This window comes from Erysipelothrix sp. HDW6B, from assembly GCF_011301115.1.
Taxonomy (GTDB): Bacteria; Bacillota_I; Bacilli_A; order Erysipelotrichales; family Erysipelotrichaceae; genus Erysipelothrix; species Erysipelothrix anatis.
Genome location: NZ_CP049860.1, coordinates 2,013,299 through 2,070,969, shown reverse-complemented (window position 1 = coordinate 2,070,969; position 57,671 = coordinate 2,013,299). Strand labels below are relative to the sequence as shown.

The following is a 57,671-nucleotide window of genomic DNA, read 5'->3' as shown; positions in this document are numbered from 1 at the left end:
TAGCATTGATTCATCATGTTATGATTCCGGAGTTTCTTCCAACCTTTTATGGTTGGGTCTTGTTTCTTTTTGAAATCAATATTAAAGCGTCTTCCATTTTAGGATTGGTTGGAGCAGGTGGATTAGGGTACGAACTCAAGAAATCATTGGATTTATTTAAGTACCATGATGCAAGTGCACTCATCCTTGTGATTGTTGTACTCATGATCACGGTTGAAATGATTTCAAACAAAATTAGAAAGGCCATTTTATGAGACCAGAAGACTTAACCTTAACAACATCACAACAGGCCACAGGAAAACGCATTCGCGTGAAGCATGGTCCAACGCAACGGCAAAACCGTCGCTTTATCGTTGGAGCAACAATCCTTGTTATTGTGTCCTTGTGGTATGTCAAACTCGACTTCTCTATGTTTGTTGCGAACATTGATAAGACGTATGGGATTATCGGTCGGCTTTTGAATCCAAACTGGACCATGGCGCTTCCGTATTTTACGAGTTTTATCGATACACTTGCGATTGCATTTGTCGCATTATTGACGGCATTATTATTTGCACTCCCCATTGCTTATCTGACAGCATCCAACACTGCACCGTTTCCAAAGTTGGCGCGTGTTTTACTCACACTCTTTTCATTAATTAGAGCAGTACCGATAACAATTTGGGGATTAGTCGGCGCTGCAAGTATCGGATTTGGATCCCAGGCGGGTGTTCTTGGCCTCTTTCTTCCAACGATTTCATACCTTGCACGAATTCTAGCACAGCGTATTGAAGAAGCAGGTTATGACATTATTGAAGCCATGAGTGCCAGTGGAACGCCATGGATTGTAATGGTGTTTCGTGGCCTTACCCAAGAGTTAATGCCGCAATTGATTGCGACCGTTGCACTACGATTCGAACTAACAACATCAGAAACCATTTCACTTGGAATGGTTGGAATTGCAGGCATTGGGTATACCTTAAATATGTCGATAGGAACCTATAACTTCGAGAATGCAAGTATGGGTATTCTAATTATCTTTATGGGAATGTGGATTACTGAATATACGACCCGACGCATGGTGTCGTGGATTAGAAAGGAACGTTAGCATGGAAGCAGTTTTATCAATGCATGATATTTCAATGGTTTATCCGAACGGGACTCAAGCCCTTAGGGATGTAAATCTTACAATATATGAGGGGGAGTTTATTGCGATTATTGGTCCTTCTGGATCTGGTAAATCCACCTTGCTTCGCTCAATTAATCGACTCGTGACACCAACATCTGGCACTTTAAATGTGAAAGATATCGAAGTGTTAACGGCTTCGAAACAGGAATTACGAAATGTTCGATCACGCATTGGCATGATCTTTCAAAATTACAATCTCGTACACCGATCAAGTGTTCTAGAAAATGTGCTTCATGGCCGTTTAGGTCAGATGTCAACCTTTAAAGGATTTATGGGACTGTACTCCGAAAAAGACAAACGTCATGCCATCCGACTGTTAGAAGATATTGGCTTGGGTGAAAAAGTGTATGCCCGTGCAGATGCCTTATCGGGTGGACAGATGCAACGCGTCGGAATATGCCGTGCATTATCGCAAAATCCCGATTTGATGCTGGCGGATGAGCCCATTGCATCGTTAGATCCGAAAGCATCGAAAGATGTCATGGATACATTAAAACGCGTTAATGAAGCTCAGGGAATTACGACAATCGCCAACCTCCACCAAGTCGATGTTGCGAAACACTATGCAACCCGAATTATTGCATTAAAACATGGACGCATTGTGTTTGATGACAGTCCGGACAAATTGAGTGATGCACTCATTCATGATTTATACGAAAATATCGAGGAGAAACACTAATGCAAAAACGTTATCGCTTTAAACAGGTTCATAACTTCCGTGATTTGGGAGGTTATCCTTTAGCAGATGGATCTCAAACAAAATGGAATACACTCTTTAGATCTGATGATATGGGTCTTTTAAGACCGGAAGAAGTTATGTATCTTGAAAAGCGTGGCCTTCAAACTGTCATCGATTTGCGTCATCAAGAAGAGCTTGCACAAAGTCCGAATCCTTTTGCGGTTCATGCTACTATTGCATATCATAATCACAGTGTTTCAAACTTGGATTTAAATCCTGATCCAAGTTACAAACTAGGCGATATGTATGTCATGATGATGGATGATCATGCCTTTGTTCGTAGTGTTTTTAAAACAATTGCAGAAAGTGATGGGCCAGTCGTCTTTCACTGTTCGGCTGGAAAAGATCGCACGGGAATTATTGCAGCAACCCTACTGGGATTAATGGGCGTTGAAACGCGAGATATTATCAATGACTACCAGCAATCTTATATCAACATTAGAGATCGTTTTCAAACCATGGATCCTGAGTTAAATCAACGATACATGAATTTAATGAAATCAGAACCAGAAGCAATAGAACAGTTCCTTCATGCAATTCATGATCGTTATGGCTCCTTTGTATCGTATCTTTCCACAGTAGGCGTGGATGTCAGAGAACAAAATCAAATTGTGAAGAAATTTACCTCAAAATAAGCGAAAGACCACCAATTGGGTGGTCTTTTTTACATGGAAAGAGTCAAAATTGACATACATTGTGAATCTAGGTATAATATACATAGATACACATAGGTAGGAGGGATACGATGAAACGAAATCGAGAATGGTTACGCACGGGTGCAGAATTTATGTTACTGGCACTCATCCAAGAACAAGATCGTTACGGCTATGAAATCATTAAGGAACTGGAAGCACGTTCTGAGAACACATTCGAAATGAAGGAAGGGACGCTATATCCAATTCTGCACCGAATGGAAGCGTCTGGATATTTAAAATCTTACATGGCAAAAGGGGATAATGAAAAGAAAAGGAAATATTATCGCATTACAACTGCGGGACAGAAACAACTTGAAGAAGAACGCGCTATTTGGGAGCAATTCTCAAATTCCGTCAAACGTGTTGTGAATGCACCGCAAACAATCACGTCGACATGACACCCCGACATGTTTTCTTACAAACCCTTATTGCCCAGGTTAAATATCCATTTGATCGAAAAGCAATCCGTGCTGAGTTTGAAAATCACCTTGATGAATTGACGGAAACTTTTACGGATCTAGGAATGTCTTTAGAAGATGCCGAGCTAGAAGCAGTCCATCAAATGGGGAATCCCGAAACCATAGGCAAACAATTGAATGCGGTGCACAACCCCATCATTGCATGGTTATATTTCGGTTTGAAAATAGCGTTTGTAATATTAATTGTTTATATTCTTACAGCAATTTACCCATCATTAAGTCGCACAGTTGATCTTATTAGAGCACCCAAACCGTCATTAACAGAGGCGTTGGAAAACGAACATCCAAACTTTATCCAGCCGGTCAACGCGTCAATGACAATCGCGAACACGGACTATGTATTTCTTAACTTCGCTCACCTCGATGACAACACGTTAGTCATTACAGTGCGTAAAGAAACACCACCGTTGACTGTTTTTAGTACGAATATACAATACCTTGATTGGACGATGTCATTCGATGGGAAGCAACTCGATCAAGGAAATCACAGAATCCATACTATGCCAGGAATCCCTGAAGGCGGGTTTGTGGCACTCGATACGAAAGAATCATTGACACTCAAAGTTTACTCGCAAACTGAATTTTATATTATCGTTCGTAACGTGACGGAAGCACCTGAATCCATAAAAGTAACGGTTAACCGTGACGATGACGTTGCGATTTCGACCGTTTTAGAAAGAGAGTAAAACATATGCGCCGAACTCGTAAAATAATAATTATTTTGCTCGTAGGTCTTATCCTTTCAATCTCTTATCTCTATTTATCAGGGTGGAAACTATCGGCGAGCGCCTATATCGAAGAATTATGTTTTGGTTTAACGGTACCTCAATGTGAAGTAGTGGTTAAAGAAGACATTAATCAACGTGATACATTATATATAATCGAAACAGAAACGCGATATTTACCCATAATTTTTGAGCAAATGGGTCCTTTGAGTCGTCCAAAAATACTTTCTGGAATGACCTTGTTGGAAGCAAGACCTGTCATTGATTCACTGCGCTTCGCTTCTAAAACCGATACGTATCCCCGAAGTGCAATCACATCCCAGCACACACAGACGGTGGCACCTGTACTTGCATTTCCAGGAGAAACGGATAAATACTACGAAGTCGCAATTAGAAAAGGAGAATACAATTCGGATAATCTTCAACAATTTTCCTTTGATGACATGTACGAACCAGCTCAAACAATCAACAAACATAAGGGATATTACATACATGTACTCCCTAAAAGTTCCGTAAACGGTTCAAGTAACTATGTCGTTACAGAGTATAAAACGGATGGGACAAAGGTAAAGACTACAGGAGATTACTTTATAACTGTGACGGGTACAGTGATTGCATCGAACACCATGGCAAATGGAAAACGCATCACAGAGCCAACCCCCATCTATTTTAATGGACTATTGCAAAACCGTATCCATGATCTAACATTGATTAAAGAGGCTCTTGAAGCCGAACCCCTCACATTGCTTGTATTTGCCGATGCAAAAATTGATGATGTCCCAGTGAATGACTTACAAATAACACGTTATCCACTCAGTGAATGGGAAGCTGTGTTGAAATTGGAATGGACCGACCAGACTACAAATACCAAACAAACAGAATACACTACAACCTGGATTGGATATGATTTTATCAATGAATTATTTGACTTCACGAAAGAAGGATAAGCAAGCATCCTTCTTTTTTTGTGTCGTCATATGTTAACAATATGTAATAAAATCACATAAATGACATAAATTTAACTCTTCGATTTAACACGAATTATCTGAGATGGTAAAGTTTAAGCACATAACATCTTAATGTTGTGCCATTCACGTGTGAGAGCACGTGAGTGACGAGGAGGCAACCATGAAAAAATTAATTACCATGACGGCATGCGCCTTATTATTAATGCCACTATCAGTTCAAGTAACACACGCGGATTCGCAATCCTACAATAATGTGACAAATCCAGATCAAATAAAAGTACCAACACAATTGAGCGATGATGAAATTCGAGCACAGTTAAGCGATGACTTTCTAACACTTTATGAAATCGAACGCGATAATCAAATGAGTGGTAACGGTGCAGCAGATTTCACACTGCAAGAGTTTATTGCACTCGAACGCATTGCATTTTACGATGAAAACGAAATTTGGAATTCAACTGAAACAGTTAACGATTATACAGGCGTCTTTGTTGGACGTGATTTAAAAGGAATTGAATTGTTTTCAAATCTTTCTGAGTTTTCATTGATGCTTGTTGGACCACAAGCAAATTACAATTTTGAACCACTGCAAGCAATGACCTCACAAAATGTAAGCTTAACAATTGGTTATGAACCCAAGCTACTATCTGACCATGCAATGGCACCTCATTTTGTAACACAATCCTTCTTGTATGATGAAACGCTAGAACAGGATTTGGTGTCATACCTGAATGCAATCAGTGATAACATAATGGAAGGAACGATTACCGATTTACACCTCGGGCATGGTATGAGTCATCTTCCGCGAATGTTTGATTATTCGTGGTTAAAGGGCTTCTTTAATAAAGGAGTCGGCGTAACAATGATGGAACAACGGGGTCCGTTAGCACCGTACCTTGTTTCTTATACCATTCGCTACATTGAGGCCGATAATAAATATGCATTAGACTTTGAAATGGATAATCCGTATAAAGGCGTCGTGTTATCTGGAAATCAATACGAGACGGTTGATTATTTCCCCAATGTTTATACTCATGAAGCCGATATGTTTGATACATTAATCGCGATTGATTCAGATGGAAATACATTTGATCTCAAAGCAGATGATGGTCAAGGAATTGATAAGCTAGCCAAGGTACAAGGAACCTTGATTCTTGATGACGTGAAAGATCAATACTACGATGAAGACGGATTACCTTACTCCAGTGGTCCTTACAACATTCTTCCGACACGAATTATGGGATTTGGAATGGATGAAGAGTATATGACGTTGGATGTGGATGGACAACAATCCTTTAGTTTTATCAATTCTGAAGTATCAATGCACATGGACCTACCGTTATACGTAGACTTTGAGAGCAATCCGAATGGCTATAATGTCGATACCAGCGACTTTACAGCACAATCACTTCATCAATTGGTACGTAATGGCGAACTCCTTGAGAAACCTAACGGTAACGAGGTACAGTCTGATTATGTTCTAGAAGGTTGGTATTTTAGTCCGACATTTGAAAGTCAGACCAAATGGGATTTTGACACAGATGTGGTGTCCCACAATGTAACCTATTTTGTCGCAGATGACGCCGATACACCTTATCCAGAAAGAACCCCCGCTACGCTGTATGCTAACTGGGTGCCAATTGCCAATTATGCAACGGTTAAATTTGAGAGTAATGGCGGTAGTGCCGTTGAAAATCAATTAATTCTAAAACAAACAGTTGCTATCGAACCCAAAGCACCCACACAATCCGGATATGCATTCGCAGGTTGGTATGCAGATGAAGCCCTCACAACGCCATGGGATTTCACAACACCAATCACTGATGACACAACGCTGTATGCGAAGTGGGACAAAGTAGCCGTAAATTACACGGTATCATTTGAAAGTAATGGCGGTAGCGATATTGAGAGCCAGACGGTGTTAGAAAATACGGTAGCCTTAAAACCAACTGATCCAACACAATCCGGATATACATTCGCAGGTTGGTATGCAGATGAAGCCCTCACAACGCCATGGGATTTCACAACACCAATCACTGATGACACAACGCTGTATGCGAAGTGGGACAAAGTAGCCGTAAATTACACGGTATCATTCGAAAGTAATGGCGGTAGCGATATTGAGAGCCAGACGGTGTTAGAAAATACGGTAGCCTTAAAACCAACTGATCCAACACAATCCGGATATACATTTGCAGGTTGGTATGCAGATGAAGCCCTCACAACGCCATGGGATTTCACAACACCAATTACAAAAGATACAACGCTGTATGCGAAGTGGGAATATAATGAGAGTGTAACACCGATTGACCCTGAAGACCCAGCGATTCCAGTAGAACCAACTCATCCTGTAGTGCCCGAAACTCTGGAAACACAATTACCACAAACAGGTATGAATAACATGATGAACAAAGTGGGATTAACAATTCTAACTCTGGGCATTGGCTTGTCAGGAGTCGTTCTAATGAAACGAAAACGTCATCAACAATAATTAAATCGAGAGGGATGAAGGAACATCCCTCTTTTATATGACATTATTAAGTCTATTTCAGTCTGTGAGTCGTCTATTAAGTGTGGGGTGATTGTTTTGAATCAATTTGAAGAGAAGCTGCAACGTTTATTTTGTGCCGATAAACGTGAGTATATTATTCCTAAACGACAGAGTACGAATATTTGGAATAAGATTTTGTTGCTGTATTTGCAACAGGACACAAAGACAATCTCAGAGAAGTCACAACGAAAGAAATGATTCCGCTTCAGTACAGCGATTCATGCTCTGATTACCTTTTAAAATGTGGACTCCCAAGTACTATCGAGGTAAAAACAACGTTGTTTTCTAAAAACTGGATCAGGCACATTTAAAAACTATTCGAGATTTAAAGTTTACTCAGAACGTTGGTTCGAACACTGATTTTAGCCACCTCATTGCAAGGCGTCATTGAAAGACTTGCAGCCACACAAACAATATCAGCTGTTTTGATATAACGATACTTTCTCCATCCCCATTAAGATCAAACCCACGTGGTTCTGATTTGCAACAGGAAGTTATCGTACCGTATTTTGTATCACTACGGGTTTGTGCATAAAATCGACTTTGCAAAACACAGGTTATGCGCACCATGCCGATGTCTATCGAGCACATTAAAAAGGGATCCACATGTGCCAAGGTTATGAGATAACCATGATATGGGCACTGAAAAACACACTCAACGAGTGTGTTTTTTAAATCTAAAGGCGATGGCGTCGTCATGGTATAATGAAATAAATACATGTTAGGGGGAAATTATGGATTCATATATACAATATGTCGACGTCTTTTTGAAGTTAGTAATTGGAATTGCGTATGCCATTCTTGTCATGAAAGTGTCGGGGAAAGCTAATCTTGCACCAATGGGACCGCTTGATCAAATTCAAAATTACATTCTTGGGGGAATCATTGGTGGTGTGCTTTATAACCCTACAATTACGACACTTCAGTTTGTGGTGGTTATGACAATTTGGGCAATTTTATCCATCAGTTTAAATCTATTGCGAAAACATAATATTCTTGTAAAGCGACTTATTGACGGTGATATTATCAATGTCATTAAGAATGGTAAAATTACACGAAAGGGAGTAGAAAAAGCTCGCCTTCCAATCGCTGATTTGTATCTCAAACTTAGACTCCAAGGAATCCAAGATATTGCACATGTCGCTTCTGGACAAATAGAGCAAAACGGTTCGCTCGTAATCACCACGCATGAAAGCGAAACAAAATACCCAATACTTTTAGTTGTTGATAAAGTCATCTATAAAGATAATCTGGAGCGCATTGGGAAAAATACATCATGGGTATACGAGTACATAAAAGAGCAAGGTTATACTTCATTGGATGATATTGCTGCGATTGAGTATTTTGATGGAAACTATCGAATTATTGAGTGGAACACCTAAATTCCAGGTTTCATCATGAGTGCTAGACGTTCAAGATCATAAGCGATTGAATAGCGAAGTGGATACGAAATCTCAGCATCTTGCGTGTAAACATTACCGTTTGATACTGTGAAAGCAACATCGTGCTTGTTAACGACTTCAAAGTCGTTTACGACATGATATCCATCTTCTTTTAGCCAAGCAACAGCACGTTCAAACCGGTGCATATCTGTGTTGGGTGCGAGTGGTTCAATAACAATATACTTCATAAAATCATCTCCTCTCATCCATACTGTAATGGATGGAACGCGTTTCATGTCAAGTTAAAACTGAAAATGTGGAATCCCTTCCACATGCAAAAATACGATACACTAAGACTAATGGAGGATTACAATGGCAAACATTTATGATATTGCGAAACATGCAAATGTTTCCCCAGCAACAGTTTCTCGAGCAATCAATAAATCGGGATATGTATCGAAAGAAACCTATGCGATTATTATGAAATCGGTAGAGATTTTGGATTACCGAAAAAATATTCATGCTGTTCACCTTAGTACAGGTTCAACAAAAGTTATCGGTGTGATTATTCCTGATAATACCCACTGTTACGATACATTTGTGAAAGGCGTCCTTCAAGAGGCAATCAACAATGGTTATGAAATCTTACTGATGCCAACCTATTTTGATGCAACCATTGAGCTAGAGCATCTTAATAAACTAAAAGATAAGCGTGTTGATGGCATAATTCTCACATCACGTAGTAATGATATTGAGGTGCTTCAAGCGTTCAATGATGAAGGGTATCGCCTGATTGTTTGCGAGCGAGACCTTCCACAAGGAATTGCCTCCGTGTTTACGAAACGCTATGAAGTCTATCGAGAAATGTTTAAAACATTTCAAGCTAAGGGTAAGAATCGGATAGCGATTACCGTAGCTCGTGAGTCACAGTCACTTAAAGAATTAATGCGAGCCTTTCATGAATTTTATACACCTGAAAACATCGTTTATTATCGCAGTGATGCGCATCATTTCGACGATGGGAAAGCGTGTGCACTTGAGATGTTTCGATCGCAACAAGTACCGGATGCAATCTACACGCACAGTGATGATCATGCAGCAGGAATTATTACAGGAGCATTATCGTTAGGGTATCATGTCGGCAAAGATTACATAATTGTGGGTGAAGATAATTTAACGTTAAGCCAAGTCATGGACTTTTCCACAATTCAATTGAATCTTGATACCGTCGGTGCGACAGCGGTACAAGCATTGTTGAGTGGTGAAACACAATCTGAAGGCATCGAGGCAGAATTCATTCCCCGCAATATTTAAGAGAACAATCACCGAACTCACAAAATGAAAGCGTGTACATTTTCTTGTCATGTGATAAAATAAAGATAGGATAAATAGTTGTTGAAATAATCCACAGTTAGCAAAGGGGGACTAAATTATGGATGACTTCGAAAAACAATTATCACAGAATGAAGAAAAGGCCAAGCAAAAGAAACGTAACACGCGTATCGCGCTTGTCGTTGTTGGTGTTCTTATTGTTGGTATAGGTGTCTGGGCTCTGATGCGAAAGCCTAAACCTGTTGTTCCACCAATCATTGATCCACCAATTGTTGAGCCGCCGGTAGTTGATAATACCGATCCTGTGTATGCGTTCGAAAAAATGTTCGAGCCTATCGCATACAATCAGTTATTCTTCTTTGATCCATCAGGCGGGTCTGTGATTGAAGATAATGGTATGGTAAAAGCAATTGATAAACAAGGGAATGCAACCAATGTAGTTGAAACATCAAAAGTAAATATGTTCAACTACAAGTATGATAATGGTCAACGTTACCCAACCTTTATACTTAAAGATTTAGAATCACAGTACACTGTAATGTTTAATGATGATGGAACACCACAGGTTCTTGAGGAACCGCTTTATGGTGGTGATTACTATGCAAGTACACAAATATACGCCGTTGAAGATGGTGTTTTGTACCAATACGAATATTCAGTTGACTCATTGGTTGAAGGCGTAATTCGAACAGAAATTAATGTTGACTACATTATAGAATATGGACGCTCGAACTTAATACCAATTCATCAAATTGTAGCAACTGAAGGCCAAGCATATCATGAAGATGGCCAAGCGGTTACTTTTGAGTCAATAACTGTCGGCGATAAAGTTGCGATAGCTTTATTACAGGTAGGAACACCTGTCGATATTTCTAAACTAGATTTCAAATATGACATTGTGACAACTCCACGTCATGATTTCCAAGCTGATAATAAAGCTATTGGCGTCATCGAAAATGGCAAGCTTGGATACATCAATACGCAAGGTGAAACAGTTATCGCAAGTGAATTTGATTTACCAAATGGTTATGAAATTGTAGAAAATAAAATTATGCGCTTTAACTGCGATTCAACACCGATCCGTAAGTTTACTTGCTTTGATGGGTTCCCAGAAATTGACGCACGATTTAAAAACTACCGCAAGATTGCGGAACCAGACGTGACACTTTCAACGAATCTGTCATTCCAAACACCATTTATGATTGTTGGGAAATCTGGTAAAACACACCTAATTGATAGAACGGGCAATGTTTCAAAACAAAGTTTCGATAAACTGTATTTACATGATAACTACATTCTAGAGTTCTCTGATACAACGTATACAGTTCATAAAGTTACCGTAAAATAGAGAAAAGGTATCCCCTTGGATACCTTTTTTTATGAATCTTTGAATACTTTACGGATTAGATACATCAGAAATCCAACTACTGTTGTGAGTGCGCCTATAAGGAAGAGTAAATTTGAGGAAAATAAAGCGGGTTTGTCGGGTGCTTTAACGACAATCGATTCTGAGCGAACATTGGTTGGCGTGGTTTTGCTAGTGGAAGTTGATGCTTCAGGAACGTGAGCATAGAATTTTAATGCATCCTGTACGTTGTAGAAATCAAAAGGACCATAAGGAGCGCCGGCAGAAATGACCATATATGACTTTCCTTGAATTGATGCGGTTGAAGCTAACGCGGAACCCGCCAATTCGGTGTATCCCGATTTTGCACCCGTCAAAGGATTTTGGGGGTCAACACGATTCGCAAATTCAAGGTTCTTATCGACCCAAGTATATCCTGATTCTTTGTAATTGGTTGGCGCAGAGTGATACTCAGATGCCGCAAATATTTTTTGAAATGTTGAATTTTTCAGGGCAGCTTCAAGCATGATTCGTAAATCATGTGCAGTTGTTAGATGATTCGGATGATCTAAGCCACTTGTGTTTTCGAAATGCGTATCCTTGAGACCCAATTCATGCGCTTTTTTATTCATCAAGTGTACAAACGCTGCCTCACTGCCACTAATGTAATCAGCAATTGCTCGAGTTGCATCGGCACCTGACGGAAGCATGATGCCATACAAAATATCGATTATTCTAACTGTTTCTCCAGCATCAAACCCTGCGACAGAAGCATCCATCCGGACTAAATCATTAAAGATTTCATGGGTCATCGTATATGTATCTTGTAGTTGTGATTCATCCATCATTTCTAATGCAACATACGTTGTCATAATTTTGGTCATAGATGCGGGATGAAAAGGCTGGTCTGCATTTAACTGTTCTAAGATAGCACCACTTTCTCGCTCAACAAGTAAATAGGTCGTCGAATAATAATTTTGGGATGCATAGACATCTGTTTTCATTTGGAAAAAGACTGCAATAATCATTAAGACAAAACTTAATTTTTTCATAATTGTCACCTCATGCAAGGATGATACCGAAGACTTGTAACCAAAATGTATCCAGCCAGAAAAGACACATGCTATACTAAAACAAAAGGAGCGCTTATGAAGATACTTGTAATTGAAGATGACCCACATATACGTACAATGGTTGTTCAAACGTTAACAGATCAAGGCTATGAAACGGATAGTGCATATGACGGACAGATGGGGGCCGATGCCATCGAGCTTAATGCGTATAACCTAATTATTCTTGACGTGATGCTTCCAATTCATACTGGCTACGATCTCATGCCTATGATTAAAGACTATAATATTCCGGTTTTAATGTTGACAGCATTGGATTCCATCCAAGATAAAATAGCAGCTTATGACCTTGGCGTTGAGGATTACTTGACGAAACCATTTGAGACTCCTGAATTACTCGCACGGGTAAAAGTAATCCTTCGTCGTTATCATAAAGAAGCAGAGCAAATGCAATATTATCATCTCAATATTGATACGTTGGCCAGCACTGTAACAATCGCAGGTGAGGTAATATCACTGACGCCAATGGAATACCGCTTGCTCCTATTTTTAATTGAGAATACTGGAATTGCGCTCTCGCGCGACTATCTGTTAGAGCAGATTTGGGGTGGTGAACATACCGAAACACGAACCCTCGATTTACATATTCAACGGCTGCGTAAAAAACTACAACTCGAAAGGAATATTCGAACGATTTTTAAGTTTGGCTATATACTGGATAAAAGCGTATGAAACCTTATCTTAAAATATTCACAATATTACTGGCGACTTTTGTGACGTTCATTTGTGGTATTGGCCTGGCATGGTTTACAATCGCATCGCAAAGTTTGATGCAACAAGCACAAGAACGAGCTCTCGAGGAACATAAATCTTTGGCATATATAACGACACAACGAATCTCTGACATCGAAAAAGATGCATCTCGAGAACCGCTGGAAAACGACCTGCGTCAAACGCTTCAAAGTGAATATGTCATAGGTTCAACTTCGGGTGCGATTTTGCTCAAATCAAAGGACTACGAAGCCTTTGGACCTTTAGAGATTATGAATAATGTTCGCTATGATGCGGTATGGGTCAAAACTTACTCGTCATCAGACGAGACAGTGCTTGTAACGCAAGAGTTTATCGAAACAGCATTCAGTCCATTAATAATTAGTTTACGATATGACTTGACCAGCACGATTCAAATTATTGATACCCTCTTTTTAAATGCTGTCAGTGTTATGGTTTTCGCAGCCATAGGCTCAGCTCTCATATCATGGCTCCTCGCGCGCTATGTCGTCAAACCGACAGAATCGCTAACCCAAGCGATGGCCGAAGTACGCGCAGGTAACCTCGAGACAACGGTACGTGTCGATGCGATAGATAGTGACCGGGTTGCGGCAGTAGCTCATCAATTTAATATTATGATGGCGAGTGTGAATCAACAACTCTCAAGTTTGCATGATACGAATGCCTCACAACAAGAATTCATTAATTATCTGTCTCATGAAATCAAAACACCACTCACCAGTATATTGGGGAATACCAACCGTTTACTATCGCAAAATAAAGACCCAGAAGTAGAAGCAACGCTCGTAGCAATCTACCAGGAAGCATATCGACTAAAATCATTATCAGTGTCACTTCTTAAACTGTATAGCCAAAGTACGGAAGTACTCTCATATGTGACACAGGATACACAGTGGCTATCTGAGTTAATCACCGGTATTGCCGAACCGACCCATCAAGCACTTTCGATTAACCTTGAACCGTCTACACTTGATATTGACGAAGGCCTATTCCATATCGCGATTCTCAATGTGATGACAAATGCGATTGAAGCAACGATGGACCGTTCGATACCGATACATATTTGGGGAATAGATACACCAACGCACTACACGTTACATATTACAAATTCAATCACGCCGATGCGTTCATTCGCATCAAAATCTGAAAACTTTGGAATGGGTTTAGCATTGACAGAAAAAATTATGCACCTTCATAACGGATCACTTACATCCCATCACACAGAAGCGCATTATGAAGTGGTACTTACACTGCCACATCGAGGTTACTATGAAACAGTATAGACATTACGTAATCATGCTTTTACTCTTACTTACGCTTTTCGCATTGAGTATTGGTATTCTCAATGAAATTCGACATAAAACAATCGTTGTTGATGAAATTATTACCCGAGTTGAGTGAGCATGTTGCTTGCATGAAATACCGTGGGTGGTATATTTAAAGTCAATGAGGTGACCTATGATACGAAACTACATTACCAACAATAAATACAAATTTTTTGGATTTTTTGCTTTCTTTTTACTCGTAAATGTAATTATTGATAATTTAAATACGAGCTATGGTGAAATGCAGTCGCTATATTCACTTGGGCTTGTCATAACTAATATCATCCTAAACATCGTTATGGCAGGTATATCTGCTTACTTAATGATGATTAGTAGTTTGCAATTCAGCATCATCGGTAAAGAGAGTAAAAGTCAAAATTTCAGTTTTGTGTCGATAATTTTTGGCATCTTGACCTATGGCTGTACTCCTTGCGTGATTGCTTTCTTTGCATCCTTTGGTGTTGCATTTTCAGTTTATGCCTTGCCACTTGCGAATTTACCTTATAAAATAATATCATTAGGAATTCTTGCACTGGGTATTTGGTTTACACATCGTGAACTTCATAAAACATGTAAGATTGGGTAAGGTATGAATAAAGATTTAGTTGCTTTTACAGGTGCATATTTCGCAAAGTATATGGATCAACACCAAGACGTTTCAAAAGTGTTTGATAAAACGTATACGACATTTACAGATGCAATTGAGTTTGGGTCGCGGACGTACCGCAATGATTACACATTTTACATTCATGTGGAGATCGTGAACGAAGGGAACGAGATTGTCATGCTGATCCATGATTTCGGTGGTACTGCAGCATACTTTGAGAGCGATGGTTTTTTCGAACTGTTAATATCTTATTTTAGAGTCCTTAAGAAAATAAGAAACGTGAGCACTGTTCGCTTCACTCAGAACACTGACCATTATTATAGATATGATTTACTTGAAACATTACGCTAATCGGCTTCGGCCGATTTTTTTATTACGATTTTGAATGTGAAAGTTGCTTAACAATTGGTTTGGCTTACAAACTATTGATTGTGAAGAAATCCCCACTGTTCACAGACTAATTCATACTCTAGAATGTAAATATTTACATCGTGAATATGTAAAACTTTACAATTTGTGATGAAAATGTTTGCAATGAGCTTGCGTTATGTGATAAACTCGAGAAAACCAGTGAAGAGAAGGAGAACAAATATGAAATATCGCAAAAAATTATCGATCATTATGATCGCAGCATTCGCATTATTTTTAACTGCATGTTCAAGTGGATCAAGCCAAGGGGCAAAGGATTCACTGATCATCGCATCTAGTGCTGATGCCGTAACATTTGACATCCAGAATACCAATGACCAAGCAACAACACGAATTGCGCGTCAAATCTATGAAACACTGATTAAACAAAATGAAAAACTTGAGTTAGAGCCAGGACTTGCTGAGTCATGGACAGTCATCGATGATACAACTTATGAGTTTAAACTTCGAAAAGACGTTAAATTCCACAATGGGGAAGCATTTACAGCGAAAGATGTTGCATATACCATGAACCGTGCAGCTGCATCTGAGCAAATTGGACACATTGTCGGTGCCGTTGATCCTGCGAAAGTAAAAGTAATTGATGACCACACGATCCAAATTGGTACGAAAGAACCGTTTGGACCATTCCTGACACACCTTGCCCACCCAGCAACAGCTATCATGAATGAAAAAGCAGTTACAGATGGTGGTCAAGATTATGGAACACAACCTGTGGGTACAGGACCATACAAATTCACGAACTGGACAGCAGGTAGTGAAGTTAATGTGGAACGCTTTGCCGATTACTGGGGGGAAAAAGGCTTAGCAGAAACCATTACATTTAAAGTTATCAAAGAGAACTCTGTTCGACTCATCGCTTTAGAGAATGGTGAAATTGATATTGCATTTGATGTTGCACCATCAGATATTGCAAAAGTTGAAGAAAATAAAGAGTTAGCACTTTACCGTGATCTTAACTTATCAACAGGATATGTTGGTTTCAACACTCAAAGTAAAACACCAGTCAATGACGTTCGCGTCCGTCAAGCTATTAACTATGCTATAGATGTTGATGCAATCGTTAAAACGGTATATCAAGGTGTTGGTAAAGCCGCACAAGGACCTTTAAACCCACTTGTATTTGGTGCAAATTCAGAATTAGAACCGTACAACTATGATGTAGATAAAGCAAAAGCATTACTTGCTGAAGCTGGATATGCAGATGGTGGATTTACATTGAAACTTTTAGTTGGTGATAACAATGCTGAGCGTATTAAGATTGCGGAAGTTGTCAAAGAAGAACTTTCAAAACTTGGTATTACGGTTGAAATTAGCCAATTAGAATGGGGAGCATACTTAGATGCAACTGGAAAAGGCGAGGGTGATATGTATATCTTAGGATGGACAACTGTCACAACCGATGCTGATTACGGTCTGTATCCATTGTTCCACACATCACAATTTGGTAAAGCTGGAAACCGAGCATTCTATAGTAATCCTAAGGTTGACCAATTATTAGATGATGGTAAAACAACAATTGATCCAGCAGCTCGTGAAGCACTTTATAAAGAAGCACAAGTCATCATTCGTGATGAAGCACCTTGGATTTTCATTCAAGATGGTGAAAACGTCACTGCAACACGTAAAAATGTTCAAGGATTTAAACACCATCCAACAGGTTCATTCTTCTTGAGCCAAGTTAAAGTTGGAGAGTAATTAACACTGAGTGGGGCGACAATCTCCCCACTCTTTTTTTAAAAGAAAGGATGAGTACAATGTACAAATATGTTCTAAAAAGACTTCTGTGGGTCATTCCAATTCTCTTGGGTGTATCATTGATTGTCTTCGCAATCATGCATTATTCACCAGGAGATCCCGCAACCTTAATACTCGGTGAATCTGCAACACCTCAGGCAATTGCTCAATTAAGAAGTGAAATGGGGTTGGATCAGCCCTTCCTCATCCAATATTTCAAATATATTGGAAATGCGTTCTTAAAGTTTGATTTGGGTCGCTCATTTGTCAATAACCGTCCCGTTTTCACTGAAATTATGACGCGTTTTCCAAATACAATGAAACTTGCTGGATATAGTATTTTACTAGCTGCTGCGGTTGGGATCCCATTGGGAGTTCTTGCAGCCCGTAAACCTTATTCAGCTGTGGATAATGGAACAATGTTTGTATCACTTTTGGGTGTGTCGATGCCAACATTTTGGCAAGGACTACTCCTCATCATTGTCTTTTCGTTACAACTAAAATGGTTCCCGTCAACCGGTTTCGAAACCTGGCAGCAAATGGTCCTACCAGTTATTACCCTTGCATCGAGTTCAATTGGATCGATTGCCCGAATTACCCGTTCAAGTATGCTTGATGTGATGGGGCAAGATTTTATTCGTACGGCTCATGCTAAAGGGGTATCTCAACGAGGTGTCATTTATGTCCATACACTACGAAATGCATTACTCCCTGTTGTAACCGTGATTGGATTACAGTTTGGAGCATTACTTGGTGGAGCAGTGTTAACAGAGACCGTATTTAGTATTAATGGTCTTGGAACATTGATGGTTAATGCAATTCGTCAACGTGATCTAATCGTCGTTCAAGGTGGTGTCCTCTTTATTGCATTTATCTTTACAATTGTGAACTTGAGTGTTGATATTCTTTATGGCTATATTGATCCACGAATTCGTTCACAATACAAATAGAAGGGAGATCCAATATGTTTAAACGTAATAAAAATCAAGACATCGTGGTTGCTCCTGAAGGATCATTTCGCGATATATGGCGTGCATTAATCAAGAATAAACGCGCAGTTATTGGCTTAATCTTTATTGTTGTTCTTGTCTTTGTTGCTATCTTTGCAGACAAAATTGCCCCCTTTGGGATGACAGAACAAAACTTATCAAATGCACTTCAACATCCTAACAAAACGCATTTGTTAGGGACTGATGCACTTGGACGAGATGTCCTTAGTCGTATTCTATACGGAGCCCGTGTATCGGTCACCATCGGAATCTCTGCTGTTATTATTTCATTATTCTTCGGTGGTATTTTTGGATTACTAGCAGGTTATTACGGCGGTAAAGTCGATACAGTGATTATGCGCTTTACAGATGTCCTGCTTTCAATTCCATCGATACTACTCGCAATTGCGATTGTTGCCTCGTTTGGTCCGAGTTTGATGAATTTAATTTTAGCAATTGGTATTGGAGGAATTCCGAGTTATACCCGTATCGTCCGATCAGCGGTTATGTCTGTTCGTGAGAAACAATTCATTGAAGCGGCTCATGCGATTGGCTTATCCAATACATCAATCATGATAAAACACATTGTACCAAACGTTTTATCACCGGTTATTGTTCAAGCAACCATGGGTGTTGCTTCCGCAATTTTATCGGCAGCTGGACTTGGATTCATAGGTTTAGGAATCGAAGCATCTGTTGCCGAATGGGGTACCATGTTAAGTTTAGGACGCGAACATATTCGTACACATACTTATCTTACAGTGTATCCTGGACTTGCAATCATGCTAACTATTTTAGCCTTTAATTTATTGGGCGATGGGATACGTGATGCAATTGATCCAAAGATGCGTGATTAGGAGGATTCAAGATGACAACACGACAATTATTTAAAATACAAAACTTACAAAAGTACTACCCTGTCAAAAAATCCAGTGTCTTCCAACGTCACCAAGAGTATGTGAAGGCAAATAAAAATATTTCCTTGGAAATATTTGAAGGTGAAACGTTGGGAATTGTTGGTGAATCAGGGTGCGGGAAATCGACGTTTGGTCGCACACTGATTCAACTTCAGGAACAAACAGGTGGAACAACCATGTTTTATGGCGATACCATTGAAAATCTTATGCCTTCCTACGTCAAGGAAACCTATGATTCAATACCGAAAATATCAGGCTCATATGACAAAGATTTTGCAGAGTTAAAAGCTTTGGAAGTGCAACAAAATGATGAAGCAAGTATCGATATGTACCGTCTTAAGGAAATCGACTTTAATAAGAAGTACGGCAATGTTCTAAAGCTAGCAGGTGGCTTGCTAGTGCATGCTGATCTTAACTTTGTGAGGCAGTTATTGATTAAACGATACAGCGCAGGTTCAAAGTTAGCACAGATTCATCAAGATTTATATATGACACAGGCTCGCTTGAAAATCGTCGGAACCGATGCAAAATTAGAAGCTAATGAAAAACGTCTTCAAGTTCAATTTGATGCTGAAACACAAGTTTTTGAGGCAATCGAAGCTGAAGTTGAAGCTGTGAAAGAAACGTTACGCCATCATGAGCGTTTTGCATACTTTGAATCATTTTTAGATCATGGTATTGACTTAACGTCGTTATCAACGAAAGAGTTACGCGGATTACGTCATAATATCCAAATCATCTTCCAAGATCCTTACTCATCGTTAGATCCGCGCTTTACAGTCGGAGATATTATCGGTGAAGGGTTGATTACACATGGTGTCTTCGAAAGCAAAAAAAGTGAAGGTTACATCGAATACATTGAAGATGTCATGGAAAAATGTGGCCTCAGCAAATCATTTCGAAATCGTTATCCACACCAATTTTCAGGGGGACAACGACAACGAATTGGAATTGCCCGTGCGGTTGCACTTAAACCTAAATTTATTGTTTGTGATGAAGCGGTTAGTGCATTGGATGTCTCGATTCAATCACAGATCATTAACTTACTTCAGGAGTTAAAAGAGAAAGAAAATTTAACGTATTTATTCATTACTCACGACTTGGGTGTGGTCCGTTATATTAGTGACCGAATCGGAGTTATGTATTTTGGGAACCTTGTGGAGTTGGCGCCTGCAGATGAAATTTTTACCAATCCACAGCATCCGTATACAAAACGTCTCTTAGATGCAATCCCACGCTTAAATGCCGATGAGGCATTGTATGAATCTCGTGAAGATACACGATTTGAATTCTTATTTGATGAAACTGGCGAAGCTGATAAAGATTGGTTTGAAGTATCACCAGGCCACTTTGTCGCATGTCATTTGAAAGAAAGAGGTGAAGCAGCATGAGTAGCATTTTAGAAGTTAATAACTTGCACACATACTTTACAACCCGTCACGGACTTGTAAAGGCTGTCAATGGTGTTTCATTCAAAGTTGAAGCTGGAAAAACATTGGGAATTGTGGGGGAATCCGGAAGTGGTAAGAGCCAAACTGCGATGTCAATTCTCCAATTGTTTACAGCCAATCAAAAAATTCACGAAGGTACCATAACCTTTGAAGATAAAGCCATCTCGACGATGCCGGAAAAAGAACTCCAACAAATCAGAGGGAATGAAATATCGATGATATTTCAAGAACCGATGACCAGTTTGAATCCTGTTTTTACGGTTGAGCGTCAAATTAATGAAGTACTTATCCTCCATCAAGGACTATCAAAAAAAGAAGCGTCGCAGAAATCACTTGAGATGTTGGAAGCTGTCAAGATTCCGAATGCCAAACGGATCTTGAAGTCTTATCCCCACCAACTTTCAGGAGGAATGAGCCAACGTGTTATGATTGCGATGGCCCTTGCATGTAATCCCAAATTATTAATTGCGGATGAACCGACAACTGCATTGGACGTAATTATTCAAGCAGAAATTTTGAAACTGATGAATGATTTGAAACGTGACTTTAAAACATCCATTATGTTTATTACCCATGACTTGGGTGTCATTAGCCAAATGGCGGATGATATCATTGTTATGCACGGGGGAAAGATTGTGGAAGCAGCACCGATTGCGGCTCTCTTCGATAAACCAACCCATCCATATACGAAACGCTTAATTGCGGCATTCTTAAAAACAGATATCGCGGGGAAAAAACATGAACGTCATTCCCTTGACTATTTCTCAGGCGAAACAGATGTGTTTGATTTTAGAGCTTTTAGAGAAGGAGATATCGATCCGGATTGGTATGAAATTGACCCCGGACATTTCGTAGCAGTAACACTTAAATAGTTTATATTTTTCAAGCCTGTACGATGAAGAAGGAACATTGTACAGGCTTTTTATGTGGCGTATCATTTAATACCGTCTTAATACCGTATGTGGTATGTTTGGGTTGAGGTGATACAGATGAAACGTGGAAGTCTAAAAATATTTCTTGGTTATGCCGCAGGTGTTGGTAAAACCTATGCGATGTTGGAGGCAGCCCATGCTTTAAAAGAAAATGGGCATGATGTCGTTGCAGGTTACATTGAGCCACACCAGCGTCCCGAAACATCAGCACAAATTAAAAACCTTGAGATGATCGAACCGCAAATAGTGTATCGACAAAACTTAGCATTACAAGAGTTTAATCTTGAAGCTGCATTAGTGCGTCATCCAGAGTATATTCTGATTGATGAGTTGGCGCACACAAATGCTCCAGGGGTTCGTCATCATAAACGATATCAAGATATCGAAGAACTTTTGCATAATGGCATTAATGTGTACACTACGGTTAATATTCAGCACATTGAAAGTCTGAACGATGTCGTTGAAGTTATTACCGGTATCGTTGTTAATGAACGTGTTCCAGATCGAATTTTTGATGAGGCCGAAACAATCGCATTAATTGACATTGCCCCTCGTGATCTTATGGACCGTTTACATGCAGGTAAAATATACCAAAGTGAGCAAGCCAAACGTGCATTGGACAATTTTTTTACAGAGGAAAACCTTGTGGCTTTACGTGAAATTGCGTTGCGTAAAGCAGCTGATCAGATTAATCAAAACAGTTATAAGACTTCTCCATACTTTACGAAAGAACATATCCTGGTGTGCCTTTCGGCATCTCCTACGAATGAGAAAGTTATCCGGACTGCAGCGCGAATGGCAGATGCTTTTCACGCAACGTTTACAGCAGTATATGTTGAAGATGAAACCGACGAAATCGATGATGTTTCACGTCAACAGCTCAAGGCCAACATACGTTTGGCGGAAGAGCTAAATGCTCAAGTATCGCTCTTATATGGTGATGATATTGCACTACAGCTTTCAGAGTATGCCAAAATTAGTAATGTATCTAAAATCGTGATTGGCCGCAGTATTCGCAAACGCAGTATCTTTAAAGGACAAAGTATTATTGATCAACTGTCAGAATTTGCGCCAATGATTGACATCTATGTGATTCCTGATCAAGCGTCTTCTTATTACCACCGTCGGTCAAGTATTATCCAAAAAGAATATTTTCAATGGAAAGATGGGTTTGTTGCATTTGGCATCATCGTTCTTGCAACCGCTATGGGTGCTATTTTTGCAGAACAAGGATTCAGTGAATCCAATATTATTGTTGTGTATTTGCTAGGGGTGCTCTTCATTTCTATTTTGACGCGGGGGCGTATTTGGTCATCACTAGCATCGGTGGTATCGGTGTTAGTTTTCAACTATTTCTTTACGCAACCACAGTTTTCCTTGCAAGCTTATGATACGGGCTACCCCTTCACCTTTTTGTTTATGTTTATCGCTGCTTTTGTTACAAGCACACTCACGACAAAACTTAAACAGAAAGATATTCAATCCGCTAAGAAAGCATATCGTACGGATATTTTGCTAGAGACAAGCTTGCGATTACAAAGTGCGTCCAACCGCAGTGAAATCATTGATGCTCTTGGTCACCAAGTGAAGAAACTACTTAACACATCTGTCATCATTTACACTTTGGAAGAAGAACAACTTATTCCAACGGTGTATAGTGATTTGAATTCAGATTATATTCATGATGTGCTCTTAACGCAACAAGAACGTGCCATTGCACAATGGGTATATGAGAATAATAAACGCGCAGGTGCCCAGACTAATACGTTGTCCAATGCAAAAATGACATATCTTGCAATTCGCTCTGTCGACAAAGTTGTCGCTGTTCTTGGTTTTGAGAATCACGAAGAAGGGATGGATCCTTTTGAGAAGAATCTACTTGTATCGTTGATTAATGAAGGGGGTCTTGCTTTAGAGAAAGCTTCGCTCGATGAAGATCAAAATCAGAATGCGTTATTGATTGAACAGGAAAAACTGCGCTCTACAATACTTCGGACGATTTCTCATGACTTACGCACGCCGCTCACTACGATACTGGGAAATATGGATTTGCTCCAACAATCGTCCTTAGATGCAGTTAAAACGCATGCGATTTATGATGATGTCCGAAATGATGCCTTGTGGTTGATTGATTTGGTCGAGAATATTTTAGCAATGACGAAGATTGACCAGGACCACGTGATGTTACATTTGGAGGGAGAAATTCTCGAAGATTTAATTGATGAAAGTGTCCAGCGTGTTCGTACGAAAGCAAAAAACCATGCCATTGAAATTGTGGATTCAGATGTCCTCGCAACTGTTAATGTCGATTCGAAACTCATGATTCAAGTGTTCACAAATATATTGGATAATGCTTTAAAATATACGCCAGATGGTACTTCTATTAAGATAACGACAGAAGTTGTCGATCGTGAATGGGTAGCAGTTCATTTTGAAGATCAGGGCCCAGGGATAGTTGATAAATCGCGGCTTTTTGAGATGTTTTACACGCAAAATCAGGACAGTCGCCGTGGTATGGGTCTTGGTCTCTTCTTAGTAAATGAGATCATTCAAGCCCATAAGGGACGAATTACAGTTCAGGATGTTATGCCCCATGGTGCATGCTTTAGTGTTATGTTAAGGAGGTTTGAAGTCGATGAAACCACAACTATTAATGATTGAAGATGATCCTGTAATACAAAATTTGATGCGGAATACCCTCATCCAAGATGGGTATGCTGTGACCGTAGCGAAAAGTGCTCGCTTAGGTATGAAGTTGTTCCATGAAGCGGTGTTTGATTGCGTGATTCTTGACTTAGGACTCCCGGACAAAGATGGGGTTTGGGTCGTTACGCAAATACGTAACAGTTCGGATATACCCATTATTATTGTGAGTGCACGAGCTGAGGTAAAAGATAAAATTGAAGCGTTGGATGCGGGTGCTGATGATTACATAACGAAACCGTTTCAAGCGGATGAGTTGATGGTTCGAATTCGGGTTTTGCAACGGCGAATGCGTCGTCATGAAGATGAAACCAACATCTATACTAACCGCAATCTTGTAGTTGATAATGATGCGAAAACGGTGAGTGTTTCAGGTCAAGATGTTCACGTAACCCCAACCGAATACAAGTTACTGTTGCTCATGGTTGAAAATATGGGGAAAGTGATTACATATCAAAAAATACTTCGCGAAGTATGGGGAATGTATTCCGACAACATTCCTGCACTCCGTGTTTTTGTAACGACACTTCGTAAAAAAATAGAACAGTATGATCCTGAAACTCGATACCTTCAAACCCATGTAGGGGTCGGATATCGCATGATAAAGTATGAAAAATAAGACCGAAAGTTACGGTCTTTTTTTATGTCAAATTATTAATGTCACCTTAATACCCCTGATGCTAGAATTGGGATACTCAAGAAACGGAGGATTTTCGATGATCTTACTGAGTATTGTAATTATTGCTATTTTTGCATATCTCATTTATGCATTAATTCATCCAGAAAAATTCTAAGGGGAATGGTTATGACCTATACATTATCGTTTTTTATCGTAGCGGCTGCAGGAATTTATTTAAGTGGTCGTTATTTATACACTATTATGAACAATACATCACATCGTGGAAACAAGGTGTTTTCTAAAATTGAAGCGCCACTCCTCTTGTTAAGTGATGGGACCAAGGAGAATATGTCATGGAAGGCATACTTTTGGTCATTGATTAAAGTAAATATAATTGCTGTTGTGCTTGGTGGTCTTATTTTATGGATAACATCGAACATGAGTTTGACCCAAGTCATTCATACACTATCCAGTTTTATTACGAACACCAACTTACAACATTACACTCCAGAAACAAGTTTGACGTTACTTGGACAAATGTTTGTCATTATGGTCATGATGTTTCTCTCAAGTGCCTCGGGCATTGCGGTAGGATTTGCGTTTATTCGTGGATTATCCGGACAACCCCTTGGAAATTTCTATAAAGACATGACGCGAGTTCTAATTCGTTATTTAATTCCGGTTGCTTTTGGTCTGGGGTTATTGTTGGTTTGGCAAGGGGTACCACAAACCCTGATTGCAAGCCAAACAGTCCATACAATAAATGGCCAAACTCAAACATTGTATCTTGGTCCAGTGGCTGCATTTGAAGCCATCAAGCATTTGGGAACCAATGGAGGTGGTTTCTTTGCCGCTGGTTCAGCTGTACCGTTTGAGAACCCAACCCTCATCAGCAATCTCATCAATATGGTAACGATGACATTGGTTCCAGGTGGCATGTTATTAGCTTTTGGTTTTAATGTCCGTAAACAACATGGTAAAAAAGGTTGGCTTGAAAGCACACCGATTTTGATTGCATCATTTGTATTCTTCATGCTCGCATTTGTCCTGTTGGTCTATGCTGAGTATCGCGGTAATCCATTGTTTGCGCACTTAGGGTTAGACAGTACCATGAATTTCGAAGGTAAAGAAATGCGTTTTGGAATTGTGCAGTCAGCGCTCTTCACAACTGTATCATCAGCATTTACAACAGGTTCAGTAAATAGTATGTTGGACTCCATGACTCCGTTAGGTGGAATGGTACCAATGGTTCTCATGATGCTTAATGTAGTGTTTGGAGGGTCTGGTGTTGGTCTCATGAATGTGATGATGTATGTGTTCCTAACGGTCTTTATGTGTGGTTTGATGATTGGTCGATCGCCGTCTTATCTTGGTAAAAAAATTGAGAGTCAAGAGATGAAACGTGTTGCGATGGTCATTGTGATTCATCCCTTACTAATTCTCGGATTTACCGCACTTGCAGTGATGCTTATGCAAGGTTCGGGTACACACCATAGCTTGTCTCAAGCCTTGTATGAATTTACATCTGCTGCTGCGAACAATGGATCTGGTTTCGAAGGCTTGGCTGATAATACTGTCTTTTGGAATCTATCGACAAGTTTCGTTATGCTTGTTGGCCGTTATGTCACGATGTACTTGCAGTTAAGTATTGCAGGGCTTATGTTGAAAAAACAAAGTATGAGTGAATCGATTGGAACACTAAACACGAATACACCCTTGTTCACGATTGCATTAATTGTAATTATTGTCTTAATTTCTGCACTTACATTCTTCCCAGCTCTTATTTTAGGACCCATCGCCGAAGCGGTTAGTATGGGATTATAGAGGTATCATATGAATAAAAATATAATCAAACGAGGAATCCTGGATAGTTTTAAAAAATTGGATGTTCGCTACATGATTAAAAACCCAGTTATGTTTGTGGTTGAGATTGGTTTCTTTTTAAGTGTTATTTTAACGGTTGCACCGACAGCGTTTGGCGATCCAGACGCATCGATGCAAACAATTAATGCGATTGTTGCGTTTATATTACTGTTGACATTGCTATTTGCCAACTTTGCGGAATCGTTGGCTGAAGGACGTGGAAAAGCACAAGCTAACACGCTTCGTCAAACGAAGAAAGATATGATGGCAAATCGCATTATGTCTGACGGATCAATTGAGCAAGTTGCTGCAGCGATGTTGCAACGAGGTGATCGTGTCCGTGTCGTTGCTGGTGAAACGATACCGAATGACGGTGAAGTGATTGAAGGTGTAGCAACGGTAGATGAATCTGCAATTACCGGAGAATCTGCACCTGTCGTAAAGGAACCAGGCGGTGATTTTTGCTCTGTGACTGGAGGGACAACGGTTACAAGTGATGCCTTGATTATTGAAATTACGTCAGAACCAGGAGCATCATTTCTCGATAAAATGATTGCGATGGTTGAGGGTGCATCTCGAAAGAAAACACCGAATGAGATTGCATTAAGTACACTTTTGGTTTCTCTGACACTTATCTTTGTGATTGTGATTGTGAGCTTGAAGCCATTAGCAATGTATGTAGGTATCACCATTCCTACGTCAATTCTTATTGCTTTGAGTGTCTGTCTTATTCCAACGACGATTGGTGGGCTGTTGTCCGCAATTGGTATTGCCGGAATGGATCGTGTGACACGCTTTAATGTCATCGCAATGTCAGGCAAAGCGGTTGAAGCTTCGGGTGATGTTGATGTCATGATTTTGGACAAAACCGGAACAATTACCTATGGAAATCGGATGGCACATGAGTTTTTACCTGTGGCAGGTGTTTCCGCTAAGACACTTGCTGAATATGCGATGATTGCATCAATGGATGATAATACGCCTGAAGGAAAATCGATAGTTGCACTTGCTTCTGCACAAGGTATTCACAATGACTCGACTTTACGTGAAGGTGCTACATTTCAAGAATTTACGGCCCAAACTCGTATGAGTGGCTATGAGCGGGATGATCTTACAGTCATGAAAGGGGCAGCTGATGCAATTAAAACGTATGCTCTCAACCGTGGTCAAACAATACCTCAAGATTTAGATGAACACGTTAACGCTATCTCAAAACTTGGCGGTACGCCTTTAGTAGTTATTAAAAATAATGAAATTCTGGGTGTCGTCTATCTCAAAGATACAATTAAAGAAGGGCTTGTCGAACGGTTTGCACGTTTAAGAGCCATGGGTATAAAGACTATTATGTGTACTGGTGATAATCCATTAACGGCAGCAACAATTGCTCAAGAAGCAGGTGTAGATGGTTTTCTCGCAGAATGTAAACCGGAAGACAAAATTGATGTGATCAAGCAAGAACAAGCACAAGGCAAAGTAGTTGCGATGACGGGTGATGGCACCAATGATGCGCCAGCACTTGCCCAAGCTGATGTTGGAATCGCGATGAATAGCGGTACGATTGCAGCGAAAGAAGCAGCGAACATGGTTGATTTAGATTCTGATCCTACTAAAATTTTAGATATTGTTGAGATTGGGAAACAACTACTCATGACGCGTGGTGCTTTAACTACGTTTAGTATTGCGAATGATATTGCCAAATACTTCGCGGTTTTACCAGCTCTTTTTGTGGCCTCAGTGCCAGCGTTGGAAGTCTTAAATATCATGCATTTAAACTCAGCGACTTCCGCAATTCTTAGTGCTCTCATTTTCAATGCTTTAATTATTCCAGCATTAGTACCTATTGCGATGAAAGGTGTAAAGTACCGACCAACGAGTTCAGATGCTTTACTCACGCGAAACCTTATTGTCTTTGGATTAGGCGGCATCATTACACCTTTTGTTGCCATTAAACTTATTGACGTAATTATTGCACCCATACTCTTAATAATGGGAATCTAGGAGGTTGTATGAAAAAAACAATAAAAAACTGGATCTTTGTCATCGTACTTACACTCATGTGTGGGGGTATCTTTCCCTTAGCACTTACTGGTGTTGCGCAACTTACAATGTCGCATCAAGCGAATGGTAGTCTTATGTATGAGGATGGTGTCATTGTCGGATCAGAATTAGTTGGGCAGAATTTTGAAGAATCAACGTATTTTTGGGGACGACCATCCCGCGTCTTCTACAATATGCAGGGCAATGATTTTGGGTCGGGATCGAATAACTACAGTGTTACCGATTCGGAACTGAAAGAGCGCATTGAAACGCGTCTGGTAGCTTTATCACCAGAAAAATTGGTGCCGACGGATTTGGTCACAGAATCGGGATCTGGGTTAGATCCACATATTAGTTATGAGGCTGCACGCTTTCAAGTAACTCGGGTGAGCGCGGCAACGGGTTTATCAGAAACGGATCTTCTTGAATTAATCGATACACATACGGATAATCACAAGCTCACGCATGTACTGGCGCTCAATCGGGCTCTATACGAACTGCAAAAATAATAAACGCGGGACTATTTCAATGGGTTTTAAAGTATCGAAGTGGTACCGTATTCTAGGGGCATGATATAATTGGACTATAGATTTAGGCGTAAGCCTTTATAAGGAGATCACCCTATGCATGATGAATTTTTAGCAACAATGGAAGATGTACATCAACGGGAGAAACTGGCGTCAATTCTGACATGGATTCAAACCCGTTATCCACAACTCGAAGCAGTTGTTAAATGGAACCAACCCATGTTTTTAGATCATGGAACATTTATCATCGCTTTTAGTGTGTCAAAACAACACATTGCTGTTGCACCAGAAGTCATAGCGATGAAGCAATTTGAACTCTCCATTAAAGAGGCAGGGTATAAGGCAACAAGCAATCTCTTCCGAATTAAATGGAATGATGCGATTGCATGGGATTTACTTGAAGAGATTATTACATTTAACATCGAAGATAAAGCAACCGTAACATCATTTTGGCGCTAGATTTTCTTAACAAAGCATTTACACAAAAATGATGTCACGAAAACAATAATTATCTATACTTTCAAGGTAGGGATGAACACTACACATTATTCTGGGATCATACCACACGAATCATTGTTTCTCTTCCTTGTTCTCAATTCTGCGTGTGGTTCGAAAAGATTGTTTAATAGCAATCTTTTTTTGTTTGCAAGGAAATCCATGATATTTTCTACGAATCTTACAAAATGTGAATATTCAATGATAATGATAACTATTATCATTGACTTTGACTAACGAACGCGAGACAATGTTTGTAGCGGGGAAACCCAAGGAGGATAAAGTATGTCATTAATTGGAAAAACAATTGAACCATTCACAGCGAATGCATATCATAACGAAGAATTCATCAGTGTCAGTGATGAAAACTTTAAAGGGCAATGGAGCGTTGTATGCTTCTACCCAGCGGACTTCACATTTGTATGTCCAACGGAACTAGCAGACCTTCAAGATCAATATGAAACGCTTAAAAAATTGGGTGTTGAAGTGTACTCAGTATCTACTGATACACACTTTACGCACAAAGCATGGCATGATCATTCAGAAGTAATCAGTACGATTGAATATATTATGATTGGTGATCCATCACATCGTATTTCTCGATTCTTTGATGTCCTTAATGAAGAAGAAGGAACAGCGCAACGTGGTACCTTTATTATCGATCCAGATGGTGTCGTTCAAGCAATGGAAATCAATGCCGATGGTATTGGCCGTGATGCAAGTACACTCATTGATAAAATTAAAGCCGCACAATATGTTCGCAAAAATCCAGGTGAAGTTTGCCCAGCAAAATGGAAAGAAGGAGAAGAAACGTTAACTCCAGGACTTGACCTTGTAGGGAAAATTTAATCATGCTTGATGCCACAATCGTTAAGCAACTTGAAAGTTATGTTGCCTTACTTGAAGGTGATGTTGTCTTAACCCTCAGTGTTGGTAGTGATGAAACGTCTCTCAAATTAAAATCATTTGTGGAAGAAGTTGCTGCATTATCACCACGAATTTCGGTAGTTTCTGATACTTTATCGCGAACCCCAAGTTTTGCGATTGGTGATACAGGTATTGTCTTTGCTGCAATTCCATTAGGTCATGAATTGTCATCGTTTGTCTTGGCATTAATTCAAGCTAGTGGACGTGCTCCCAAAGTTGATGCAAGTCTGATTCAAAGAATTCAAGGTATTACAGATTCATTACATTTTGAAACGTATGTTAGTTTATCGTGTCATATTTGCCCAGATGTTGTTCAAGCGCTCAATATTATGGCAGTACTCAATCCGAATATTAGTCATACAATGATTGACGGTGGTATCTTCAAATCAGAAATTGAAGCGCATAACATCATGGCTGTACCAACTGTCATGTTGAATGGTGAAGAATTCTCTGGTGGTCGTATTACTTTAGAAGAAATTGTGGACAAAGTAGGCGGAAAAGCTGCAATTACTGCAGATTTATCGAAGCCTTACGATATTCTTGTGATTGGTGGTGGTCCAGCCGGAAGTAGCTCTGCTATTTATGCAGCACGTAAAGGACTTCGTGTTGGAATGATTACGGACCGGATGGGTGGTCAAGTCTTAGAGACGCTCTCCATCGAAAACTTAATCAGTGTTCCACAAACTGAAGGACCCAAATTAGCAATGGCTTTAGAAGCTCACGTTAATGAGTATCCAATCGACATTATCAAATCCCGGACGGTTGCGTCCCTTCGTAAAGACGACCTTTCAGTCGCAACGTTAGAAGATGGTACCGAAATACGAAGTAAAATGGTTATCCTTGCGACAGGTGCGCGTTGGCGCAATGTAAATGTCCCAGGTGAACAAGCATTTAAAAATAAAGGGGTTGCTTATTGCCCACACTGTGATGGACCTCTTTTTGAGGGCAAACGTGTCGCCGTTATCGGAGGTGGAAATTCAGGAATTGAAGCAGCAATTGATTTGGCAGGAATTACCAAACATGTAACTGTTGTTGAATTTATGCCTGAATTGAAAGCTGATGAAGTGCTTCAAAAACGTCTTGCAACACTTGAAAATGTAACCGTTGTGACCAATGCTCAAACAATGTCGATTGAGGGTGCGGATAGTGTCAACGGCTTACGTTATAAAAATCGAGATACAGACGTGGAAAGTCATGTTGATCTTGAGGGCGTATTTGTCCAAATTGGGCTAGTACCGAATACAGAATGGTTGGGCGATTTTGTTGAAAAGACAAAACAAGGTGAAATTATTGTAGATAAACATGGTGCAACAAGTGTTCCTGGAATCTTTGCAGCTGGGGACTGTACCGATAGCTCTTATAAGCAAATCATCATCGCGATGGGGTCTGGTGCCACTGCTGCATTGGGGGCTTTTGATGCACTCATTCGCGAATAATTTATAGAGTTCGAAAAGGTGTACAATGTGTGCATCTTTTTTTGTTATGTCTAAGTTGTATGTATTGATGTCTAAATGGACAAATATTCTTAAATGCTTGTGAAAATATGAGTTTTATGTGTAAATTATGCATTTATCATCACATTTGGTTTGAAAGACAACGTAACATGAATTAAAATGAAAGTATATGTATATCATGTAACTAGGGGGTAGGAACATGAAGAATTTGTTAAGTGCAAAAACATTACGTTATCTTAAGATTATCGACATCACACGCGAGACCGGTGTTGTGACCTTCGATATGATTCAAACTGTCAATAGTTCTAGTAAAAATACAGTGTATGCCGATTTGGAATTCATGCGTGAACAATGGGGCGAGTTTCTAGACATTCGCATTAATAAAAATAATATTTTCATAACGAACAATGCAATGCAGGATTTTATTGAGGTGCGAAAGGAACTGTTCCGTAATGAAATTGGAATTCGTTTTTTGCTCAACATTTTTGAAAATCCAACGCATACAATTGTCGATCATGCACTTGATTTGTCCTACAGTGAATCACATTTGCGAAAAATTGTGATTGAAATCAACAAGTTCATGAAACAGTTTAAAAGTGAAGTGGTTTATAATCAAAACAATGCCCTCGTCTACACGACAACGAGCGAAGGGCATCTTAACTATGCCATCGCAGAGATCATCAAATTTTCGGATTTAGAACCGACGCTTCCTGCAGTTGATCGAAAAGCTTTTGCGGAAGTCCTAAACTACGTTTCGACCTATAAAAATGTAGAGGCAGTACACATTGTTGATAATATTGAAATGATTATTCGCGTTGCGATGTATCGCATTCAAACACATCAAACAACCGAGGCTGCAATTATTGACCAATTCCGTAATACAGTTTTAGCCATTGATCATGAAACGTTCCACCGTGATTATGTTGCCTCAGTCGAACGTAACTTTGATGCCTTATTTGATCGTTCAAAAATTGATGCGGATTCGTACGAAACATTCCTTGAGACCCTCTATATTCTAGTTATTTGGGCACGTACTTTCCCTGTGAAAATCGATACGATCATGAGTCGACATGCAATTTTTTACAAAGAATTTAAACGTCAAAATTCCTACTATGCTAATTATGTTGAATTAGGAACCCAATCGTTAGGAGAAGATTTAGGAATCGATTTGCTACCATTTGTGGATGACATGGTTTTCCACATCTACAACAACATTCCTCATCTGCGCAACTACAAGCGTTTGGACATTGCGATTTACAGTGATTTGGGTTCGCACCATACCCAAGCGATTATTGCATTTTTGACAAAGTACTTTAACACACAACACTTCTTTGAATTTGACCCACACAAAGACTTTGACCTCGTATTGTCGACGACAAGTCGTATTTTCGAAGGTACACCTGTAATCAAGAAGTTGTATCCTATCTCAGATTTACCGAATGATCGTGATATCCAAAATATATTCCGGCTAATTCAATACACGCAAAAAGTTTAAGGTATAATAGGACTAACACCGTTTAAAGGAGATCGCATGAAAAACTTAGTACTCACGTCATCATTTATAGATTTTGCCCCAGAATTAGAAAAACTGGGAATTAAGAGTGGAGACAGGCCCTTACGTGTTGCCTTTATTCCAACGGCCTCGTATGTGGAGACCGTAGACTTCTACGTCGATGACGCAAGACAATGGTTTGAGTCGCATAATATGACACTCACGAATCTTGAAATAGGTGCCTTACAGGAAGCTGAGATTACGTCCATCATTGAGGCAAGTGATATCATTTATGTATCAGGAGGAAATACATTTTACTTACTTCAGGAATTACGTAAGAAAAATATCGATAAGGCGATTGAAAATCATGTTGCACGTGGGAAATGGTACATTGGTGAGTCGGCAGGATCAATTGTATGTACACCGAACATTGGCTACATAACGCTCATGGATAATGAAGCTGCGGCAACAACGTTAACGAGTCATCGCGGCTTAAACTTGGTTGATATTCATATCGTTCCGCATCAAGGGAATGAATATTTTGATGCCGAAGTCGATGAGATTATTGAAACATACAGTGACACTTATAATTTATGTGTTATTGATGACCAACAAGCAGTTGTGGTAATTAATGATGAATTGAATATTATTACGGCCGGTGTTCCAAAGTGAAGGTAATCATTGGTGCTGGAACAACCGATTATCCTGGATGGATTGCAACGAATCACGAAGATTTAGATGTGCTATCATCGGACAGTATGCACGCTTATTTTTCAAATGAAAAGGCTCAAGCATTTCTGGCTGAGCATGTTTGGGAACATTTTACCGAAGCAGAAGGGATTTGTGCTGCAAGGCTTTGCTATGAGTATTTACAACCAGGTGGGTACATTCGCATAGCAGTACCAGACGGGAATTTGCAAGATGCATCGTTTCTAAAACTCGTTGGGGTCGGCGGTCCGGGTCCCCAAGATCATCCGGCATATACCCATAAAATTCTATATACTTATAAGCAACTTATCGCTGTTTTTGAACGCGCAGGATTTAGTGTCAATCTCTTAGAATATTGTGATGAAAATGGTGATTTTCACTTTAGTTATTGGAATCCTGACGATGGAATGATTGGGCGTTCTTTGCGCTTTGATAGTCGCAACAGTCATGAAAAAATAGGGATGGCGTCTATTATTATAGATGCATATAAGCCGCTAATAATAAAGGCTCGCTAAATAGCGATCTTTTTTTTTACGGAAAAAATGACTGATGTGTGTATGCTATAATTATTAAAAAGGTGATACTATGTACAAATTCTTCAGTAAACATACAGGATGGCGCACACTATTGGATTGGTGTGTGCTACTCGGATCTGCTCTGGCTATTTTTAGCCTTTTTCCCAATCTAGATTTATCAACCGCATGGTTTGTGCCAATTTATGTTAATCTTTTTGTGATCGTCATGTTTGCGTATGTAGACAGGATCCACGAACCGCCAGAAAATCGCATGGATAGCATCCAATGGCTCAACAATATTCGATGGATAAATGGCATTGCCTTCGTGCTACATATGACCATTGGATTCTACAAGCGGTATACGAATGAGCGTGTTGTTGAACCGTTATGGATGCAAGCTCAGTCAAGTATTGTTGCGACAATAGCAATCTATGTCTGTATGATTGTGGTTCCTTCAGTGCTTATTTATTTGTTAAAACAACATCGTTAGATGCTTGAGTCTCTAACTAAACTGGAAATATCTACACAGCGAGTCCATAAATTTTGGTAGGATAATAATTCTTTCCAGTATTTCGTTAGAAATTTTGACGATTTATATCCGGAACACCGTACGCGATACCAAGCGTTTTAATTTGTACATTTTTATGCAAACCTTTGCTTGTGATTGCTTGACTTAATGCTTCAAATAAATTACGATATTCCTAACAGAAAATCCTTTAAGTAATGTCCAGAGAGGCATTCAAGGAAAGACTTTAAGAAACATCACACGATGAGTCTCTTTCCTTGCACGAAAGAGGCTCTTTTTTGTAAAGATGGAGGCTTAAGATGATGCATCGCTTAGAGACAGTTGATATCAATCTAAAAAATAAAATGCGAATAAAGAAGACATTCTTATTCCACAATAGAGAATATATCAGGTGATTTCACTTTAATTGGATCCAGAGAGACCAAAAGCGAGAACACTTCTTTAAGTCATCTTGCTTGGTCATACGATCAAGCTTTTTTTATGGAGGGACGAATGGGACATTTTGTCAATGTGGAAGATTTATCTTCCAACCAAGTTATGCATTTAATTGATCGCGCTATCGCCTACAAAAAAGGTGAAGTGAAACATGTCACCGGTCATGTTGTGAACATGTTCTATGAAAACAGTACTCGAACTAAACATAGTTTTGAGATGGCGCAGTACCGCTTAGGTATGCACATCATTAACTTCGAAGTTCAAACGAGTTCAGTACAAAAGGGCGAATCCTTATACGATTCGTTGTTGACGATGAAAGCATTAGGTGTTGATACAGCGGTTATTCGTCACTTTGATGATAACTACTATGAACCCCTTATGAACCTTGGCATAAATATTGTGAATGCCGGATCTGGTTGTGGATCACACCCATCACAATCGCTTTTAGATATGATGACGATTTACGAAGAATTTGGGAACTTTGAAACGCTAACTGTAGCGATTATTGGTGATTTAGTGCACTCGCGGGTTGCTCATTCAAACATGCAACTCTTAAAAGCGTTGGGGGCGTGTGTATTGCTGGTAGGTCCTAAATGGTATTTCAACGAGCGCATGTTGCAATGGGGCGAATATGTAGATATTGAGACTGCGATTGAAATTTCAGATGTTGTGATGATGCTTCGCGTACAACTCGAACGTCATGATGATGTGATGCTCATGTCGGCAGAAGGGTATCATGAAAGTTATGGTTTAAGTCTTGAACGACAAAAACGAATGAAACCACATGCAATTATTATGCATCCAGCACCCGTAAATCGAAATGTAGAAATCGCGGATGCATTGGTTGAATGTTCGCAATCACGGATTGTGCGACAGATGGAAAATGGTGTTTATATGCGCATGGCAATCTTAGAATCAGTGATGGAGGGGTAAATGAGACACATATTAAAAAATGCATGGATAATCACAAAAGGTAATGAGGGCGAACGCCGCGATATTGCGATTGAAAATGGCAAAATTCACGAAATAGGTACTGATTTACATGGGGATGTAGAAACAGATTTAAACGGTCAACTTGTCATGCCGGGTTTAGTTGATGTCCATGTACACCTTCGAGAACCGGGATATACACATAAGGAAACGATTAAAAGTGGAAGCATGGCTGCGGCATCAGGTGGTTTTACAAGTATTTGTGCAATGCCAAATACAAATCCAGTTCCCGATACTGTTGAAGTGATGAATCAAGTCTGTGAGATTATTGCGCGCGATGCTGTTGTTAATGTGTATCCCTATGCACCCATAACAACTGGATTAAAGAGCGAAACGCTCATTGATTTTGGAGCAATCAATGCTATTGCTTATACCAATGATGGTATTGGGGTTCAAACTGCAGATACGATGTACCAGGCAATGAAAGTTGCATCAGAACAGGATGCGCTCATTGTTGCACATACTGAAGATGAATCCGTGCTTCATGGCGGCGTTATGCATGAAGGAGTCCGAAACAAAGCATTGAAACTACCGGGTATGAGTAGTTTGAGTGAATCAACGCAAATTGCGCGTGACGTGGTGATTGCGAAACATACGGGTGCACGATATCATGTCTGTCATGTTTCGGACACCTTAAGTTTAGAGGCAATTGCGTTTGGGAAACGAATGGGTGCACATGTCACTGCGGAAGTTACTCCACATCACTTAATTCTTAACGAAATGCACATCACAGAAGATAATGCGAATTACAAAATGAATCCTCCATTACGATCTGAGAGAGATCAAATAAATCTCTTAGAAGCACTTCATAATGGAACCCTTGATATGATTGCGACAGACCATGCACCGCATGCATCCGATGAAAAAGCGGGAGGGTTTAGAAACGCACCGTTTGGCATTATTGGAAGTGAATTTGCATTCCCTCTTATGGTCACACATTTTGTAAAGACGGGGAAAGCGACTTACGAAGATTTAAAAAACTGGATGAGCATTCGACCTCAAGAAATCTTTAGGTTACCAGGATGTCAGTTAAGAGTCGGTGATGTTGCTGATCTTGCAGTCTTTAATATAAACGATACGGTAACACTGGGACCTGAACACATTCAATCGAAGTCGCAGAATACGCCATTTCTTGGAGCACGTGTGACCGGAATGTGTACACAAACCTATGTTGGAGGAGAACGCGTATGGAACGCATAATTATACTTGATGATAATACAGAATTTATCGGATTTGGATTTGGTTCACGCGGAGATGTATCAGGAACGTTCATGATTGACCAAAATGCGTATTCGTATAACGCATCAATGCTAGAAAACGACATAACTATCTTTACGTATCCTGAAATTGGAATTCAAGGAGTTAATGAATCAAAGCTCCAAAAAGGCATAAGTCCATACCGCGCAATTATTGTTTCTGAGTTAAGTGCCGATAGTGCACACTACGAGGCAACAACTTCATTAGAATCATATTGTGATAGGTATCAAGTTATTGGTGTTCGAGGCGTGGATACCCGCGCATTGGTTCGACATATTGAAAAACACAAGAATAAATCATTACGTATTGTTATGAAAGAGGGCCAGGAATGAAACGAATCTTAGTTATAGGATCAGGACCCATTGTAATTGGGCAAGCAGCAGAATTTGACTATGCAGGAACACAAGCGTGTTTAGCTTTAAAAGAACTGGGATATGAAGTTGTTTTGGTTAATTCAAATCCTGCTACAATCATGACGGATGCAGATGTTGCGGACAAAGTGTACATTGAACCACTGACTGCGGAATTTCTAACGCGGATATTAGAACATGAAGCAATTGATGCAATACTTCCAAATTTAGGAGGGCAAACTGGTTTGAATTTAGCGGTATCCTTATACAAAGCAGGAACCCTAGAACAATTCGGTATAACACTTTTAGGAACAAAGGTCGAGGCGATTGAACAAGCTGAAGATCGTGACCTATTCAAACAGTTGATGCTAGAACTTGACGAACCGATTGCGCCCAGTGAGATTGTCCACAAAGTGGACGAAGCAATACAAGCTGCACAACGTATCGGTTATCCAATTATTGTTAGACCGGCCTTTACAATGGGCGGTAGTGGTGGTGGACGGTGTGAAGATGAAGCAGCATTAGTAGATGTTGTGACCCAAGGTCTCTTGCTCTCACCCGTAAATCAATGTTTGATTGAACAAGATATTTCGGGATTCAAAGAGATTGAATATGAAGTGCTTCGAGATAAAGATGATAACTGTATGGTGATTTGCACCATGGAAAATTTTGACCCTGTGGGAATTCATACTGGAGATTCAATTGTCTTTGCCCCTGCCCAAACATTGTCCGGTGACGAACTTGATATGCTTCGCAACTCAGCATTTTCAATCCTTAAAGCCTTGAAAATAGAAGGCGGCTGCAATGTACAATTTGCTTTAGATCCATTCTCCAAACAATACTATGTGATTGAAGTGAATCCACGTGTGTCACGATCTTCTGCACTTGCAAGCAAAGCAACAGGTTATCCAATTGCGAAAATGACTGCGAAGATAGCAGTAGGACTGACGCTACCTGAAATTGAACATCCCATTCTCGAAAACACGACGGCATTCCACGAACCGGTCGTTGACTATGTCGTCGCAAAAGTACCACGTTGGCCATTTGATAAGTTCCTAAGTGGAAACCGTAAACTGGGAACCCAAATGAAAGCAACGGGTGAAGTTATGGCTCTAGGACGTAATCTTGAAAGTGCCCTACTGAAAGCAATCCGCTCACTCGAACTTGGCATTCACCATATTAAACTCGACAAGCTTGAAGATGTAGATACAAAATCACTTTATGATGGTCTATCCGCACAAACGGATGAGCGCATTTTCTATATTGCAGAGTTACTACGACGAGCAATCAGCATTGAGACAATTTACGAAATGACACGCATTGATCGCTTCTTTCTGAATAAAGTGGCACATATTGTTGCACTTGAAGCAAGCGAAGATACCCTTCAACAAAAACGTTATGGTTTTAGCGATACAGTCGTCAAAGATCATGCTCATAAACCTGTTTTTAAAGCGATTGATAGTAATGGCGGGAAATCAGAAACAACTGCACCATACTTCTATAGCGCGTATGAACATCACAACGATAGCGTGGTGAGTTCAAGGCCATCCATCGTCGTCTTAGGATCTGGACCAATTCGAATTGGTCAAGGGGTAGAGTTTGATTATGCAACTGTTCATTGTGTTAAAGCCATCCAGGCGAATGGTTACGAGGCGATTGTCATCAATAATAATCCCGAAACGGTGTCCACCGATTTTGAGTTAGCTGACAAGCTTTATTTCGAACCACTGACATTTGAGGATGTAATGGCTGTCATCGAGTTTGAAAAACCTGAGGGAGTCATTGTCCAATTTGGTGGACAAACAGCAGTCAATCTCGCCGGTCAACTTGAGCGTGCTGGCGTCAGAATTCTAGGAACACCAGTCCGAGCAATTGATGCAGCCGAAGATCGCCACCAATTTGAACAATTACTCAAAAAACTAAACATTGCCCAACCGCTTGGATCCAGTGCTCAGACTAAAGAACGACTAATCGCAATTGCCCAAGAAATCGGCTACCCAGTGTTGGTCAGACCAAGTTTTGTGCTTGGGGGTCAATCAATGAAAGTTGTTCATACAGAAGCTGCGCTTATAGAACATATCGATACTCTAAGCTTTAAATCACCCATTCTTATTGATCGATACATCTATGGTACTGAAATTGAAGTTGATGCCATTTCAGATGGAACTCATGTCATAATTCCCGGCATGATGGAACACATTGAGAAATCGGGCGTTCACTCAGGGGATTCAATGGCAGTATACCCACCACAATCACTCAGTCAAAAACTTAAAGAAAATATTATTGATATTACAACGCGACTCGCATTAGGACTTGAGACGATTGGGTTGATAAATATTCAGTTTATTGTTCAAGATGAAACAGTCTATGTCATTGAAGCAAATCCACGTGCATCTCGAACCGTGCCGTTCTTAAGTAAAGTCACTGGTATTCCAATGACGCGACTTGCTAGTGAAGCAATGCTTGGGAAAATGCTTCCAGAACCCTATGGATATCAAAAAGAAGTTGCGGGTGTTCATGTTAAAGCACCGGTATTCTCGTTTGCGAAACTACGGAGTGTGGATACTGTTTTAAGTCCTGAGATGAAATCAACTGGGGAAGTAATGGGATCGGATTTCGAACTATCACAAGCCCTCTATAAAGCTTTTGTTGCAAGTGGACACACAATTCCATTACGTGGAACTGTCTTAATAACTGTTGCTGATGCAGATAAGCAAGAGGCACTATCACAAGCACGTTTTCTCCAACAACGTGGTTACAAAATCATTGCAACAGAAAGTACAGCGAAGTACTTCAATGAGAACAAAGTCTGTGCAAAAAGCATTGCTAAAATATCCGAGACCTCTGATAAGGGAATCCTTGCAGCAATTCGCAATAAAGAAATTCAAATGGTTATTAATACCGTAAGCGGAGAGTCACAAACAATCACCGACGGTTTCCTTATCCGTCGTGTTGCAACGGAGCAAGGAATTCCACTTTTCACATCATTGGATACATCTCAGGCAATGCTACAAGTCATTGCTTCAAAGATAGTAACGCCTTGGGAATTAGGAGAACGAAGATGGCAATAATCAAAGATATTAGAATTGTTCAAAATCAAGAAATTGCACATAACATTTATGAAATGATTCTTGAGAGCAAGGAACTTGCAGAAACATCAAAAGCAGGGCAATTTCTTCATTTAAAGCTGCATGACCAAGCTAAGACCTTGAGACGCCCAATTAGCATTGCATCAATCGATAAGGAACATCATCGAATCGTGATTCTGTATCGCGTTGTTGGGCAAGGCACATTGGAAATGTCGACGTATACGCATGGAGACTCGATTAATGTAATGGGCCCTTTAGGAAACGGCTTCGATACTTCATCCATTAAAAAAGACTCAAAAGTTTTAATTATAGGTGGCGGTATTGGGGTTGCTCCTTTATATGAATTGGCAAAACAAGTAAGTACGATGACAAACAATGTAACGATGTGCTTTGGATTTACTACACACAGTGATATCTATTATGAAGATGTATTTAAGCAATTTGGTCACGTCATATACACAACTAATGATGGCACTTATGGCCAACAGGGATATGCACTTGATGCTCTGAATAATAAGGAGTCGTTTGATATGATTTACGCATGTGGTCCACATGCGATGAACGTAGCAATTCAAAATCGATTTAAACATCACCAAAATCTATTCTTGTCTTTAGAAGAAAGAATGGCGTGCGGCATGGGGGCGTGCTACGGATGCGAGACCAAAGATAAAAAGCATCGTGTCTGTAAAGATGGACCAGTATTTAATGCGAAGGAGATCCAGTTATGAATCGATTAGAAGTACAATTACCGGGGATAACGTTAAAAAACCCAATCATGCCAGCAAGTGGTACGTTTGGTTTCGGTGAGGAGTTCGCTGATTATTATGATTTGAGCGTATTAGGGGCAATCATGACAAAAGCCGCAACGTTAGAAGAACGTGTGGGAAATGATTTGCCACGCGTTTGTGAAACAACCAGTGGCATGATGAATGCGATTGGTTTAAAAAATCCAGGTTTGGATATTATTATGAAGGAGAAATACCCATTTCTTGAAGAATTTGACGTCCCGCTCATTGCGAATGTTGCGGGATCGACTGAAGAAGAATATGTTGAGGTTTGTCGCCGTGTTGGTAATGCACCAAATGTGAAGGCCATTGAATTAAACATTTCATGCCCAAATGTTAAAGAAGGTGGTGTAGCCTTTGGAACGGATCCAGATACTGCGGCGCGATTAACGCGTAAAGTCAAAGAAGTGGCAACGGTTCCTGTCTATGTTAAACTCTCTCCCAATGTTACTGATATTGTAGCGATTGCGAAAGCAGTCGAAGCAGCAGGAGCAGATGCAATCACAATGATTAATACATTTACCGCAATGAAAATCGATATTAAAACGCGAAAACCCGTGCTTGCGAATGGAACCGGAGGCCTATCAGGGGCTGCAATCAAACCAATCGCAATCCGAATGATCCATCAAGTTTCACAAGCGGTATCTATTCCAATTATAGGAATGGGTGGCGTTGAAACGGTTGACGATGTGCTAGAAATGATAATGGCAGGTGCGAGTGCGGTGGCCGTTGGAACCGCGAATCTTCATAACCCGATGATTTGTCCGGAATTAATCGAAGCCCTCCCAGATCGAATGGCAACATTGAAAATTGAATCCATAGAACGTTTGATTGAAGAAGTTCGCGCTGCTAAAATCAAATAGAGGACCCGAAAGGGTCTTTTTTCTCGAAAATTGATTATTTAAAAACAATTGTTGAAAAGTATAAAATGCTTAAATAGAGCGGTTTTGAAGCGATGATAACGCTATCAACAAAGGTGCGATAATATATTTTGTTAGGTATACCTAATTTTATATTGAATTGCACTTAACAAAGTGGTATTGTATAACTACAAAGGAGAGAGATTATGATAAAAATTAAAGATTTGAATGTTGATTATTTCGGAAACCCCGCACTCTCCAATGTTTCAGTAGAGATACCATTTGGATATTCTGTAGGAATTATTGGACCAAACGGTGCCGGTAAATCAACATTTATCAAAGCACTTCTAAATATCGTGAAAGCAAGTTCTGGAGAGGTTACGGTTGATGGAGAACCAATCAAAAACAAACAATCCAAAATTGCATATGTTCCACAAAAAAGTGATGTGGACCTTAGTTTCCCAATTACTGTCGAAGATACGGTCTTAACGGGAACATACCCAAATATTAAACTATTCAGACGCCCTGGTAAGAAAGAACGAGAAATCGTAAAGACAGCCATGGAAATGGTGGATATAACCAATTTAGCAAAACGTCAAATTAGTAATTTGTCCGGAGGACAATTACAACGTGTGTTCATTGCACGAGCACTCGCGCAACAAGCAGATGTATTCTTCCTTGATGAACCCTTCGTCGGAATTGACTTAGTCAGTGAAACGATTATTGTGGATCTTCTCAAAGAACTTCGGGCAGAAGGAAAAACAGTGGTTGTTGTTCACCATGATTTGCACGAAGTCGAAGCATATTTTGACAAACTGATGATTCTCAATAAAGAACTCGTAGCATTTGGTGATGTCAAAGATGTCTTTAATACAGAAAATATTCAGAAAGCATACGGCTCATCACTGGGACGTATCGAAATAAAAGGTTTAGGTGATACATTATGATTGAATATCTATCGCAATTAACCAATATTCCAATCTATATCTTAAATGCTGGACTTTCAGCGATTATTTTAGGTGTTGTATCCGGAATAATTGGTAGTTTTATTGTTTTACGAAAAATGGCATTAATGGGAGATGCACTTTCTCATGCAGTTTTACCAGGTGTTGCCATCTCATACATGCTTGGTATCAACATGCTCGTTGGAGCATCCATATTTGGATTAATTGCAGCAATCTTAATCCAATTTATCTCGGCCCGAAGTACATTAAAAAGTGATACATCGATTGGGATAATCTTAAGTACATTCTTTGCACTAGGAATCATCTTGATTACACGTGCACAAAGTGGTATTGACTTGAACCATGTTCTCTTTGGAAACATTCTTGCAGTACCTAGTTCAGAACTGATGCAATCTTTTTGGGTCATGGTCGGCGTCATTGTGATTGTGGTCTTGTTCTATAAAGAATTGTTGATTAGCTCATTTGATCCAATTGTTTCAAAAGCATATGGATTAAATACAACATTCTACCACTACCTATTAATGTTCCTATTATCAATCGTAACAGTGTCCTCCCTATCACAAGTTGGTGTAGTACTTGTTATTGCGATGTTGGTTATTCCAGCAGCAACAGCATACTTGTGGACAAATAAACTGTCGCATATGATTGTTTCAGCATCAGTTATTGGAGCAATTATCGGAATTGTTGGAACATACATTAGTTTCAACTATAACCTTCCTACATCAGCAACAATCGTCCTTGTGGGAGCGACTTTGTTTGCCCTAGCGTTTTTAACATCCCCTAAAAATAACTTCATAAAGAGAGGCGTAAAAGCATGAAAAAAATATTAGTGAGTTTAGTTCTAGCACTGGTGGTGCTAACTGGATGCCAACAAGCATCTGGCATTGAAAAAAGTGATAAATTACAAGTTGTAGCAACATATTCAATTATCGCAGATATGGTAGAGAATATCGCTGGTGATAAGGCAGATGTCTACAGTATGGTACCAATCGGAACAGATCCACATATGTACGATCCCCTTCCAAAAGATACAGATAAAGTATCTAAAGCAGACTTAGTGTTCTATAATGGTTTAAATCTTGAAACTGGAAAAGGTTGGTTTAATGACCTATTAAAAGTTACAAACAAAGAAGATAAAGCCTTTGCAGTGACTCGTGATGTACAACCAATGTACCTTTCAGAAAAAGGAAAAGAAACTGAAGAAGATCCTCATGCATGGTTTGATGTCCAAAACGCGATTAAATACACAAACGTGATTGCAGAGCAACTCATTAATGCTGATCCAGCAAATAAAGAGACATATGAAGCTAATCATGCAGCTTATGTAAAGGAACTAGAGGCATTGGATACGTATGCAAAAGATCAAATTGCTACATTACCTGTAGATAATCGCACATTGGTAACCAGTGAAGGTGCGTTCAAGTACTTCTCAAAAGCATATGACTTACACGCTGCATATATTTGGGAAATAAATACTGATAATCAAGGAACGCCTGAACAATTATCACGTATTATCCAAATTATTAACGATGAAAAAGTACCGGCACTATTTGTTGAAACAAGTGTAAGCCCAAAAACAATGGAAACGGTATCGCGTGAAACAGGTGTAGAAATTTATTCAAATGTCTTTACCGATTCACTTGCAAAAAAAGGTGAGCAGGGAGACAACTACATTGACATGATTAAATGGAATGTGGATCATGTTGTTGAGGGGCTCAGTCAATAATTATGAAAAGGTGTTGATCTAATCAACACCTTTTTTTAGTTACATCCTTGCAATGTGATATTACAGAAGATTTAAGCTAATTTATTCAAGTACACCCTCAAAAAGCAAATATTTTACCACATTTATACAAATAAACTTAACTATTTGCATAATAACATAGATATATATTAAGTATAGTCATATAATGTTCATTGGAATATCACAATTTCATACAATATATAAAATTTAAACACATTATAAACGTATTTTAACTTTGAGGGAAGATGAATATGACACAATATAAGAATAAACTGCGGAATAGAATCATTCTTTTAACTGCGGCACTCGTACTGACTACTTTAAGTATCTTTACGGTATGGCAGGTTTTTGCTGTAGGAAATCAAAATATATATAATTTCGATTTCACTGGTACTATGGAAACCTTTAAGGTTCCAAAAGCAGGGAAGTATAAAATTGAAGCTTGGGGTGCCGAAGGAGGTACCGACAGTCATCAAGGATCGGGTGGAAAAGGTGGCTATACATCTGGTGAAGTCTATCTCGAAGCCGGTGAAGAACTGTTTGTGACGGTTGGTGGTTTTGGTGACAGTATCGCTCAAGGTTACAATGGTGGTGGAAAAGCCTGGACCAACGTTAGTGGTGGATCTTACGGTGGCGGTGCTACCGATATTCGAGTTGGTGGAACGGGCTATTTTAACCGTATTCTAGTTGCTGGTGGCGGAGGATCAAGTGTCCGTAACTATACTGGTGGCTACGGAGGTGGCGTCATTGGTGCTAGTGGAACAGGTGCTTCTGGACAATTCGGAACGGGTGCAAGTCAAAGCGCATCTGGTGGCGGTGGATTATCCGGAAGCTTTGGAGCTGGTGCAAGTGGGGGTCAATCTACTGGCAGCACTGTAGATTATGGAGCCGGTGCCGGTGGTGGTGGCTGGTTTGGTGGCGGAAGTGCTTCCAACTATCGCAATACGACAGGATCTGGAGCTGGTGGGTCAGGTTATGTCTTAACTGGTGATACGATTAAAGATGGTATCAAAATCAATAAGTCATACCGTCCAACAAACTATGCCCCCGATGCTAAATATGAATTCACGAATACTGAACTCTTATCAGGAAATGTGAGTTTCTTTGGACCCGATGGTGTTCGTGAAATAGGACATTCAAATTCGGGATATGCGCGAATCACTTACTTTGGAGAAAATACCCAATCATCAGCGAATCTTGAAGGGATTCGTATTAATGGAAAAGTCATTGATGGCTTTGATCCGGAGGTAACGGAGTATACAATTCCAATTGCCAGCGAATACATGGCGAAAGATGAAATTACAGTTGATAAACAACATCTTAGTCAGATAGTCGTTGGTACAGGATATCTCGAATTCAAAAAAGGCAATCAAAGCCAAACATTAACGGTCTTCTCGGCGGATGGAAAAACGAGCAAAGTATATACTTTGCATTTTCAACGTGAAGCGTCAACGAAGTTATTCAACTTAAAAGTAAAAAATCATGCATTCAATAATAATGCAGTGTTTGCGTGGGATACGTATACCTATGATGTAAATAGTTACCAAACTGTCGGTCTAAAGATTGAAGCAGAAACCTTTGATGAAAAGGCAAGCATTAGTGTGAGTGGTTTGGACTCTCTCAAAGTTGGAGACAATACCATTCGAGTGAGTGTAACGCGTGAAGGGGTTGAACCTACTGTTTATACTCTTAATGTGAAGCGAAATCTTGCTTTGAACTTCGATTACAGTGGGTCAATGCAACGTGTAGTTATTCCACAAAGTGGTTATTATAAAATTGAAGCTTGGGGTGCCGAAGGAGGTACCGACAGCCATCAAGGATCGGGCGGAAAAGGTGGCTATACATCTGGTGAAGTCTATCTCGAAGCCGGTGAAGAACTTTTTGTGACGGTTGGTGGTTTTGGTGACAGTATCGCCCAAGGTTACAATGGTGGTGGAAAAGCCTGGACCAACGTTAGTGGTGGATCTTACGGTGGCGGTGCTACCGATATTCGAGTCGGTGGAACGGGCTATTTTAACCGTATTCTAGTTGCTGGTGGCGGAGGATCAAGTGTCCGCAACTATACTGGTGGCTACGGAGGTGGCGTCATTGGTGCTAGTGGAACGGGTGCTTCTGGACAATTCGGAACAGGTGCAAGTCAAAGCGCATCTGGTGGCGGTGGATTATCCGGAAGCTTTGGAGCTGGTGCAAGTGGGGGTCAATCTACTGGCAGCACTGTAGATTATGGAGCCGGTGCCGGTGGTGGTGGCTGGTTTGGTGGCGGAAGTGCTTCCAACTATCGCAATACGACAGGATCTGGAGCTGGAGGGTCAGGTTATGTCTTAACTGGTGATACGATTAAAGATGGTATCAAAATCAATAAGTCATACCGTCCAACAAACTATGCCCCCGATGCTAAATATGAATTCACGAATACTGAACTCTTATCAGGAAATGTGAGTTTCTTTGGACCCGATGGTGTTCGTGAAATAGGACATTCAAATTCGGGATATGCACGAATCACTTACTTTGGAGAAAATACCCAATCATCAGCGAATCTTGAAGGGATTCGTATTAATGGAAAAGTCATTGATGGCTTTGATCCGGAGGTAACAGAGTATACAATTCCAATTGCCAGCGAATACATGGCGAAAGATGAAATTACAGTTGATAAACAACATCTTAGTCAGATAGTCGTTGGTACAGGATATCTCGAATTCAAAAAAGGCAATCAAAGCCAAACATTAACGGTCTTCTCGGCGGATGGAAAAACGAGCAAAGTATATACTTTGCATTTTCAACGTGAAGCATCAACGAAGTTATTCAACTTAAAAGTAAAAAATCATGCATTCAATAATAATGCAGTGTTTGCGTGGGATACGTATACCTATGATGTAAATAGTTACCAAACTGTCGGTTTGGAGATTGAAGCAGAAACCTTTGATGAAAAGGCAAGCATTAGTGTGAGTGGTTTGGACTCTCTTAAAGTTGGAGACAATACCATTCGAGTGAGTGTAACGCGTGAAGGGGTTGAACCTACTGTTTATACTCTTAATGTGAAGCGAAATCTTGCTTTGAACTTCGATTACAGTGGGTCAATGCAACGTGTAGTTATTCCACAAAGTGGTTATTATAAAATTGAAGCCTGGGGTGCCGAAGGAGGTACCGACAGTCATCAAGGATCGGGTGGAAAAGGTGGCTATACATCTGGTGAAGTCTATCTCGAAGCCGGTGAAGAACTGTTTGTAACGGTTGGTGGTTTTGGTGACAGTATCGCCCAAGGTTACAATGGTGGTGGAAAAGCCTGGACCAACGTTAGTGGTGGATCTTACGGTGGCGGTGCTACCGATATTCGAGTCGGTGGAACGGGCTATTTTAACCGTATTCTAGTTGCTGGTGGCGGAGGATCAAGTGTCCGAAACTATACTGGTGGCTACGGAGGTGGCGTCATTGGTGCTAGTGGATCGGGTGCTTCTGGACAATTCGGAACAGGTGCAAGTCAAAGCGCATCTGGTGGCGGTGGATTATCCGGAAGCTTTGGAGCTGGTGCAAGTGGAGGCCAATCTACTGGCAGCACTGTAGATTATGGAGCCGGTGCCGGTGGTGGTGGCTGGTTTGGTGGCGGAAGTGCTTCCAACTATCGCAATACGACAGGATCTGGAGCTGGTGGGTCAGGTTATGTCTTAACTGGTGATACGATTAAAGATGGTATCAAAATCAATAAGTCATACCGTCCAACAAACTATGCCCCCGATGCTAAATATGAATTCACGAATACTGAACTCTTATCAGGAAATGTGAGTTTCTTTGGACCCGATGGTGTTCGTGAAATAGGACATTCAAATTCGGGATATGCACGAATCACTTACTTTGGAGAAGATACCCAATCATCAGCGAATCTTGAAGGGATTCGTATTAATGGAAAAGTCATTGATGGCTTTGATCCGGAGGTAACAGAGTATACAATTCCAATTGCCAGCGAATACATAGCGAAAGATGAAATTACAGTTGATAAACGTCACAACAATCAAAAAATTGTGGGCGACGGAAACGTCGAACTTAAATATCACAACTTACAACATAAGGTTACCGTCATTTCAGCTGATGGAACGCATACCCAAGAATATACGCTGAACTTCCAACGTTCTGGAAGTACTAAACTGTATAGCCTTTATAGTGATGAGTACACTCATGCATTTACGGAAGCATTTAAGCCTAATGTGTATGAATATGAGTTTAAGTCGTACTTGTATGGTGGGATTAATTTTAAGTTTCAAACTTTTGATTCAGAAGCATCTGTCAAAATCGAAGGGGCTGCAGAAGAAGAACTGTTGCCAGGTGAAAATACAATTCGCATTACTGTTTCAAAACCAGGTCTTGAAAGCACAGTCTATATTATAAAAGCAACACGAAATCGTGATATGGAGTTTAGTTATACTGGTAATATTCAACGTTTCAAAGTTCCTTATACCGGTGTGTATAAATTTGAAGCGTGGGGTGGTGAAGGTGGCACCGACCAGAAAAATGGTGCTGGTGGTAAAGGTGGTTACGCTGTTGGAGATGTTTTCCTTGAAGCGGGAACTGAGATGTATGTCACCGTTGGTGGTGCTGGCGATGCTACAAGTCGCGGATACAATGGTGGTGGAAGTGCATGGACCAACGTTAGTGGTGGATCGTACGGAGGCGGGGCTTCTGACATTCGTGTCGGCGGAACCGGTCTTTTCAACCGTATTCTAGTTGCTGGTGGTGGTGGATCAAGTGTTAGGGGATACACTGGTGGCGCCGGAGGTGGCTTAGTTGGAATTAATGGAACTGGCTCTACTGGACAATTCGGAACGGGTGCAAGTCAAAGTGCATCTGGTGGCGGTGGAATGTCTGGAAACTTTGGAACGGGTGCTGGCGGCGGAATTGGAAGCGGTAGCTCAATAGATTATGGCGCCGGAGCTGGTGGTGGCGGTTGGTATGGTGGCGGTGCCGCTGCCAACTATCGCAATTCGACAGGATCTGGTGCTGGTGGATCTGGTTATGTATACAGTGAAAAGTCATATAAGCCAACTAACTATCGACCTTCTCAAAAATACATGATGCATAATGATAAACTACTCGATGGAACCCAATCAATGCCAGGTCATGAAGGGCATACAATCGAAGGAAATGAAGGAGACGGATTTGTACGGATTTCTTTATTGAATAAATACTCATCAGATGCGACTCTCAGTTCTGTGACCTTCAGTGAGGGTACTTTTGATGTGCCGTTCACACCCTCAATTAAAAATTACAATGTTGCGATTGATGCTGATACGACCAAACTAAAAATCGCAGCAACAACTACAGATCGAAATGCTGTTCATAATTGGGATAATGATCAAGAGATTATGATTCAACCAGGAACTACAGCATACCCAATTACGGTAACAGGTCAGGATGGAACCTTGAATGTCTATACGTTTAATGTACAAAGAAACCCATCAAATAATGCGGATGCATATGCTATATCAGTTAACGGTGCAGTACTAGAAGGCTTCAAAGAAAATATCTACGACTATGTCTTAGAACTTCCCTACGATGCAGATCGTGCTGTTGCAATTACGGCAACCACAAATCGTCCCAAACAAACTATAACGGGATTGGGTGATCACATTATTGAAAACGGCAAAACACTGGAAATTAATGTTACATCTGAGGATGGGAACAAACAAAACGTATATCGAATTACACCAAAAATTGAAGATTCAAACCGACTTAAAACACTTGAGTTAGATGAACTAACGTTTGAATTTAATCCGGAAGTTTTCAACTACGATGTGCAAATTCCGAATGCTACCGTTTCGCTGAATATCACAGCAATTCCATTTGATCATGAGGCAACGGTGAGCATCAGCGGTAATGGGTATTTGCGTAAAGGAAAAAATACAGTACTAATTACTGTTGACGAACCAAATATTGGGCAACAGGTTTATACCTTGAACGTTAACCGCGGTGATGCTGGAGATGGCGCCCAAAGCATTGCTACAGATTTTGTTTATACAGGTAAAGCCCAATATTTTACAGCCCCTTATACAGGAAACTATCAACTAGAAGCTTGGGGAGCTGAAGGTGGAAACCGAGGCGGAAGTTCAGGTGGACTGGGCGGATATGCAACGGGTATCGTACCTCTAAAAAAAGGTGAAGAAGTCATAATCTACGTTGGTGGTGCAGGAAATTCGCTAGCGCGGGGATGGAATGGTGGTGCATCATCAGGGACGTCTAATGTCTATGGTGGTGGTGCATCTGATATTCGTGTAGAATCAGATTCACTCTTTAATCGTATTTTAGTTGCCGGTGGTGGTGGGTCTGTTGGTGCAAGTAACAAACCAGGAGGTGCCGGAGGTGGTATCAACGGCGTATCTCGAACAGAATCATATGGTTCGGGTGGTCAAGGTGGAACCCAATCTAGTGCTGGAAACTATGCAAGTTTTGGTGTCGGTGGAGCGGGTAGTTACTACAAAGATGGTCGTGGTGGTGCCGGCGGTGGCGGCTGGTACGGCGGTGGTGGTGTCTATCCGGATTATTCACGTGATGATGATCGTGGAGGTGGTGGTGGATCGGGCTATGTTTATACTGATAAATCATACAAACCGTCTGGTTATGCACCTGCAACACGATTCATGCTAAAAGACACGGTATTGCTAAGTGGAAATCAAAATATGCCGAATAAAGAAAGTGGATTTACACAAGGTAATAAAGGCAATGGATTTGTTCGCGTAACGGCACTTAAAAAAGCTTCGGAAGATAATCATCTATCGCGTCTAGAAGTAAGCAAAGGAACATTAAGTCCTACATTTGTAACAGAAGAGACAGACTACACGCTTCAATTAGGTAAAGATGACACGGAACTAACGATTAAAGGAATTCCGATGGATCCATATGCATCAGTATCCGGAAATGGAACATTTGACATTCCTGCGGGAACGTCGACTTTCAAAATTCCAGTAACAGCTGAAGATGGAACAATCCGGATTACGACTATTAAAGTGAATCGCGGTGCGTCTGAAAATTCACTTCCCAAAGATGTTGTGATTAATGGGTTAATACCTTCACTTTGTGGTGTATCTGACGAGTACTGCAAGTTATCACCAACATTTGATCCACATAATGATTTAAATTCGGACGGTGGTCATTATACGATGATCGTACCATCTCGTATTCGTTCACTTGAGTTTTCGGTCATAAAGGATCATGCATACCAAGTCGTTACAGGAGAAGGGATATTAGAATTACAACCAGGCCCTGACAACACGCAATACATTGATGTTTTAAGTGAGGATGGGTCAAGCTACCATGCATATACGTTCGCCATTGATCGTGATATGACAGGTAATGCAGATTTTGAAGCCTTTGCACTTAACGCGCCGAAACGGGATTTAGAGTTTAACCCAGACATCACTGAGTACTACGTCTCAGTACCTCATGAGTACACAAAATTCTCGGAAATCGATGTCCACTATCAAACGATGGATCCAGAAGCTAAAGTTACCATTTTAAAAGATAAAGATGATTTAGATTTAGGGTTAAATAAAGTTATTTATCGGGTAACAGCAAATAATGGGGAGACGAAAGATTATACTTTAAATATTTACCGTGAGGATAATGCAAATACCTTCTTAAAACAGTTAACTGTGAAGCATAACGATACAATCCTGCCGTTGTCCCCGTCTTTCCAAAAAGTAATTTCAAATTATGTGGTAACAGTTGATAATGCTATCGATTTTGTCGAAATTGAGGCATTAGCCGAAGCCGAAGAAACGACAGTTTCTGGAGCAGGAAAGCATACCTTAAGTGTAGGCTCAAATGTTATCAACATTCAAACAAAAGCCCAAGATGGAACTGTGCAAACTTACACTCTTAATGTCGTTCGAAAACAATCAAGTAATTCGAAAATAGCGAGTCTTAAAATTTCTGGTGTTGAGATGACCGAGTTTTCATCGGACGCACTTCGTCAAACACTTAGTGTTACAGATACCGTTGTGAAGCCGGAAATTGAGGTAAAACTTCAAAGTGAATTTGCCTCATATTCTATAACTGGAAATACGTCTCGTTTTTATCCAGGAGACAATACCGTGAATGTCCGGGTAACAGCAGAAGATGGAAGTGTTAGCCAATATGTAATTACAGTTACAAAACCATTCGCGACAAACAATAATCTAAGTAGTATCACGAGCAGTATGTTTGAAATTGAAGCATTTGATCCAGAGGTAGAAACCTATTCTGTGGATGTACCGTATACAGAAGAAGCTCTCAACCTTGCCGCTACAGCACAACACCCACTCACACGTGTAAGTGGAGTAGGTAAAGTTTATTTGGTTCCAGGTGATAACACCATCAGCATCGTTGCAACAGCTGAAAACAATGAACCTAAAACATATACAGTTCATGTCAATATGGCGAAAAACAGTGATCCATCACTATCCTCAATTACAACAACACCTGCTGCAACATTTGATCCGTCATTCGATGCTCAAACGACAGCATATAAGATTAATGTTGGTAATGAGGTAGAGACGATTACAGTCAATGCAAGTCCGAAGGTTACCTCGACTACGATTCAGGGGACTGGTGAGACGCAATTAGAAGTTGGATCGAATACAATTACGATTCAATCTACTGCAGATAGTGGCGCAAGTGTAGCTTACGTTCTAAATGTTGTTCGGGATGCTTCTACTAATGCTGATTTAGAAACTTTGATTGTTCATGAGGGATCTTTAAACCGCGGGTTTAAACCAGATGTCATTGAGTATGATGTCATGGTACCAAAAGGGACATCGCGAATTAACCTAGAAACAGCAACACAACACCCCGAGGCACAGGTCAGTGTTTTAGGAAATGAGGCACTGAAAACAGGGGCAAATAAAGTAACGGTACGAGTTCACTCGGAGGCAAAAGATACTTTTAAAGACTATACGTTAAATGTATATGTACAAGATGCACCAAGCGAAACAATTCATTTATCAGATTTGACGGTATCATCTGGAAAATTGATACCTGGATTTAGTCCGGATACCCAATTTTATCGTGTTCATGTTGGCAATGACATCGCGACATTCAACGTTAATGCAAAAACAAAAACAGCAGATGTCGTACTTTCGGGTGTTGGGAGTCATCCATTAGAAGTTGGTAATAATTTAATCAATATCCGTGCAACAGCAAAAAACAATATTATACGAGATACGCAGATTTTGGTTTATCGTGCACCATCCAGTGATGCCACATTGAGCCGACTGAATGTGTCAGGATTAAAGAACAACAACATCAATTTTAAACCGAATATATTCACCTACACCGGAACGACTGAAAATACCCAGTTAGGAATCAGTGCAACACCGACACACAATAAAGCGACAGTCGAAGTTATTGGTAACCACAGTTTTGTATTTGGTACTAAAAATGTGGTCATCGTTCGTGTAACAGCGGAAGACCGTATTACAGTGGAAGATTACACGTTGACAATCAATAAAGAACCGTCAAAAAATGCAAATCTTCGTAGCTTAACAATTAGTGGTGTTCGTTTGAATCCTGGTTTCTCTGGCAATCAAACAGTTTATAAGGCGAATGTTGGACATGACGTAACGCAAGTTAATGTTGACGCAATCACATCTGATCCAAATGCTACAGCTCAGTATGGACAAGTTCAAACACTCAATGTTGGTGACAACTACGTAGATATCAATGTGGCCAGCGAGTCTGGTCTACGAAAAACATACACAGTAGTCATTCATCGAGAAGGCGCAGATGACAATACATTGACAGATGTATTTGTGAATGATCAACATCAGGAGGATTTCTCAAATGACGTCCGTAGTTATACATACCGCTTCCCTTATGAAGTAGAGACGTTTAAATTGGACGCTCATGCAAATCATGAAAAAGCAACGGTTTCTGGTCTTAAAGAATACCCGTTAACGGTTGGTGAAAATACAATCATCATGAATGTCACAGCAGAGAATGGAGAAGTTGTGACGTTTAAGTATTCAGTGACACGTGATCCAATTAACAGTGCAAAACTGAAACAACTTAAGGTTCAAAATTACCCATTTGAAAATGGATTTGATCCAGCGAGAACCCATTACATGTTGACTGTGGATAATGAAATGACATCCTTACAAATGGATTTTGAGAAAATTGATCCAAAGGCGAAAGTTGTGGTCCGTGGTAATGAAAACTTTATTGAAGGACGTAATGTTGTTGAAATAGAAGTAACTTCAAGTGCTAAAGATAAAGTCGAAACGTATGTATTGGAAGTGTATCGTCAAATCTATGCCAATAACTTCCTTGAGTATCTATCGGTTGATGCTGAGTTGATAACTCCACAATTCTACAAAGGCATCATGGAATATCGTGTTGAAGTTCCTTATGATCAAGAAACAATTACATTTGATGGCGAAGCAACGTTATCAACATCAACCGTGTCTGGTCTCGAAAAATTCGGACTTATGTATGGGGAAAATCGCTTTGTAATTACAGTTAGTTCACGAACCAAGATTGAGCGAAAATATCACGTTGTTGTGAATCGTGCTCATTCAAATGATAACCAACTCACGGACTTGTCGATTCAGCTCAAGGGTGAAAATATGGCATATTCGCCGACATTTGATCCCCAAACTGACGTTTATACCGTGAATGAAGAGGTTCCTGTAGGAACTGAAAGTATCAATATTTCGGCGACAAGTAAAACCGCAACTGTTACAGGTGATGGTCAACAAAAACTTCATGTAGGAGAAAATAGACTACCAATCGTTGTAACTAGTGATTCTGGTATTCAGAAAACATATACGGTTGTCGTCAATCGACCGGCCTCAACGAATAATGCACTTACAAACATTACGCCAAGTAATGGTTCGCTAATACCGAACTTTAATTACACCAAAGACGTCTACAACTTAACGACCGAAAGTACGACGAACTACTTATCCTTTAATGTGAATACAGAAGATCGTAATGCCAAGGTTACAGGTCATACACGTCAATTGTTGGAACCTGGAAAAAATGTTCGTGAAATTGTAGTAACTGCAGAGAATGATGAAACGAAGACGTACACAATTAATGTTACAAGACCACAAACAGACGAAACGAGATTAAAAAAACTCGCTGTTACTGGCTATGAATTCGAAGAGAACTTTGACGCATCGATTTTTACATACCATCTCAAGGTTCCAAACAGCAAAAAAGTACTCTATGCAAGTGATATTAAATTTGAAACAGTAGACCCTAATGCTCGTGTTGAGACGAGTGGAGATTTAGTGTTGAGTACTACAAATGAAAATATATATGAGTTAAGGGTACGGGCAGTAGACGGTTATACGATTGAAACTTATCGTATCCTGATTGACCGAAGTTCCGGGAATGATTCTACGATTAAAGAATTACAGTTTGAGTCGGGAACCTTGAATCGATCGTTCAATCCAAACGTATTCACTTATGACTTGGAGATGAGTGGTGATGTGAAAACATTTGACCACACTTATATCAAGAAACTTGTTACAGCTGATGATAAAGCAGTCGTAAGCTATGAGCCAAAAGAAGCAATCAACCTCGAAGTTGGAACTGTGAAACCATTTAAAATAAAAGTTACAAGTGAGGATGGAACAACAAGCACTACATACACCTTTAATGTGACTTATGTTCGTTCCCGTAATAACAAGTTATCTTCGATTGAAGTTGACGGAAGTATCTTTAAAATTC

General features: G+C 40.1%; 46 protein-coding genes (2 of these 46 running past the window's edge). 44 read left to right on the top strand and 2 right to left on the bottom strand.

Annotated elements, in window-relative coordinates:
- The 9 genes from phnE to G7061_RS09905 all read left to right on the top strand — a co-directional run.
- Positions 1-254 carry the 3' end of a phosphonate ABC transporter, permease protein PhnE gene (gene phnE / locus G7061_RS09945; protein ID WP_159639371.1) on the top strand. It extends 520 nt beyond the left edge of the window, so the window shows 254 of its 774 coding nt (coding positions 521-774); the start codon falls outside the window, past its left edge; it ends in the stop codon at positions 252-254.
- A complete protein-coding gene (locus G7061_RS09940) occupies positions 251-1,087 on the top strand; it encodes an ABC transporter permease (protein WP_159634145.1) in 837 nt (278 codons plus the stop codon). The genes phnE and G7061_RS09940 overlap by 4 nt, the downstream gene beginning before the upstream one ends.
- Position 1,088: 1 nt before the next feature.
- The gene (gene phnC / locus G7061_RS09935) at positions 1,089-1,847 is read left to right on the top strand and encodes a phosphonate ABC transporter ATP-binding protein (protein WP_159639369.1); all 759 of its coding nucleotides are present in this window, start codon (positions 1,089-1,091) and stop codon (positions 1,845-1,847) included.
- Positions 1,847-2,542 carry a tyrosine-protein phosphatase gene (locus G7061_RS09930; RefSeq protein ID WP_159639368.1) on the top strand — a complete coding sequence of 232 codons (696 nt, stop codon included), beginning with the start codon at positions 1,847-1,849 and terminating at the stop codon, positions 2,540-2,542. Before phnC ends, G7061_RS09930 begins: the two co-directional genes overlap by 1 nt.
- Positions 2,543-2,652: 110 nt before the next feature.
- A complete protein-coding gene (locus G7061_RS09925) occupies positions 2,653-3,000 on the top strand; it encodes a PadR family transcriptional regulator (RefSeq protein WP_159639367.1) in 348 nt (115 codons plus the stop codon).
- Positions 2,997-3,767, top strand: coding sequence for a permease prefix domain 1-containing protein (locus G7061_RS09920; protein WP_166121016.1), 771 nt, complete (start codon positions 2,997-2,999; stop codon positions 3,765-3,767). Before G7061_RS09925 ends, G7061_RS09920 begins: the two co-directional genes overlap by 4 nt.
- Before the next feature lie 5 nt (positions 3,768-3,772).
- A complete protein-coding gene (locus G7061_RS09915) occupies positions 3,773-4,753 on the top strand; it encodes a hypothetical protein (protein ID WP_166121013.1) in 981 nt (326 codons plus the stop codon).
- A gap of 181 nt (positions 4,754-4,934) precedes the next feature.
- Positions 4,935-7,265, top strand: coding sequence for an InlB B-repeat-containing protein (locus tag G7061_RS09910; protein ID WP_166121010.1), 2,331 nt, complete (start codon positions 4,935-4,937; stop codon positions 7,263-7,265).
- A 794-nt stretch (positions 7,266-8,059) separates the two neighbouring features.
- A complete protein-coding gene (locus G7061_RS09905) occupies positions 8,060-8,707 on the top strand; it encodes a DUF421 domain-containing protein (RefSeq protein WP_159639363.1) in 648 nt (215 codons plus the stop codon).
- Here the strand turns inward: G7061_RS09905 and G7061_RS09900 are convergent.
- Positions 8,704-8,955, bottom strand: coding sequence for a hypothetical protein (locus G7061_RS09900; protein WP_159634124.1), 252 nt, complete (start codon positions 8,953-8,955; stop codon positions 8,704-8,706). The two genes, G7061_RS09905 and G7061_RS09900, sit on opposite strands and share 4 nt — an antisense overlap.
- Positions 8,956-9,079: 124 nt before the next feature.
- Between G7061_RS09900 and G7061_RS09895 the strand changes: the two genes are divergently transcribed.
- Entirely contained in the window at positions 9,080-10,021 is a 942-nt protein-coding gene (locus tag G7061_RS09895; RefSeq protein WP_159639361.1) for a LacI family DNA-binding transcriptional regulator, read from the top strand.
- Positions 10,022-10,139: 118 nt separating this feature from the next.
- Positions 10,140-11,387, top strand: coding sequence for a hypothetical protein (locus G7061_RS09890; RefSeq protein ID WP_166121005.1), 1,248 nt, complete (start codon positions 10,140-10,142; stop codon positions 11,385-11,387).
- A 29-nt stretch (positions 11,388-11,416) separates the two neighbouring features.
- Here the strand turns inward: G7061_RS09890 and G7061_RS09885 are convergent, their stop codons facing one another.
- Positions 11,417-12,436, bottom strand: a complete 1,020-nt coding sequence (locus G7061_RS09885) for a D-alanyl-D-alanine carboxypeptidase family protein (RefSeq protein WP_166121001.1) — start codon at positions 12,434-12,436, stop codon at positions 11,417-11,419.
- A gap of 96 nt (positions 12,437-12,532) precedes the next feature.
- Here G7061_RS09885 and G7061_RS09880 point away from each other — a divergent pair, with 96 nt between their 5' ends.
- From G7061_RS09880 to G7061_RS09725, 33 genes are all read left to right on the top strand, one after another.
- On the top strand, positions 12,533-13,186 hold the full coding sequence (locus G7061_RS09880; protein WP_166120998.1) for a response regulator transcription factor: 654 nt from the start codon (positions 12,533-12,535) through the stop codon (positions 13,184-13,186).
- The gene (locus tag G7061_RS09875) at positions 13,183-14,529 is read left to right on the top strand and encodes a HAMP domain-containing sensor histidine kinase (RefSeq protein ID WP_166120995.1); all 1,347 of its coding nucleotides are present in this window, start codon (positions 13,183-13,185) and stop codon (positions 14,527-14,529) included. Before G7061_RS09880 ends, G7061_RS09875 begins: the two co-directional genes overlap by 4 nt.
- Positions 14,516-14,647 (top strand): hypothetical protein, encoded by a 132-nt coding sequence (locus G7061_RS10945; protein WP_255466684.1) that lies wholly within the window; start codon positions 14,516-14,518, stop codon positions 14,645-14,647. Before G7061_RS09875 ends, G7061_RS10945 begins: the two co-directional genes overlap by 14 nt.
- A 57-nt stretch (positions 14,648-14,704) precedes the next feature.
- Positions 14,705-15,157 (top strand): hypothetical protein, encoded by a 453-nt coding sequence (locus tag G7061_RS09870; protein ID WP_166082386.1) that lies wholly within the window; start codon positions 14,705-14,707, stop codon positions 15,155-15,157.
- Positions 15,158-15,160: 3 nt separating this feature from the next.
- Entirely contained in the window at positions 15,161-15,529 is a 369-nt protein-coding gene (locus G7061_RS09865) for a hypothetical protein (protein ID WP_166120993.1), read from the top strand.
- A 240-nt stretch (positions 15,530-15,769) separates the two neighbouring features.
- Entirely contained in the window at positions 15,770-17,305 is a 1,536-nt protein-coding gene (locus G7061_RS09860) for a glutathione ABC transporter substrate-binding protein (RefSeq protein ID WP_159644903.1), read from the top strand.
- A 59-nt stretch (positions 17,306-17,364) separates the two neighbouring features.
- Complete coding sequence (locus tag G7061_RS09855; RefSeq protein WP_159634096.1) at positions 17,365-18,294, top strand: ABC transporter permease; 930 nt, start codon at positions 17,365-17,367, stop codon at positions 18,292-18,294.
- Positions 18,295-18,308: 14 nt separating this feature from the next.
- The gene (locus tag G7061_RS09850) at positions 18,309-19,190 is read left to right on the top strand and encodes an ABC transporter permease (RefSeq protein WP_159639352.1); all 882 of its coding nucleotides are present in this window, start codon (positions 18,309-18,311) and stop codon (positions 19,188-19,190) included.
- Between the two features lie 11 nt (positions 19,191-19,201).
- Entirely contained in the window at positions 19,202-20,641 is a 1,440-nt protein-coding gene (locus G7061_RS10965) for an ATP-binding cassette domain-containing protein (protein ID WP_166120989.1), read from the top strand.
- A complete protein-coding gene (locus G7061_RS09840) occupies positions 20,638-21,573 on the top strand; it encodes an ABC transporter ATP-binding protein (RefSeq protein ID WP_159639350.1) in 936 nt (311 codons plus the stop codon). Before G7061_RS10965 ends, G7061_RS09840 begins: the two co-directional genes overlap by 4 nt.
- Positions 21,574-21,690: 117 nt before the next feature.
- Positions 21,691-24,294 (top strand): sensor histidine kinase KdpD, encoded by a 2,604-nt coding sequence (locus tag G7061_RS09835; RefSeq protein WP_205700095.1) that lies wholly within the window; start codon positions 21,691-21,693, stop codon positions 24,292-24,294.
- Positions 24,269-24,955 carry a response regulator transcription factor gene (locus tag G7061_RS09830; RefSeq protein WP_159639348.1) on the top strand — a complete coding sequence of 229 codons (687 nt, stop codon included), beginning with the start codon at positions 24,269-24,271 and terminating at the stop codon, positions 24,953-24,955. The genes G7061_RS09835 and G7061_RS09830 overlap by 26 nt, the downstream gene beginning before the upstream one ends.
- Positions 24,945-25,130, top strand: coding sequence for a K(+)-transporting ATPase subunit F (gene kdpF, locus G7061_RS11035; protein WP_201288174.1), 186 nt, complete (start codon positions 24,945-24,947; stop codon positions 25,128-25,130). The genes G7061_RS09830 and kdpF overlap by 11 nt, the downstream gene beginning before the upstream one ends.
- A gap of 11 nt (positions 25,131-25,141) precedes the next feature.
- Positions 25,142-26,779, top strand: coding sequence for a potassium-transporting ATPase subunit KdpA (gene kdpA / locus G7061_RS09820; RefSeq protein WP_166120983.1), 1,638 nt, complete (start codon positions 25,142-25,144; stop codon positions 26,777-26,779).
- A gap of 9 nt (positions 26,780-26,788) precedes the next feature.
- A complete protein-coding gene (gene kdpB, locus G7061_RS09815; RefSeq protein ID WP_166082381.1) occupies positions 26,789-28,816 on the top strand; it encodes a potassium-transporting ATPase subunit KdpB in 2,028 nt (675 codons plus the stop codon).
- Positions 28,817-28,824: 8 nt separating this feature from the next.
- Positions 28,825-29,364 (top strand): potassium-transporting ATPase subunit C, encoded by a 540-nt coding sequence (locus tag G7061_RS09810; protein ID WP_166120981.1) that lies wholly within the window; start codon positions 28,825-28,827, stop codon positions 29,362-29,364.
- A 114-nt stretch (positions 29,365-29,478) separates the two neighbouring features.
- Positions 29,479-29,841 carry an iron chaperone gene (locus tag G7061_RS09805; RefSeq protein ID WP_159639344.1) on the top strand — a complete coding sequence of 121 codons (363 nt, stop codon included), beginning with the start codon at positions 29,479-29,481 and terminating at the stop codon, positions 29,839-29,841.
- A 321-nt stretch (positions 29,842-30,162) separates the two neighbouring features.
- The gene (gene ahpC / locus G7061_RS09800) at positions 30,163-30,726 is read left to right on the top strand and encodes an alkyl hydroperoxide reductase subunit C (RefSeq protein ID WP_159639343.1); all 564 of its coding nucleotides are present in this window, start codon (positions 30,163-30,165) and stop codon (positions 30,724-30,726) included.
- 2 nt (positions 30,727-30,728) lie between these two features.
- Positions 30,729-32,240, top strand: coding sequence for an alkyl hydroperoxide reductase subunit F (gene ahpF / locus G7061_RS09795; protein WP_201288173.1), 1,512 nt, complete (start codon positions 30,729-30,731; stop codon positions 32,238-32,240).
- Between the two features lie 217 nt (positions 32,241-32,457).
- The gene (locus tag G7061_RS09790) at positions 32,458-33,753 is read left to right on the top strand and encodes a hypothetical protein (RefSeq protein ID WP_166120979.1); all 1,296 of its coding nucleotides are present in this window, start codon (positions 32,458-32,460) and stop codon (positions 33,751-33,753) included.
- A gap of 36 nt (positions 33,754-33,789) precedes the next feature.
- A complete protein-coding gene (locus tag G7061_RS09785; protein WP_159639341.1) occupies positions 33,790-34,422 on the top strand; it encodes a Type 1 glutamine amidotransferase-like domain-containing protein in 633 nt (210 codons plus the stop codon).
- Entirely contained in the window at positions 34,419-34,973 is a 555-nt protein-coding gene (locus G7061_RS09780; protein WP_205700094.1) for a hypothetical protein, read from the top strand. Before G7061_RS09785 ends, G7061_RS09780 begins: the two co-directional genes overlap by 4 nt.
- Before the next feature lie 70 nt (positions 34,974-35,043).
- Complete coding sequence (locus tag G7061_RS09775; protein ID WP_159639339.1) at positions 35,044-35,463, top strand: hypothetical protein; 420 nt, start codon at positions 35,044-35,046, stop codon at positions 35,461-35,463.
- Between the two features lie 528 nt (positions 35,464-35,991).
- Entirely contained in the window at positions 35,992-36,867 is an 876-nt protein-coding gene (locus tag G7061_RS09770) for an aspartate carbamoyltransferase catalytic subunit (RefSeq protein WP_166120977.1), read from the top strand.
- Positions 36,868-38,124, top strand: a complete 1,257-nt coding sequence (locus G7061_RS09765; RefSeq protein ID WP_166120975.1) for a dihydroorotase — start codon at positions 36,868-36,870, stop codon at positions 38,122-38,124. It begins immediately after the preceding gene.
- Complete coding sequence (locus G7061_RS09760) at positions 38,112-38,513, top strand: carbamoyl-phosphate synthase domain-containing protein (RefSeq protein ID WP_159639329.1); 402 nt, start codon at positions 38,112-38,114, stop codon at positions 38,511-38,513. Before G7061_RS09765 ends, G7061_RS09760 begins: the two co-directional genes overlap by 13 nt.
- Positions 38,510-41,602 (top strand): carbamoyl-phosphate synthase large subunit, encoded by a 3,093-nt coding sequence (carB, locus tag G7061_RS09755; protein WP_166120974.1) that lies wholly within the window; start codon positions 38,510-38,512, stop codon positions 41,600-41,602. The genes G7061_RS09760 and carB overlap by 4 nt, the downstream gene beginning before the upstream one ends.
- Positions 41,593-42,348 (top strand): dihydroorotate dehydrogenase electron transfer subunit, encoded by a 756-nt coding sequence (locus G7061_RS09750; protein ID WP_159644880.1) that lies wholly within the window; start codon positions 41,593-41,595, stop codon positions 42,346-42,348. Before carB ends, G7061_RS09750 begins: the two co-directional genes overlap by 10 nt.
- Positions 42,345-43,268: a dihydroorotate dehydrogenase gene (locus G7061_RS09745; protein ID WP_166120972.1), complete on the top strand. Its 924-nt coding sequence runs from the start codon at positions 42,345-42,347 to the stop codon at positions 43,266-43,268. The genes G7061_RS09750 and G7061_RS09745 overlap by 4 nt, the downstream gene beginning before the upstream one ends.
- Positions 43,269-43,471: 203 nt before the next feature.
- Positions 43,472-44,212 carry a metal ABC transporter ATP-binding protein gene (locus G7061_RS09740; RefSeq protein ID WP_159634028.1) on the top strand — a complete coding sequence of 247 codons (741 nt, stop codon included), beginning with the start codon at positions 43,472-43,474 and terminating at the stop codon, positions 44,210-44,212.
- Entirely contained in the window at positions 44,209-45,048 is an 840-nt protein-coding gene (locus G7061_RS09735) for a metal ABC transporter permease (protein ID WP_159639325.1), read from the top strand. Before G7061_RS09740 ends, G7061_RS09735 begins: the two co-directional genes overlap by 4 nt.
- Positions 45,045-45,956, top strand: coding sequence for a metal ABC transporter substrate-binding protein (locus tag G7061_RS09730; RefSeq protein WP_166120971.1), 912 nt, complete (start codon positions 45,045-45,047; stop codon positions 45,954-45,956). Before G7061_RS09735 ends, G7061_RS09730 begins: the two co-directional genes overlap by 4 nt.
- Before the next feature lie 269 nt (positions 45,957-46,225).
- On the top strand, positions 46,226-57,671 hold the 5' portion of the coding sequence (locus G7061_RS09725; RefSeq protein WP_166120969.1) for a cadherin-like beta sandwich domain-containing protein. 5,114 nt of this gene lie beyond the right edge of the window; only the first 11,446 of its 16,560 coding nucleotides appear in the window; its start codon is at positions 46,226-46,228; its stop codon lies beyond the right edge, outside the window.

Bases quoted from the DNA above. Each gene is read 5' to 3' on its own strand.
- G7061_RS09940 (WP_159634145.1), top strand. From the start codon at position 251: ATGAGACCAGAAGACTTAACCTTAACAACATCACAACAGGCCACAGGA.
- phnC (WP_159639369.1), top strand. From the start codon at position 1,089: ATGGAAGCAGTTTTATCAATGCATGATATTTCAATGGTTTATCCGAAC.
- G7061_RS09930 (WP_159639368.1), top strand. From the start codon at position 1,847: ATGCAAAAACGTTATCGCTTTAAACAGGTTCATAACTTCCGTGATTTG.
- G7061_RS09925 (WP_159639367.1), top strand. From the start codon at position 2,653: ATGAAACGAAATCGAGAATGGTTACGCACGGGTGCAGAATTTATGTTA.
- G7061_RS09920 (WP_166121016.1), top strand. From the start codon at position 2,997: ATGACACCCCGACATGTTTTCTTACAAACCCTTATTGCCCAGGTTAAA.
- G7061_RS09915 (WP_166121013.1), top strand. From the start codon at position 3,773: ATGCGCCGAACTCGTAAAATAATAATTATTTTGCTCGTAGGTCTTATC.
- G7061_RS09910 (WP_166121010.1), top strand. From the start codon at position 4,935: ATGAAAAAATTAATTACCATGACGGCATGCGCCTTATTATTAATGCCA.
- G7061_RS09905 (WP_159639363.1), top strand. From the start codon at position 8,060: ATGGATTCATATATACAATATGTCGACGTCTTTTTGAAGTTAGTAATT.
- G7061_RS09900 (WP_159634124.1), bottom strand. From the start codon at position 8,955: ATGAAGTATATTGTTATTGAACCACTCGCACCCAACACAGATATGCAC.
- G7061_RS09895 (WP_159639361.1), top strand. From the start codon at position 9,080: ATGGCAAACATTTATGATATTGCGAAACATGCAAATGTTTCCCCAGCA.
- G7061_RS09890 (WP_166121005.1), top strand. From the start codon at position 10,140: ATGGATGACTTCGAAAAACAATTATCACAGAATGAAGAAAAGGCCAAG.
- G7061_RS09885 (WP_166121001.1), bottom strand. From the start codon at position 12,436: ATGAAAAAATTAAGTTTTGTCTTAATGATTATTGCAGTCTTTTTCCAA.
- G7061_RS09880 (WP_166120998.1), top strand. From the start codon at position 12,533: ATGAAGATACTTGTAATTGAAGATGACCCACATATACGTACAATGGTT.
- G7061_RS09875 (WP_166120995.1), top strand. From the start codon at position 13,183: ATGAAACCTTATCTTAAAATATTCACAATATTACTGGCGACTTTTGTG.
- G7061_RS10945 (WP_255466684.1), top strand. From the start codon at position 14,516: ATGAAACAGTATAGACATTACGTAATCATGCTTTTACTCTTACTTACG.
- G7061_RS09870 (WP_166082386.1), top strand. From the start codon at position 14,705: ATGATACGAAACTACATTACCAACAATAAATACAAATTTTTTGGATTT.
- G7061_RS09865 (WP_166120993.1), top strand. From the start codon at position 15,161: ATGAATAAAGATTTAGTTGCTTTTACAGGTGCATATTTCGCAAAGTAT.
- G7061_RS09860 (WP_159644903.1), top strand. From the start codon at position 15,770: ATGAAATATCGCAAAAAATTATCGATCATTATGATCGCAGCATTCGCA.
- G7061_RS09855 (WP_159634096.1), top strand. From the start codon at position 17,365: ATGTACAAATATGTTCTAAAAAGACTTCTGTGGGTCATTCCAATTCTC.
- G7061_RS09850 (WP_159639352.1), top strand. From the start codon at position 18,309: ATGTTTAAACGTAATAAAAATCAAGACATCGTGGTTGCTCCTGAAGGA.
- G7061_RS10965 (WP_166120989.1), top strand. From the start codon at position 19,202: ATGACAACACGACAATTATTTAAAATACAAAACTTACAAAAGTACTAC.
- G7061_RS09840 (WP_159639350.1), top strand. From the start codon at position 20,638: ATGAGTAGCATTTTAGAAGTTAATAACTTGCACACATACTTTACAACC.
- G7061_RS09835 (WP_205700095.1), top strand. From the start codon at position 21,691: ATGAAACGTGGAAGTCTAAAAATATTTCTTGGTTATGCCGCAGGTGTT.
- G7061_RS09830 (WP_159639348.1), top strand. From the start codon at position 24,269: ATGAAACCACAACTATTAATGATTGAAGATGATCCTGTAATACAAAAT.
- kdpF (WP_201288174.1), top strand. From the start codon at position 24,945: ATGAAAAATAAGACCGAAAGTTACGGTCTTTTTTTATGTCAAATTATT.
- kdpA (WP_166120983.1), top strand. From the start codon at position 25,142: ATGACCTATACATTATCGTTTTTTATCGTAGCGGCTGCAGGAATTTAT.
- kdpB (WP_166082381.1), top strand. From the start codon at position 26,789: ATGAATAAAAATATAATCAAACGAGGAATCCTGGATAGTTTTAAAAAA.
- G7061_RS09810 (WP_166120981.1), top strand. From the start codon at position 28,825: ATGAAAAAAACAATAAAAAACTGGATCTTTGTCATCGTACTTACACTC.
- G7061_RS09805 (WP_159639344.1), top strand. From the start codon at position 29,479: ATGCATGATGAATTTTTAGCAACAATGGAAGATGTACATCAACGGGAG.
- ahpC (WP_159639343.1), top strand. From the start codon at position 30,163: ATGTCATTAATTGGAAAAACAATTGAACCATTCACAGCGAATGCATAT.
- ahpF (WP_201288173.1), top strand. From the start codon at position 30,729: ATGCTTGATGCCACAATCGTTAAGCAACTTGAAAGTTATGTTGCCTTA.
- G7061_RS09790 (WP_166120979.1), top strand. From the start codon at position 32,458: ATGAAGAATTTGTTAAGTGCAAAAACATTACGTTATCTTAAGATTATC.
- G7061_RS09785 (WP_159639341.1), top strand. From the start codon at position 33,790: ATGAAAAACTTAGTACTCACGTCATCATTTATAGATTTTGCCCCAGAA.
- G7061_RS09775 (WP_159639339.1), top strand. From the start codon at position 35,044: ATGTACAAATTCTTCAGTAAACATACAGGATGGCGCACACTATTGGAT.
- G7061_RS09770 (WP_166120977.1), top strand. From the start codon at position 35,992: ATGGGACATTTTGTCAATGTGGAAGATTTATCTTCCAACCAAGTTATG.
- G7061_RS09765 (WP_166120975.1), top strand. From the start codon at position 36,868: ATGAGACACATATTAAAAAATGCATGGATAATCACAAAAGGTAATGAG.
- G7061_RS09760 (WP_159639329.1), top strand. From the start codon at position 38,112: ATGGAACGCATAATTATACTTGATGATAATACAGAATTTATCGGATTT.
- carB (WP_166120974.1), top strand. From the start codon at position 38,510: ATGAAACGAATCTTAGTTATAGGATCAGGACCCATTGTAATTGGGCAA.
- G7061_RS09750 (WP_159644880.1), top strand. From the start codon at position 41,593: ATGGCAATAATCAAAGATATTAGAATTGTTCAAAATCAAGAAATTGCA.
- G7061_RS09745 (WP_166120972.1), top strand. From the start codon at position 42,345: ATGAATCGATTAGAAGTACAATTACCGGGGATAACGTTAAAAAACCCA.
- G7061_RS09740 (WP_159634028.1), top strand. From the start codon at position 43,472: ATGATAAAAATTAAAGATTTGAATGTTGATTATTTCGGAAACCCCGCA.
- G7061_RS09735 (WP_159639325.1), top strand. From the start codon at position 44,209: ATGATTGAATATCTATCGCAATTAACCAATATTCCAATCTATATCTTA.
- G7061_RS09730 (WP_166120971.1), top strand. From the start codon at position 45,045: ATGAAAAAAATATTAGTGAGTTTAGTTCTAGCACTGGTGGTGCTAACT.